This is a genomic window from Bradyrhizobium sp. SZCCHNR1002 (assembly GCF_032381435.1).
GTDB classification, from domain to species: domain Bacteria; phylum Pseudomonadota; class Alphaproteobacteria; order Rhizobiales; family Xanthobacteraceae; genus Bradyrhizobium; species Bradyrhizobium aeschynomenes.
This window is the reverse complement of record NZ_JAUHIS010000001.1, coordinates 1319663-1377333: the sequence shown is the minus strand read 5'-3', so window position 1 is coordinate 1377333 and position 57671 is coordinate 1319663. Positions and strand designations below refer to the sequence as shown.

At 65.9% G+C, this 57671-nt stretch carries 51 protein-coding genes and 1 tRNA gene (1 of these 52 cut by a window edge); 36 read left to right on the top strand and 16 right to left on the bottom strand.

Annotated features, from left to right (window positions below):
• On the bottom strand, positions 1-632 hold the 5' portion of the coding sequence (locus QX108_RS06170) for an aspartate carbamoyltransferase catalytic subunit (protein WP_315720561.1). 322 nt of this gene lie to the left of the window's left edge; the window shows 632 of its 954 coding nt (coding positions 1-632); the start codon lies at positions 630-632; its stop codon lies beyond the left edge, outside the window.
• A gap of 151 nt (positions 633-783) precedes the next feature.
• On the opposite strand from QX108_RS06170, the gene QX108_RS06165 reads away from it, so the two are divergent.
• From QX108_RS06165 to QX108_RS06155, 3 genes are read left to right on the top strand one after another with little or no spacing between them, the layout of a single operon-like run.
• Positions 784-1509, top strand: coding sequence for a M15 family metallopeptidase (locus QX108_RS06165; protein WP_315780578.1), 726 nt, complete (start codon positions 784-786; stop codon positions 1507-1509).
• 20 nt (positions 1510-1529) lie between these two features.
• On the top strand, positions 1530-3194 hold the full coding sequence (locus tag QX108_RS06160; RefSeq protein ID WP_315780429.1) for an acyl-CoA dehydrogenase family protein: 1665 nt from the start codon (positions 1530-1532) through the stop codon (positions 3192-3194).
• On the top strand, positions 3191-4015 hold the full coding sequence (locus QX108_RS06155) for a type II CAAX endopeptidase family protein (protein WP_315780431.1): 825 nt from the start codon (positions 3191-3193) through the stop codon (positions 4013-4015). Before QX108_RS06160 ends, QX108_RS06155 begins: the two co-directional genes overlap by 4 nt.
• 10 nt (positions 4016-4025) lie before the next feature.
• On the opposite strand, the gene QX108_RS06150 is transcribed toward QX108_RS06155, so the two are convergent.
• The gene (locus tag QX108_RS06150) at positions 4026-4949 is read right to left on the bottom strand and encodes an AEC family transporter (RefSeq protein ID WP_315780433.1); all 924 of its coding nucleotides are present in this window, start codon (positions 4947-4949) and stop codon (positions 4026-4028) included.
• Positions 4950-4952: 3 nt separating this feature from the next.
• Positions 4953-5438, bottom strand: coding sequence for a Holliday junction resolvase RuvX (gene ruvX, locus QX108_RS06145; RefSeq protein WP_315780435.1), 486 nt, complete (start codon positions 5436-5438; stop codon positions 4953-4955).
• 171 nt (positions 5439-5609) lie between these two features.
• On the opposite strand from ruvX, the gene QX108_RS06140 reads away from it, so the two are divergent.
• Entirely contained in the window at positions 5610-7199 is a 1590-nt protein-coding gene (locus tag QX108_RS06140) for an ABC-F family ATP-binding cassette domain-containing protein (protein WP_315780437.1), read from the top strand.
• Between the two features lie 181 nt (positions 7200-7380).
• Here QX108_RS06140 and QX108_RS06135 read toward each other — a convergent pair whose 3' ends face one another.
• Together QX108_RS06135 and QX108_RS06130 are read right to left on the bottom strand one after the other, a co-directional pair.
• A complete protein-coding gene (locus QX108_RS06135; protein WP_315780439.1) occupies positions 7381-8328 on the bottom strand; it encodes a cyclase family protein in 948 nt (315 codons plus the stop codon).
• A 229-nt stretch (positions 8329-8557) separates the two neighbouring features.
• Entirely contained in the window at positions 8558-9448 is an 891-nt protein-coding gene (locus tag QX108_RS06130) for a LysR family transcriptional regulator (protein WP_315780441.1), read from the bottom strand.
• Between the two features lie 105 nt (positions 9449-9553).
• On the opposite strand from QX108_RS06130, the gene QX108_RS06125 reads away from it, so the two are divergent.
• From QX108_RS06125 to QX108_RS06085, 9 genes are all read left to right on the top strand, one after another.
• Entirely contained in the window at positions 9554-10543 is a 990-nt protein-coding gene (locus tag QX108_RS06125) for a nitronate monooxygenase (protein WP_315780443.1), read from the top strand.
• Positions 10544-10551: 8 nt separating this feature from the next.
• The gene (locus tag QX108_RS06120) at positions 10552-11628 is read left to right on the top strand and encodes a nitronate monooxygenase family protein (RefSeq protein ID WP_315780444.1); all 1077 of its coding nucleotides are present in this window, start codon (positions 10552-10554) and stop codon (positions 11626-11628) included.
• Positions 11629-11748: 120 nt separating this feature from the next.
• Positions 11749-12036 carry an Asp-tRNA(Asn)/Glu-tRNA(Gln) amidotransferase subunit GatC gene (gene gatC / locus QX108_RS06115; RefSeq protein WP_009027600.1) on the top strand — a complete coding sequence of 96 codons (288 nt, stop codon included), beginning with the start codon at positions 11749-11751 and terminating at the stop codon, positions 12034-12036.
• Between the two features lie 67 nt (positions 12037-12103).
• On the top strand, positions 12104-12346 hold the full coding sequence (locus QX108_RS06110) for a hypothetical protein (RefSeq protein ID WP_315720549.1): 243 nt from the start codon (positions 12104-12106) through the stop codon (positions 12344-12346).
• Positions 12343-13818 carry an Asp-tRNA(Asn)/Glu-tRNA(Gln) amidotransferase subunit GatA gene (gene gatA, locus QX108_RS06105; RefSeq protein ID WP_315780446.1) on the top strand — a complete coding sequence of 492 codons (1476 nt, stop codon included), beginning with the start codon at positions 12343-12345 and terminating at the stop codon, positions 13816-13818. The genes QX108_RS06110 and gatA overlap by 4 nt, the downstream gene beginning before the upstream one ends.
• A complete protein-coding gene (locus QX108_RS06100; protein ID WP_315780447.1) occupies positions 13809-14105 on the top strand; it encodes a hypothetical protein in 297 nt (98 codons plus the stop codon). The genes gatA and QX108_RS06100 overlap by 10 nt, the downstream gene beginning before the upstream one ends.
• A 5-nt stretch (positions 14106-14110) precedes the next feature.
• On the top strand, positions 14111-15589 hold the full coding sequence (gene gatB / locus QX108_RS06095) for an Asp-tRNA(Asn)/Glu-tRNA(Gln) amidotransferase subunit GatB (RefSeq protein ID WP_315780449.1): 1479 nt from the start codon (positions 14111-14113) through the stop codon (positions 15587-15589).
• Positions 15590-17049: 1460 nt separating this feature from the next.
• The gene (locus QX108_RS06090) at positions 17050-17316 is read left to right on the top strand and encodes a hypothetical protein (protein WP_172114020.1); all 267 of its coding nucleotides are present in this window, start codon (positions 17050-17052) and stop codon (positions 17314-17316) included.
• 191 nt (positions 17317-17507) lie between these two features.
• Positions 17508-17861 carry a hypothetical protein gene (locus tag QX108_RS06085; RefSeq protein ID WP_315720545.1) on the top strand — a complete coding sequence of 118 codons (354 nt, stop codon included), beginning with the start codon at positions 17508-17510 and terminating at the stop codon, positions 17859-17861.
• Between the two features lie 141 nt (positions 17862-18002).
• On the opposite strand, the gene QX108_RS06080 is transcribed toward QX108_RS06085, so the two are convergent.
• A tRNA-Ser gene (locus tag QX108_RS06080) sits at positions 18003-18096 on the bottom strand.
• A gap of 688 nt (positions 18097-18784) precedes the next feature.
• On the opposite strand from QX108_RS06080, the gene QX108_RS06075 reads away from it, so the two are divergent.
• Positions 18785-20314 carry a porin gene (locus QX108_RS06075; RefSeq protein ID WP_315720544.1) on the top strand — a complete coding sequence of 510 codons (1530 nt, stop codon included), beginning with the start codon at positions 18785-18787 and terminating at the stop codon, positions 20312-20314.
• 579 nt (positions 20315-20893) lie between these two features.
• A complete protein-coding gene (locus QX108_RS06070) occupies positions 20894-21988 on the top strand; it encodes a hypothetical protein (RefSeq protein ID WP_315720543.1) in 1095 nt (364 codons plus the stop codon).
• 78 nt (positions 21989-22066) lie between these two features.
• On the opposite strand, the gene QX108_RS06065 is transcribed toward QX108_RS06070, so the two are convergent.
• Complete coding sequence (locus tag QX108_RS06065) at positions 22067-22606, bottom strand: MarR family winged helix-turn-helix transcriptional regulator (RefSeq protein ID WP_315720542.1); 540 nt, start codon at positions 22604-22606, stop codon at positions 22067-22069.
• Positions 22607-22989: 383 nt separating this feature from the next.
• Between QX108_RS06065 and QX108_RS06060 the strand changes: the two genes are divergently transcribed.
• Both QX108_RS06060 and QX108_RS06055 read left to right on the top strand, forming a co-directional pair.
• Entirely contained in the window at positions 22990-24519 is a 1530-nt protein-coding gene (locus tag QX108_RS06060; RefSeq protein ID WP_172114025.1) for a porin, read from the top strand.
• A gap of 726 nt (positions 24520-25245) precedes the next feature.
• Complete coding sequence (locus QX108_RS06055; RefSeq protein WP_315720540.1) at positions 25246-26775, top strand: porin; 1530 nt, start codon at positions 25246-25248, stop codon at positions 26773-26775.
• A gap of 142 nt (positions 26776-26917) precedes the next feature.
• Here QX108_RS06055 and QX108_RS06050 read toward each other — a convergent pair whose 3' ends face one another.
• Positions 26918-29239 (bottom strand): lytic transglycosylase domain-containing protein, encoded by a 2322-nt coding sequence (locus tag QX108_RS06050; protein WP_315780453.1) that lies wholly within the window; start codon positions 29237-29239, stop codon positions 26918-26920.
• Positions 29240-29594: 355 nt separating this feature from the next.
• On the opposite strand from QX108_RS06050, the gene dapA reads away from it, so the two are divergent.
• From dapA to QX108_RS06030, 4 genes are all read left to right on the top strand, one after another.
• Positions 29595-30485, top strand: a complete 891-nt coding sequence (gene dapA / locus QX108_RS06045) for a 4-hydroxy-tetrahydrodipicolinate synthase (protein WP_315780455.1) — start codon at positions 29595-29597, stop codon at positions 30483-30485.
• Between the two features lie 56 nt (positions 30486-30541).
• Positions 30542-30958 (top strand): large conductance mechanosensitive channel protein MscL, encoded by a 417-nt coding sequence (gene mscL, locus QX108_RS06040; RefSeq protein ID WP_315780457.1) that lies wholly within the window; start codon positions 30542-30544, stop codon positions 30956-30958.
• A 1-nt stretch (position 30959) separates the two neighbouring features.
• The gene (gene smpB, locus QX108_RS06035) at positions 30960-31433 is read left to right on the top strand and encodes an SsrA-binding protein SmpB (protein ID WP_015666386.1); all 474 of its coding nucleotides are present in this window, start codon (positions 30960-30962) and stop codon (positions 31431-31433) included.
• 162 nt (positions 31434-31595) lie between these two features.
• Positions 31596-32177: a peroxiredoxin gene (locus tag QX108_RS06030; RefSeq protein ID WP_315780459.1), complete on the top strand. Its 582-nt coding sequence runs from the start codon at positions 31596-31598 to the stop codon at positions 32175-32177.
• A 140-nt stretch (positions 32178-32317) separates the two neighbouring features.
• Here the strand turns inward: QX108_RS06030 and QX108_RS06025 are convergent, their stop codons facing one another.
• Positions 32318-33022: a uracil-DNA glycosylase gene (locus tag QX108_RS06025; RefSeq protein WP_315780461.1), complete on the bottom strand. Its 705-nt coding sequence runs from the start codon at positions 33020-33022 to the stop codon at positions 32318-32320.
• A complete protein-coding gene (locus QX108_RS06020) occupies positions 33003-33653 on the bottom strand; it encodes an NYN domain-containing protein (RefSeq protein ID WP_172114031.1) in 651 nt (216 codons plus the stop codon). Before QX108_RS06020 ends, QX108_RS06025 begins: the two co-directional genes overlap by 20 nt.
• 347 nt (positions 33654-34000) lie before the next feature.
• On the opposite strand from QX108_RS06020, the gene rpoZ reads away from it, so the two are divergent.
• From rpoZ to QX108_RS05965, 11 genes are all read left to right on the top strand, one after another.
• On the top strand, positions 34001-34393 hold the full coding sequence (gene rpoZ, locus QX108_RS06015) for a DNA-directed RNA polymerase subunit omega (protein WP_006612728.1): 393 nt from the start codon (positions 34001-34003) through the stop codon (positions 34391-34393).
• Between the two features lie 167 nt (positions 34394-34560).
• Positions 34561-36867, top strand: coding sequence for a bifunctional (p)ppGpp synthetase/guanosine-3',5'-bis(diphosphate) 3'-pyrophosphohydrolase (locus QX108_RS06010; protein ID WP_315780463.1), 2307 nt, complete (start codon positions 34561-34563; stop codon positions 36865-36867).
• A gap of 82 nt (positions 36868-36949) precedes the next feature.
• Positions 36950-37717 carry a pyridoxine 5'-phosphate synthase gene (locus QX108_RS06005; protein ID WP_172114033.1) on the top strand — a complete coding sequence of 256 codons (768 nt, stop codon included), beginning with the start codon at positions 36950-36952 and terminating at the stop codon, positions 37715-37717.
• The gene (acpS, locus tag QX108_RS06000) at positions 37714-38133 is read left to right on the top strand and encodes a holo-ACP synthase (RefSeq protein ID WP_172132729.1); all 420 of its coding nucleotides are present in this window, start codon (positions 37714-37716) and stop codon (positions 38131-38133) included. The genes QX108_RS06005 and acpS overlap by 4 nt, the downstream gene beginning before the upstream one ends.
• A 285-nt stretch (positions 38134-38418) precedes the next feature.
• Positions 38419-39180 (top strand): signal peptidase I, encoded by a 762-nt coding sequence (lepB, locus tag QX108_RS05995; RefSeq protein WP_172114035.1) that lies wholly within the window; start codon positions 38419-38421, stop codon positions 39178-39180.
• On the top strand, positions 39177-40271 hold the full coding sequence (gene rnc, locus QX108_RS05990; RefSeq protein WP_315780465.1) for a ribonuclease III: 1095 nt from the start codon (positions 39177-39179) through the stop codon (positions 40269-40271). The genes lepB and rnc overlap by 4 nt, the downstream gene beginning before the upstream one ends.
• A complete protein-coding gene (era, locus tag QX108_RS05985) occupies positions 40261-41187 on the top strand; it encodes a GTPase Era (RefSeq protein ID WP_172114037.1) in 927 nt (308 codons plus the stop codon). Before rnc ends, era begins: the two co-directional genes overlap by 11 nt.
• A 2-nt stretch (positions 41188-41189) precedes the next feature.
• On the top strand, positions 41190-41570 hold the full coding sequence (locus QX108_RS05980; RefSeq protein ID WP_172183877.1) for a hypothetical protein: 381 nt from the start codon (positions 41190-41192) through the stop codon (positions 41568-41570).
• Positions 41571-41722: 152 nt separating this feature from the next.
• Entirely contained in the window at positions 41723-42469 is a 747-nt protein-coding gene (gene recO / locus QX108_RS05975) for a DNA repair protein RecO (protein ID WP_172183879.1), read from the top strand.
• Between the two features lie 19 nt (positions 42470-42488).
• The gene (locus QX108_RS05970) at positions 42489-43475 is read left to right on the top strand and encodes a glutathione S-transferase family protein (RefSeq protein ID WP_315780469.1); all 987 of its coding nucleotides are present in this window, start codon (positions 42489-42491) and stop codon (positions 43473-43475) included.
• Between the two features lie 18 nt (positions 43476-43493).
• Positions 43494-43904: an ACT domain-containing protein gene (locus tag QX108_RS05965; RefSeq protein ID WP_315780580.1), complete on the top strand. Its 411-nt coding sequence runs from the start codon at positions 43494-43496 to the stop codon at positions 43902-43904.
• Positions 43905-43926: 22 nt separating this feature from the next.
• Here the strand turns inward: QX108_RS05965 and QX108_RS05960 are convergent, their stop codons facing one another.
• Entirely contained in the window at positions 43927-44985 is a 1059-nt protein-coding gene (locus QX108_RS05960; protein ID WP_315780471.1) for a LysR family transcriptional regulator, read from the bottom strand.
• Between the two features lie 152 nt (positions 44986-45137).
• Between QX108_RS05960 and QX108_RS05955 the strand changes: the two genes are divergently transcribed.
• The 3 genes from QX108_RS05955 (at position 45138) to QX108_RS05945 (ending at position 49344) form a co-directional block, all read left to right on the top strand.
• Positions 45138-46799: an acetolactate synthase large subunit gene (locus QX108_RS05955; protein ID WP_315720528.1), complete on the top strand. Its 1662-nt coding sequence runs from the start codon at positions 45138-45140 to the stop codon at positions 46797-46799.
• Position 46800: 1 nt separating this feature from the next.
• Positions 46801-48402 (top strand): FAD-binding protein, encoded by a 1602-nt coding sequence (locus QX108_RS05950; protein WP_315780473.1) that lies wholly within the window; start codon positions 46801-46803, stop codon positions 48400-48402.
• A gap of 318 nt (positions 48403-48720) precedes the next feature.
• Positions 48721-49344 (top strand): glutathione S-transferase family protein, encoded by a 624-nt coding sequence (locus QX108_RS05945; RefSeq protein WP_315720526.1) that lies wholly within the window; start codon positions 48721-48723, stop codon positions 49342-49344.
• A 3-nt stretch (positions 49345-49347) separates the two neighbouring features.
• On the opposite strand, the gene QX108_RS05940 is transcribed toward QX108_RS05945, so the two are convergent.
• From QX108_RS05940 to QX108_RS05920, 5 genes are all read right to left on the bottom strand, one after another.
• Positions 49348-50136, bottom strand: a complete 789-nt coding sequence (locus QX108_RS05940; protein ID WP_315780475.1) for an IclR family transcriptional regulator — start codon at positions 50134-50136, stop codon at positions 49348-49350.
• A 28-nt stretch (positions 50137-50164) separates the two neighbouring features.
• Positions 50165-50926, bottom strand: coding sequence for a glucose 1-dehydrogenase (locus QX108_RS05935; RefSeq protein ID WP_315780477.1), 762 nt, complete (start codon positions 50924-50926; stop codon positions 50165-50167).
• Positions 50923-52656: an FAD-dependent oxidoreductase gene (locus QX108_RS05930; RefSeq protein ID WP_315780479.1), complete on the bottom strand. Its 1734-nt coding sequence runs from the start codon at positions 52654-52656 to the stop codon at positions 50923-50925. Before QX108_RS05930 ends, QX108_RS05935 begins: the two co-directional genes overlap by 4 nt.
• A 10-nt stretch (positions 52657-52666) precedes the next feature.
• Positions 52667-53878, bottom strand: a complete 1212-nt coding sequence (locus QX108_RS05925; protein WP_315780481.1) for an ABC transporter substrate-binding protein — start codon at positions 53876-53878, stop codon at positions 52667-52669.
• Positions 53879-54195: 317 nt separating this feature from the next.
• A complete protein-coding gene (locus tag QX108_RS05920) occupies positions 54196-54414 on the bottom strand; it encodes a hypothetical protein (protein WP_172114050.1) in 219 nt (72 codons plus the stop codon).
• Positions 54415-55406: 992 nt separating this feature from the next.
• Here QX108_RS05920 and parC point away from each other — a divergent pair.
• A complete protein-coding gene (parC, locus tag QX108_RS05915) occupies positions 55407-57659 on the top strand; it encodes a DNA topoisomerase IV subunit A (RefSeq protein WP_315780483.1) in 2253 nt (750 codons plus the stop codon).
• The last annotated feature ends 12 nt before the right edge of the window (positions 57660-57671 follow it).

Genomic DNA, 57671 nt, shown 5'->3' with positions numbered 1-57671 from the left:
ACGCCCATGCGCTCGATGCCCGGCGGCAGCAAGGTGGAGGGTGCAACGACGCGGACGCGGGCGCCCATCGTGTTGAGAAGCAGGATGTTGGAGCGTGCGACTCGCGAATGCAGCACGTCGCCGCAGATCGCGATCACGAGCCCCTCGAGGCGGCCCTTGTTGCGGCGGATGGTCAGTGCGTCCAGCAGCGCCTGGGTCGGATGCTCATGCGCGCCGTCGCCGGCATTGATCACGGAGCCGTCGACCTTGCGGGCGAGCAGCTCCACCGCGCCGGAGGCGTGGTGGCGGACCACCAGAATGTCCGGATGCATCGCGTTGAGCGTGACCGCGGTGTCGATCAGGGTCTCGCCCTTCTTGATGGACGAGGACGACACCGACATGTTCATGACGTCGGCGCCGAGCCGCTTGCCGGCAAGCTCGAACGAGGATTGCGTCCGCGTCGAGGCCTCGAAGAACAGGTTGACCTGGGTGCGGCCGCGCAGCACCGTGCGCTTCTTGTCGACCTGACGATTCAGCTCGACATACTCCTCGGACAAATCGAGGAGGCCGGTGATGTCGTGGGCGGAAAGGCCCTCGATTCCCAGCAAATGCCGGTGCCCGAGGACGAACGTCGATTTCGGAGAGGTTGCCATTAAAGCCAGAGCTATAGGCGCGGTTTCCATGGGGGGCAAGGCCGAAAGCCGGGGTTCCGAGTTATCCCCCGTTCCGTCTTCCGAGCCTCTCGGGGGGCTGCAAACCGGAGGCGGGCGCGGCACCGCCGGACGAGGTCCGCTCCGATATGCCCTGATCCTGCTGGCGGCGATCGTGCCGGCCGGTGCGGCCGCGTTGCCGTTCGATTTCGTCTATCTCCGCGACATCGACCCGACGATCCTCCAGGACATCCGTTATGCTGGCAGCAACAATTTCGTCGGCCGCCCGTTGCCAGGCTATGAGGCGGCCGAATGCGTCGTGACGCGTGACGTGGCGCGGCGGCTGCAGGCGGCTCAGGCCGAGCTGCGGCCGCGCGGCCTGTCGCTGAAGATGCTCGACTGCTACCGGCCGGTACGTGCGGTCGCAGAAATGCTGGCGTGGTCGCAGGACGGCGTCGAGACCACGGCCGGCCGCCGCTACACGCCGCGTGTCGCGAAGCAGGACCTGTTCCGTCTCGGCTACATCGCCGGGCGTTCGAGCCATTCGACCGGGGCGGCGCTCGATCTCACGCTGGTCGATCTCGCGGCCGACAATTCCGCGGCGTTCGATCCGGCCAAGGACTATGCGGACTGCACCGCGCCCGCAGCGCTGCGCGCGCCCGAGGGCAGCGTCGACATGGGAACCGGCTACGATTGTTCCGACGTGAAGGCTCATACCGCCGCGCAGAACCTGACACCGCAGCAGCGCCGCTGGCGCAACGAACTGGCCGCGGTGATGGCGCGGCAAGGGTTTGTGAACTATGCCAGGGAGTGGTGGCACTTTTCGCTGCCGGGCGCCGGCGCGACCACCTATGTGTTTCCCATTCGGCCGCGCCGATGATCGAGTTACAGGGTACGGCCATGTCCCAGCCTTCGTTCGAGACCCACGAGGTCTTCAACCAGTCGCCATCGTTCGAGAATTTCAACCTGTTCACGGCGGACCCGCCGCTGATCGAGGCTGTCGGGGCGAATGGTGGCTTGTCGGCCGAATGGACGGGAGCGTCAGCGGAGCAGGACCTGGTCGCGTTCGGCGCGCAGTGGGGCTCCGCCGAGATAACGGAGCAGGGGCGGCTCGCCAACGAGAATACACCGAAGCTGCGCAGCTTCGACGCCAAGGGCTTTCGCCGCGATGTCGTCGAGTTTCATCCGGCCTATCATCGGATGATGACGCGCTCGGTTGAGGCCGGGCTGCACAATTCGACATGGACGACAGTCGGCAAGCCCGCCGGCGGCCGCTCGGAAGTGGTGCGCGCCGCGAAGTTCTACATGGCCTCGCAGGTCGAGAGCGGCCATTTGTGCCCGATCACGATGACGCGGGCCTCGGTGGCGGCGCTCGCCGCGCAGCCAGAGCTGCTCGCGCGCGTCATGCCCGTCATCGGCACCCGCGACTACGACCCGGCCTTTGCGCCGTGGTGGCAGAAGCGCGGCATGACGCTCGGCATGGGCATGACCGAGAAGCAGGGCGGCACCGATGTGCGCGCCAACCTGACGCGTGCCGAGCGCACGGCCGATGGCTACCGCATCACCGGGCACAAATGGTTCATGTCGGCGCCGATGTGCGACGCCTTCCTGGTGCTGGCGCAGGCCGAAGGCGGCCTGACCTGTTTCTTCATGCCGCGCTTTGCGCCGGACGGTTCGATCAATGCGCTCCGCTTCCAGCGGCTGAAGGACAAGCTCGGCAATCGATCCAATGCGTCCTCCGAAGTGGAGTTCACCGGTGCCTTTGCCGAGCGGATCGGCGAGGAGGGCAGGGGCATCAGCACCATCATCCAGATGGTGCAGCTGACGCGGCTGGATTGCGCGATCTCGTCCGCCGGCCTGATGCGCTCGGGACTTGCGCATGCGCTGCACCACGCGCGCCATCGCAGCGTGTTCCAGAAGCATCTGGCCGATCAGCCGCTGATGCAGGCGGTGCTCGCCGACATGGCGCTCCATGTCGAGGCGACGGTGGCGCTGGTGATGCGGCTGTGCCGCGCGTTCGACCGCACGCCGGCCGACGCGAGTGAAGCTGCCTACATGCGGCTGTTGACGCCAGCGATCAAATACTGGGTGTGCAAGAGCGCGCCGCCGTTCCTCTATGAGGCGATGGAGTGCCTCGGCGGCAACGGCTATGTCGAGGACGGCATCCTCGCGCGCCATTTCCGCGAGTCGCCGGTCAACGCGATCTGGGAGGGCTCGGGCAACGTCATGTGCCTCGACGTGCTGCGCGCGCTATCGCGCGAGCCGGAGGCGGCCGCCCATGTGCTGATGCATCTGAAGGCGGAAACGAGCGGGTTTCCCGGGGTCAGTGAGACGATCGCCTTCATCGAGACCTGCTTCCGCCGGCCGGACAGCGAGCGCATCGCGCGCCTCGCGGTCGAGCGGCTGGCACTGCTCGCAGCCACCGCCGCGCTCATCCTCGTGAGGCGCGATCACGCCGAGCTGTTCGCTACGACCAGACTCGCCACCCCCCATCCGAGCATGTATGGCGCCGTCGATCTCGATCCCGCCGATACCCGTGCCTTGCTGGAGCGCGCCCTGCCTTGACCGATTCTCCCGACGCCGCCGTCATGGATTCTCTCGATCCGGGCAACCCGCCGCAGCAGGTCGCTCCGGCGCAGCATCAGCCACGCACGCTCGGCTTCTGGCGGACGACGTTGTGGGGCGTCCTCATCATCGTCCTCTTCTTCATCGGTCAGCTGACACCGATCGTCTATCTGCTGCTGCGCCATGATGGCGCGTTCAGTAGCCCGGTCGAGCTTCAGACGGCCGCGATCCAGGTCGCGAGCCGGTCGCTCACGGTGTCGCTGTCGGCCATCATGGGCGTCCCGGCAATTTTGCTGCCGATCTATTTTGCCGTCCGCCACACCCGCATGTCATTCGCCGACTATCTGGGCCTGCGCTGGACCAGCTGGAAGAATTTTGGTTTTGGCGTGGCCGGGATGGTCGTGATCCTGGGATGCTGGGAGCTGGCTGCTCACCTGACCGGACGCGGAGACACGTCGTCGAACTTCATGGTGGACATCCTGAAGACCGCCAGAGGCGACGGCGTGGTCTGGCTGATGATCATCGCCTTCTGCGTCGCGGCGCCGGTATCGGAAGAGCTGATGGCGCGCGGCTTTCTCTATCGCGGCTGGTCGGATTCCTTCCTGCGGGTGCCGGGGGCCATCCTGCTGTCGTCGGCGATCTGGACCGTGCTGCATCTGCAGTACGACTGGTTCGCCCTGCTGAACGTGTTTTCGCTGGGGGTGTGGTTCGGCTATCTGCGCTACCGCACCCATTCCCTTTATCTGACCATGGTGCTGCACGGCCTCAACAACCTCGCCGCGACGGTGCAGACCATGTGGCTGGCGAGCGGTTCTTCCTGAACAGACGCGTTCAGCTCGCCCAGGCGATCGCGAGCGGCATGGTCAGCGCGGCCAGCACGGTCTGCAGCGAGATGATCTGCGCCAGCAGCGGCGCATCGCCGCCCATTTGCTTGGCCAGCACATAGGCGCTCGGCGAGGTCGGCACTGCCGCGCAGATCGCGACCACGACGAGGCTCGGGCCGGTCACGCCGAACCAGCCGGCGAGTCCGATCGCGAGGATCGGCATCAAGACCAGCTTGAGCACGACGCCGAGCGCGGCGGCCGGGCCGGCGCGGCGCAGGCCCTCGAAGTGCAGGCCGGCGCCGGTGACCAGCAGGCCGATCGGCAGCGAGGCCTGTCCGAGCGCATCGGCGGCATCGTGCCAGAGCTTTGGCAGCGGCACATGCGCCACGTTGAGCGCGAGCCCGGCGATGCAGGCCCAGATCAGCGGATTGCGGACGATTGTTGCGAGGATCTCGCGCATCGAGCGGCGGGTCGGCGAGGCGTAATGGGCGAGCACGGCGACGCTGAACACGTTGACCATCGGGATGATCGCAATCATGCCGACCGACGCCACCGCGAGGCCGGTCGGGCCGAACAGGCTGCCCGCCACGCTGAGCGCGACGTAGGTCTGCCAGCGGGTTGCTCCCTGGAAGATCGACGTGAAGGCCGGACCATCGATGCCGGAGCGGGTGAGCAGCGGCCGCAGCGCGAGGCACAGCGCCGACATCGCCAGCATCGCCAGGAACAGGGCGCCGCCGATGCCGGCGACCGGCACCTTGCCGAGATCCGCCTTCACCAGGCTCTGCATCAGCAGCGCCGGAAATAGCACATAATAAGTCAGCCGCTCGAGCCCGTGCCATTGCGTATCCAGCCGGATCAGGCTGCGCCGCAGGCCGAAGCCGATCACGATCAGCAGGAACACCGGCGCGAGCGCCGCGGCGACGGGGCTCATGGGCTAGCGACCGGACTGGCGCAAGGTCGCAAGCCGATCGAGCGCCCCCTGCAGGATGAAGATCGCCGCATGGGTGTCGATCACCTCGGCGCGCCTGGCGCGGCTGACATCCATGCCGATCAACTCGCGCTCGACGGCGGCCGTCGACAGCCGCTCGTCCCAGAGGCCGATCGGCAAGTCGGTGAGGCCGGCGAGGTTGCGTGCGAACGCGCGCGTCGATTGCGCCCGCGGCCCTTCGCTGCCGTCCATGTTGATCGGCAGGCCCAGCACCAAGCCGACCACCTTGCGCTCGGCGCAAATCGCCAGCAGTCGCGCCGCGTCCGCCTTGAACGCCTTGCGCTGGATGGTCTCGACGCCGGTGGCGAGCCGCCGGTCGGGATCCGACACGGCTACGCCGATGGTCTTGGTGCCGAGATCGAGGCCAACGAGCGCGCCGCGCTCGGGCCAGCGGCCGGCGGCTTCGATGAGGGGGAGAATGGCAGCGGGCATGGTGCGCCGCTTAGCATGGGTGCATCCCCCGAGCCAGCACGGCAGGCGCATGGCTTGTCGCTCCGCTGCCATCATTCTATATGGAGCATCGTACCGTGAACAGGAGTGGTGCCGTGGATCGCAGGACCAACATTGCCCGCCGCTTTGTGTCCTCTGCCATCACGGTTGCCCATGCTCTCCTGTCTGACGCTCGACGCGGTTGCCGCCGCGACACCTGACGGTCATCCGCTCTTCGACAATCTCACACTCTCCATCGGGGCCGAACGCGTCGGTCTGGTCGGCCGCAACGGCGCCGGCAAGTCGACCTTGCTCCGCATCGTCGCTGGCCTCTCCGAGCCTGCGGCCGGAGCGGTCACGCGCAGCGGGACGCTCGGCCTCCTGGCGCAGCACTGGGATCCCGGCTTGCGCGTCGACGAGGCGCTCGGCGTCGCCGGCGATCTTGCGGTCATCGATCGTATCGTCGTGGGAAAGAGCCGGGACAGCGACCTTGCCGATGATCTTGCGCGCGCGGATTGGAGCCTGCCGAGCCGTGTCGATGACGCGCTGATCGAGGCGGGCCTCGCCGGAATTGCGTTCGATCGCTCGATGGACTCGCTCAGCGGCGGCGAGCGGACGCGCATCGGCATCGCGCGGCTGCTGATCGAGGCGCCGGATCTGCTGCTGCTCGACGAGCCCACCAACAATCTCGATGCTGAGGGGCGTGCCGCGATCGGCCAGCTGGTGCAGACCTGGCGCGGCGGCGTCCTGGTCGCCAGCCACGATCGCGCGCTGCTCGAACGGATGGACCGGATCGTCGAGCTGACGCCGGTCGGCGTGCACATCGTCGGCGGCGGCTGGTCGATGTTCGTCCAGGCCCGCGACGAGGCGCGGGCGCGGGCATTCGCCGCGCTGGAGCGGGCCGATGCGCGCCTGCGCGACGTCGGACTCGCAGTGCAGCACCAGCGCGAGGCCAAGGCGCGCAAGGATCGGGCAGGGCGCGCATCCGCAGCGCGAGGCTCGGCGCCGAGGATCATGCTCGGTGCGCGCGCCGAGCGGGCGGAGAACACCGGCGGCCGCTTACAACGGCTCGCCGAGCGCATGATCAGCGAGGCGACCGGGCAACGCGATCAGGCGCGCAGGCAGCTCGAGGTGCTGACGCCGCTCTCCATGGTGCTGCCGCCGACCGGGCTCGGCGCCGGAACGGAGCTGCTCGTCATGGACGACGCGGTCGTGACCGCCGGTGACCGGACCTTCGGCCCCTGGACGCTTCACATCACGGGGCGGCAGCGAATTGCGATCACCGGACGCAATGGCGCGGGCAAGACCACGCTGCTGCGGGCTGCGATCGGCGCCATCCCGTTGTCTGGCGGAAAGCTGCGGCGCGCCGAGGGGCGGATCGCGATGCTGGATCAGCACGTCGCGTTGCTGAATCGCAGCGACAGCATCATCGGCAATTTCCGCCGCCTCCATCCGGCGCTCGGCGCCGAGGCGGCGCATGCAGCCTGCGCGCGCTTCGCCTTTCGCAACCGCGACGCCGAGCAGACGGTGGAGACGCTGTCCGGCGGCGAGCGCCTGCGTGCGGGTCTTGCCTGCACGTTCGGCGGCGCGCGTCCGCCATGGCTGTTGCTGCTCGACGAGCCGACCAACCATCTCGACATTGTCTCGATCGAGATCCTGGAGCAGGCGCTGCGCGACTTCGACGGCGCGCTGCTGGTCGTCAGCCACGATCCGTCGTTTCTCGCCGCGATCGGCGTGGCCGACGAGTTCGAAGTCGCGAGCTGAGTGCCTCATGGGGGAGGTGAGGGGCAATCGGCGCGGCAACAACGTCACCTCTCCCGAAGGGAGAGGTTGGATTGCATCGAAGGTGCATGCCGGGTGAGGGAGTACGGTCCAACTCATGGTCAACTTCCCCTCACCCAGCGCTGCGCGCCGAGCTCTCCCCGCCGGGGAGAGGTGAAGCAACCTAGCGGATCGCAATCGGGTTGATGTTGCCCTGGACGCCGCCGCGCCAGCGCGGCTGGCCCAGCACGAACAGGAACTCGTAGCCCTTGTCCTTGGCGAGGTCGGCCGTGTTCATGTTCTCGAGGATATAGGTCCCGTTCATGGCGAGCAGGATCTGGTGCACCTCGAACAGGTTCGACGACTCGAACGGGATGGCCTCGACTCCCCAAGTGTCGGCACCGACCGCGACCACGCCCTTCGAGGTCAGATACTTGGCGCCCTCGACGCCGAGACCCGGCTCGCCCGCGCTGTAGCGCTTGTCGTCCTTGCCGACGAGGCCGAGCCAGCCGGTGTGGAAGATCACGATGTCGCCCTGGCGGATCTCGACGCCCTGTTTCTTGGCGGCCTCCTCGATTTCCTTGACGTTGAACGCGGTGCCTTCCTTGACGACGTCGGTGTTGTAGTAGGCGGCCATGTCGAGCAGCACGCCGCGCGCCACCAGCGGCGGCACCTTCTCGATGCCGAGCTTCTTCAGGCCGGTCGGATCGGCGAAATCGTGCAGCTTGTTGCCGTTGTAGTAGACATGCTCGATGCCGAGATGGCCGAGGCCGTCGAGCTGGCTGCCGACGCCGACCCAGCCTTCGACGATGTCGTCATTGTAGGTCGCCTTGTTCGGGCCAAGACCTGGGATACCAGCCTGTCCCGGCTGCACCACGGTGATCTTGAACGAGCGCGGCGGATACGCGGGGGTCTTGGGATCGATGATCATGCCGAGCGGGTAGGTCTTGCCGGTCTTCACCAGCGAGGCCGCTTTGACCACCAGCTCCGGCGTAATGTAGTTGGCGGCGCCGATCTCGTCGTTCGGCCCCCATTTCGACTTCGTCCAGTCTGCGGGCTTGTCCTGAGCAGTCGCCGTCCCGATCGCACCCATCAAGGCAATCGAGCAGCACAACACGAACGCGTTGCGCATCGCATTTCCTCCGACATGTTGACGTTTGTTGGTTTTCGCGCTGGCCAGCGCCACATCCTAACGTAGTGCAGGAGCGTGCGACAAAGCGTTTTTCGGCTGCGTGCGCTGCACAGCGCCCGAACGTCGCATCGGTCGAAATGGCCGCGCTGCACCGAGGTGCCGGATCATTTCGTACCAAGGAATGTGCTGCGCGCCAGCAATGGCGTGCACAATCTCTGGGCGAGCGGGGTCACGCCGCGATGTCGCGATCCCCGCGGCCAAAGCCATCCATGAAGGCGGACAAGGCGCTGCTGCGATGTCCGGCGCGGCGATGGATGAAGAGCGTCTCGACCTGGGCATGGGATGGATCGAGCGTGTGCAGTCCGATGCTGCCGCTCATCTCATGTCGCGTCACCACCGCGCGCGGCAGCAAGGCGACGCCCATGCCGGCGGCCACGCAGCCGATCATGCCGTCGAGGGTGCCGAGCTCGATGCGGGCCGCCGCCGGCCAGCCGAACGCGTTGAAGACCTGCTCCAGGCGCTGCCGGTAGGTGCAGCCGGCCCTGAACATCAGCGCGGTCGGACCGGAGGCGATCGTTGCCGCGCGCAAGGCCGGCAGGCTTTCGAAGCGCCTGGCCGTCACCAGCACGAGCTCTTCCTCGAAGGCGACCACGCCGGTGAGATCGGGATGATCGATCGGTCCGGCAACGAAGGCGCCATCGAGCGTCCCGTCGAGCACGCCGGCGACGAGCTCGGCTGTTGGCGCCGTGCGCAGGCTCAAGGAGACGGCAGGGAAGCGGCGGTGGAAATCCGCAAGACGCGGCGGCAGGCGCACCGCGGCGGTGGTCTCCATCGAGCCGATCATGAGCGATCCGTTCGGCTCGCCGTCGTCGCGCGCGGCGAGCACGGCTTCGCGGGACAAGGCCGCCAGGCGATCAGCGTAGGGCAGCAGGCGTTGTCCCGCGCCGGTCAATGTCATGCCGCGGCTGTGGCGTTCGAACAATGCTGTGCCGATCTCGGCTTCCAGCGCCTTGATCCGCTGCGTGACATTGGACTGGACGGTGTTCAGGATTTCGGCGGCGCGCGTGATGCCGCCGGCGCGGGCCACGGCGGCGAAGGTCTGCAGGTCGCTCAGTTCCACAGCCGCTCTCCGTTTTGAATCTGCGATGGCAGGGTTCTCAACTATTCATTTTGACAGAATGCTAACCGCGCCTAGGGTTCGCGTCCAGACATCAGGGAAAGGCCGATGCTGAGAACGCCGCTGACGGAGAAGCTCGGCACGATTCATCCGATCCTGCTGGCGCCGATGGACCTGATCGCCGATGCGCGGCTGGTGCGTGCGGTCAGCGAAGCCGGCGGCTTCGGCATTCTCGGTGGCGGCTACGGCAACGGCATCTGGCTTGCGCAGGAAACGGCAAAGCTCAAGCGCCTGAGTGCGCCGTTCGGCATCGGCTTCATCACCTGGTCGCTGGCCCGGCAGCCGGAGTTGCTCGACATCGCGCTGGCGGCGAAGCCTGCGGCGGTGATGCTGTCGTTCGGCGATCCCGCGTGCTTCGCACCCGATATCAAGCAGGCCGGAGCACTCTTGATCTGCCAGGTGCAGGACGAAGCGATGGCGGAGCAGGCGCTCGCCGCGGGAGCCGACATCCTGGTCGCGCAAGGAACCGAAGCCGGCGGCCACGGCGCCTCGCGAACCACGCTCGACATCGTGCCCGCGATCGTCGACCTTGCGGCGGGGCGCGTGCCGGTGGCGGCGGCCGGTGGTCTCGCGGATGGCCGTGGCCTTGCCGCGATGCTCACGCTCGGCGCCGATGGCGTGCTGCTCGGCACGCGGTTCTATGCCAGCCAGGAAGCCGCGGGCGCCGAGGACGCGAAGCGGCGCATCTGCGCTGCGAAATCCGGCGAGACGGTTCGCGGCATCATCTTCGACCTGTCGCGCAACAATGTCTGGCCGGCGCCGTTCACAGGACGATGCCTGATCAACGACCATGCGCGGCGCTGGATGGGGCGGGAGGTCGAATTGCTGCAGCAGGTCGAGCGCGTGTCGGCCGACTATGTCAGGGCAAGGGCCGATGGCAATTTCGATGTCGCCGCCGTCATCGCCGGCGAGGCGGTCGGCCTGATCCATGATATTCCGCCGGCCGGCGAGATCGTCGAGCGGATCGTCGGCGAGGCCACCCGGATCCTGCAGGGGCGGCGCAACGCGACCTGGCTGCCGCGCAACGAAGAAGAGTGAGGTGAACCATGTGGCCCGATCGCCGCTTCCTGGATCTCGTCAAGACCGAGCACCCGATCGTGCTCGCCCCGATGGCCGGCGTGATGGATGCCGATCTCGTCATCGCCGTCGCGCAAGGTGGCGGCCTCGGCTCGCTGCCCTGTGCCATGCTGAGCGCCGACAAGGCCCGCGAGCAGGTCAACATCATCCGCCAGCGCGTCTCTGCGCCGATCAATGTGAACTTCTTCTGCCATACCCCGGTGGAGGCGGATGCTGGCCGCGAGGCCGGCTGGAAGCAGCGGCTCGGCGCGTACTACAAGGAGTACGGCGTGGATCCGGCGGTGCCGGTCACGGCCGCCAACCGCGCGCCGTTCGACGCAGCGATGTGCGCCGTCGTCGAGGAGTTGAGGCCGGAGATCGTCAGCTTTCATTTCGGTCTGCCGGAGGCCGGCCTGCTGGCGCGCGTCAAGGCGACCGGTGCGATGGTGATGGCCTCCGCGACGGTCGTGCGCGAGGCGGTGTGGCTGGAACGGAACGGCGCCGACGTCATCATCGCGCAAGGCGCGGAGGCGGGCGGCCATCGCGGCATGTTCCTGACCGACAAGCTCGCCGAGCAGGTCGGCACCTTCGCGCTGGTGCCCCAGATCGTCGACGCGGTGAAGCTGCCCGTCATTGCTGCCGGCGGCATTGCGGACGCGCGCGGTATTGCCGCTGCGTTCGCGCTCGGCGCCTGTGGCGTTCAGATCGGCAGCGCCTTTCTGCGTTGTCCGGAATCCAAGGTCAGCGCGATCGCGCGCGCCGCGCTCGCGTCCGCCGACGACGAATCGACCGTGATCACCAATGTGATGACCGGGCGGCTCGCCCGCGGCGTCGCCAACCGGGTGATGCGCGAGGTCGGTCCGGTCTCGCCGGACGCACCGGCGTTCCCGCACGCCGCGACCGCGCTGGGGCCGCTCAAGGCCGCCGCGGAGAAGCAGGGCAAGGTCGATTTCACCAATCTCTGGGCCGGGCAGGCGCTGCCGCTGGGCCGCGAGATCCCGGCGGCCGAGCTCACGCGGACGCTGGCCGAACAGGCGCTGGCGCGCCTCGCGCGGATGGCGGGCTGACGCCGTCGGAGACCTCGAGGGCAGGGCGCTGCCCTCGGAAAGTCCAGAGCCTGCCGGTTGCGGCGCGAAACCGGGCTCTGCTATAGGGCGGGTTCACTGTTTCCCGTGAGGCCCTATATAATGTCGGTCGATGCCGCCACCGTCCGCCGGATCGCGCAATTGGCGCGGATCGCTGTCACTGACGCCGAGGTCCCGCATCTGCAGGGCGAGCTCAATGCGATGCTGGCCTTCGTCGAGCAGCTCTCGGAAGTGAATGTCGAGGGCGTCGAGCCGATGACCTCGGTGACGCCGATGGCCATGAAGAAGCGCCAGGACGTCGTCACCGACGGCGATATCGCCGACGACATCGTCAAGAACGCGCCCATGACCGAGAACAACTTCTTTCTCGTGCCGAAGGTCGTGGAATAGCTTGGGGCAGCTCCGCGCACCCGTCGCGCGTGATCCGCTCCTTCAAACCGACAAGCGAGCCAACGCCATGTGCCTGCTCTGCGACGATGAAGCGGCCTACAAGGCCTATATGGATTATCTCGACGCGATGGAGCGGCAGGGCAAGGCCGCCGATCCGGACAAGGCCGTGAACGAGGTGCTCGACCAGCTCCAAGCGGCCAACGCCAACAAGGCGAATACCACCAAGGCGAAGACGAACAAGTTCTTCGCCGACGATGCCGCCGACGACAAGACGCTTTCCCCCTTCTTCTGCAGCCCGATCAACAAATGACCGATTTGACTTCGATGACGCTCGCCGAGGCCCGCAAGGGCCTCGCGGACAAGACTTTCACGTCGCTCGAGCTGACCGACGCCCATCTGAAGGCGATGGAGGAGGCGCGGGCGCTGAACGCGTTCGTGATGGAGACGCCGGACCAGGCGCGCGCGATGGCGCGTGAGGCCGACGCCAAGATCAATAAGGGCGAGGGCGGACCGCTCGCCGGCATTCCGCTCGGGATCAAGGACCTGTTCGCGACCAAGGACGTCCGCACCACCGCGTGCTCGAAGATCCTCGGCAATTTCGTGCCGACCTATGAGTCGACCGTGACCTCGCAGCTGTGGCGCGACGGCGCGGTCATGCTCGGCAAGCTCAACAATGACGAGTTCGCGATGGGCTCGTCGAACGAGACCTCGTATTTCGGCCCGGTCGGCAACCCCTGGCGCCGCGAGGGCTCCAACACCACGCTGGTGCCGGGCGGCTCGTCCGGTGGCTCGGCCTCGGCGGTGGCGGCGCTGCTCTGCATGGGCGCGACGGCGACCGACACCGGTGGCTCGATCCGCCAGCCGGCGGCGTTCACCGCGACCGTCGGCATCAAGCCGACCTATGGCCGCTGCTCGCGCTGGGGCATCGTCGCCTTCGCGTCCTCGCTCGACCAGGCCGGGCCGATCGCGCGCTCGACCCGCGACGCCGCCATCCTGCTGCGCTCGATGGCCGGGCACGATCCGAAGGACACGACCTCGGTCGATCTCCCTGTGCCGGACTATGAGGCTGCCATCGGCAAGTCCGTGAAGGGCATGAAGATCGGCATTCCCAAGGAGTATCGGCTCGACGGCATGCCGGCCGAGATCGAAAAGCTCTGGAGCGAGGGCGCGGCGTGGCTCAAGGCGGCCGGCGCCGAGCTGGTCGAGGTGTCGCTGCCGCACACCAAATACGCGCTCCCGGCGTATTACATCGTGGCGCCGGCGGAGGCGTCCTCGAACCTCGCCCGTTACGACGGCGTCCGCTACGGCCTGCGCGTGCCCGGCAAGTCGATCGGCGAGCTGTACGAGAACACCCGCGCCGAAGGGTTCGGCGCGGAGGTGCGGCGCCGCGTCATGATCGGCACCTATGTGCTGTCGGCCGGCTATTACGACGCCTATTACATCCGGGCGCAGAAGGTTCGCACCCTGATCAAGAAGGATTTTGAGGACTGCTTCGCCAAGGGCGTGAGCGCGATCCTGACGCCGGCGACGCCGTCGGCTGCCTTCGGCATCGGCGAGAAGGGCGGCGCCGACCCGGTCGAGATGTATCTCAACGACATCTTCACGGTGACCGTGAACATGGCCGGCCTGCCGGGCATCGCGGTGCCCGCCGGCAAGGACGCGCAGGGGCTGCCGCTCGGGCTGCAGCTGATCGGCCGTCCGTTCGACGAGGAGACGCTGTTCTCGCTCGGCGAGGTCATCGAGCAGGCGGCGGGCCGCTTTACGCCGGTCCGGTGGTGGTAGGCGTCGCCGACTTCAAGACGAGCCTCGCGGGCGATAAGCCCGCGACCGGGCTCACGCCCGTGCTGACCGGCCTGTGGTGGCTGGCAAAGGGCGATTGGGACCGGGCGCACCGGATCATCCAGGACGAGACCGGCCGCGACGCGGCCTGGGCACACGCGCATCTGCATCGCGTCGAGGGCGATCTCGGCAATGCGGCCTATTGGTACCGCCAGGCCGGGCAGCCGGTCGCGACCGATGCGTTGGATATCGAATTCGAGCGGATCGTCTCCGCGCTGATGGGGAGTTGAGGGCCATGACGGCAACCAGCGGCAAGCTGATGAAGGGCGCAACAGGCGACTGGGAGGTCGTGATCGGCATGGAGATCCACGCCCAGGTCACCTCGAAGTCGAAACTGTTCTCGGGCGCGTCCACCGCCTTTGGCGGCGATCCCAATACCCATGTGTCGCTGGTCGACGTCGCAATGCCCGGCATGCTGCCGGTGATCAACGAGGAGTGCGTGCGCCAGGCCGTGCGCACCGGGCTCGGCCTGAACGCCAAGATCAACCTGCGCTCGGTGTTCGACCGCAAGAACTATTTCTATCCGGACCTGCCGCAGGGCTACCAGATCAGCCAGTACAAGGACCCGATCGTGGGCGAGGGCGAGATCACGGTCGAGCTCGACGGCGGCAAGACCGCCACTGTTGGCATCGAGCGCCTGCACATCGAGCAGGACCCCGGCAAGATGCTGCACGACCAGTCGCCGTCGCTGTCCTATATCGACTACAACCGCTGCGGCGTGGCGCTGATGGAGATCGTCTCCAAGCCCGACATCCGCGATGCCGAGCAGGCCAAGGCCTACGTGACCAAGCTGCGCTCGATCATGCGCTATCTCGGCACCTGCGACGGCGACATGGAGAAGGGAAGCTTGCGCGCCGACGTGAACGTCTCCGTGCGCAAGCCGGGCGGGCCGCTCGGCACCCGCTGCGAGATCAAGAACATCAACTCGATCAGCTTCATCGGCCAGGCGGTGGAGGCCGAGGCGCGGCGCCAGATCGAGATCATCGAGGACGGCGGCGTCATCGAGCAGGAAACCCGCCGGTTCGATCCCGACAAGGGCGAGACGCGGTCGATGCGCTCCAAGGAGGAGGCGCATGATTACCGTTACTTCCCGGACCCGGACCTGCTGCCGCTGGAGTTCTCACAGTCCTTCGTCGACGAGCTGAAGGCGGCGCTGCCGGAACTGCCGGACCAGAAGAAGGCGCGCTTCATCGCGGATTTCGGCCTGTCGTCCTACGACGCCTCGGTGCTGGTCGCCGAGCGCGAGAGCGCGGCCTTCTATGAAGGCGTGCTGGAGGCGCTGTCAGACCGCGCGCGCGACGGCAAGCTCGCCGCCAACTGGGTGATCAACGAGCTGTTCGGCCGTCTCAACAAGGAAGGCCGCGACATCTCGTCCTCTCCGGTGTCGGCGTCCCAGCTCGCCGCCATCGTCGCGCTGATCGGCGAGGGGACGATCTCCGGCAAGATCGCCAAGGACCTGTTCGAGATCGTCTGGAGCGAGGGCGGCGATCCGCGCGAGCTCGTCGAGAGCCGCGGCATGAAGCAGGTCACCGACCTTGGCGCGATCGAGAAGGTGGTCGACGAGATCATCGCCGCCAATCCGGAGAAGGTCGCGCAGGCCAAGGCGAAGCCGCAGCTCGCCGGCTGGTTCGTCGGTCAGGTGATGAAGTCGTCGGGCGGCAAGGCCAACCCGCAGGCGGTCAACGATCTCCTGAAGAGCAAGCTCGGCATCTGAAACGACCATCGCTTGTCTTCGTTCCGACGGCGCGCACCACGATGCGCGCCGTTTTCGTTTGGGCTCGCGTCCAGCGAATCGCCGCACGCGATTCGCAAAAAAGCCACCGTTCGCGAGCGATCGAACGCGCACGACGGTGTGTACGATGAAAATTTTTTCGTTGCCAAATTTTACGACTCGGAGTCCGCGAGCGGCTCCTCCGATGTGAGTCTGCGCGGCGCAACGGAGTTGTCGCCGCTGCCGCGTTGTCTAGCAGCAATTCAGGAAATCCTTGCAGCGTAGGCTTTTCTTGCGATCGCTATTAGTAGCAGGCTCGCCGTTGCGCCGACGCGAGATCGCGTTTCCGATGGCGACCGTCGTGCTGCTTCGCGCGTTTCGCCAGCCGTACACGCGCGCGCGTGTCAACACTTCCTTAAGCCGGAAGCTGTTTTTTTTCACTCGTTGGTGTATCGATATGGAGTGCATCTCGATTCCCGAGTGCACGCATCGACTAAGCCAACTCACATCGGAGGGCAACATGGCCAAGAAAGCGAAGAAGGCGAAGAAGGCAGTGAAGAAGGTCGCGAAGACCGCGGCGAAGAAGACTGCCAAGAAGACCAAGAAGGTCGCCAAGAAGAAGTAACTCTCGCAGTCCGCTGCGAGATGAGTCCGGCAGCTTGAAGCCGGCACGTCGTTGGAACGAAGGGACGCGCAGCTCGTTCAGAGCCGGCGGATCCCCTTAGGCTCCAATCGACGATAGAGGGTGTCGGCGAGACATCAGGTCAACGGTCGGATCGAACTCCAAGGCAGCCTTGCTGCGGCGGGACGGTCCGGCAGAAGAAACAGGATTTCTTCGTTCGGTGCAGATCGCGTTTCCGGTCTGCAATCTCACGAGCGGCTCACGGGCCAGAGTGAGATCTGATCCTGACGTGTTCGCCGACGCCCTCGATCCCGGCACAGCGCCGGAGGGCGGCCCTGTCCGACACTCTCCTCCATTACTCTCTCCGACTGCTTTTCATCCCATGTAGCTGACGCGCTACACGGCGTTGGCTGAGTTGCGCCTCGGACGGCGTGAGCGAAGGCGCGGTCCTTGTTGGCGTCGAGTCGTTGTCTTGCGGGGATCGATCGGGACGTTGTCTCGGGCCTCGTCCATCAGCTGGCTCGGCGTTGCCCATGCCGTCGGTTGCAACGGCCGCAACATCGCGTTTCGCGGATGGTTAGAGGTTTGCCAAACAGAACGGTAAACCGATCTTTCCCACCTTGAAAAATCCCATCTGAATCAAGCGTTTGAGCTTCGGCCCGGAAGATCGGTCGCTTTGCGTTCAGGCTTCCTTCAGCACGATGTTTAAACTGCCTTTCAAACTTGATCCGCATCCTTCGCGCATAAGCCGTCAAACGGCATGGGGACTAACCAGGCGTTGAACAGTTGGACGGGGGCTGCGCTCCAAGGGAGCCGCCTCCTGGTGAGAAGGAGAGCGACGATGTTTCAGGGACAACTCAATTTCGTTGACGTGACCACCGCCGAGCAGGGCGCCAATGGCGACGTGCTGTTCGAACTCGGCATGCTCTATGCGAGCGGTCGTGACGGCGTGGTCGATCTGGTGGCCGCGCACAAATGGTTCAACCTCGCCGCCCTCAAGGGGCGTGTCGATGCGGCGGCGATGCGCCGTGAGGTCGCCGAGCAGATGTCGGACGCCGACATCGCTGCTGCGCAGCGCGAGGCGCGCGCCTGGATGAGCGCGCGCTGATCATGCAATGCCGTGGCTGTCCGGCCTCGCGCCTCGGAGAGGTGCAGAGCGAGGCCGGCGCCGGGCCCCTGCGGTGAGCGGATCCGGTCGCCGGGAATCGACTGAGATCCACATCCGCGACCAAGCCTCGTCGAGCGCCCACAAATCTCCTATCTGTCGTCGCAGGTGGCGCAGGAAGCGGGATGTTGTGAATGGGCCAGGCGCGGCGACAGCCGAGACGGCAAGAGCTGATCGACTGCCATGACTGCGGGAACGGCGTATCGTTCAGCGCGGTGGCGTGTCCGCATTGCGGGTCGACCGAGCCGGCCGGGCCTGCGGTGCAGAGCCGGCGCGAGTTGCAGCGCTTGCGGATCGAGGCCGCCAACGACCGGCGTCTCGTCGTGGTGACCGCGCTGTGCGCCGGTCTCGGCACATTATATGGTGCGGTGATGGGAGCAGGGGGCGCAGCGTCCTGGTGGGCGGCGCTCGGCTACGGCTTCGTCGGCGCCGTCATCGGCGTGCCCGCCGCCTTCGTGATCAACATCAGCCGCAGCCTGTTCGACTGAGGCGCGCACGGCCCGACGAAGATCGTGCGACGATGGCCGGTGTCGGAACGGGCGAACAATCGATGGAGATGGTGCCGCACCAGCCCTTGTCGCCAAGGGGACACATGGCAGAGACGGGACAGACGGCAGAGGCAGGTCACATGGCGGAGACGGAGGGATTCGAACCCTCGATAGGGCTTTACAACCCTATAACGGTTTAGCAAACCGCCGCCTTCAGCCACTCGGCCACGTCTCCGGCGAGCGTCGGTATGCCCGACGACGCGCCGAGCCGCAAGCGGCAGATTGCAGCTGGTTCGAAATCCTCACAGCTGCGCAGCCCTCATCGATAATGTTCGGCGACTTTGTCTGTGGAGCGTGCGCCGGCGGCCGCGGTCGCCGGCAATCCTCCCGCCGTCGCGACGAGTTCAACTCTGCGCTCAAGACCGCTTGGGTCGGGCTGATGCAGAATCGCCACACCCCGTCGGTGCTGCCCCGAATCTCAGGCATTTCCGGCCCGAGATGGTGCCCGCGGCGCCCGACTTGCGCCATTTCCTGGCTGGGGAGTGTGTCCGGGCATAAGCACCCAAAAATGCGCTGTCAAAAAACAGTAATATAAACAGTCTCTTAGGCGATCCCGCAGAACCACGGTTCCGTGCCTTTTGTGCAACACCGTTCCAAAAAGGCGCCTGCTGACGGCCGCAATGATGGTTCCTTTGTTGCGTGTGCAAAGGCGTTCGGTAATTCTGCTCGCACGACGAAGGGGGGCATCCCGACGTCGTCCCGTTTCAGGTCGTTCGCTCAAGTCCCTCGCGTCATGCGGGTGTGTCCGATAGCGCGAAGCGGCTGAGCGACGGGTCGAAAGGGATCAGGACCAACCTCGAGGGTGTCTCACACCCAGCGGACTCGGAACCTTCCCTGACTGAGCAACTTGGAGGTTTAACACTATGAACACGATCAAGAGCCTCGTCCTTGGCTCGGCGGCAGTTCTCGTCGCCATGTCCGGGGCCCAGGCAGCTGACCTTCCGATCAAGGCCAAGGCGGTCGAGTATGTGAAGGTCTGCTCGCTGTACGGCGCCGGCTTCTACTACATCCCCGGCACCGACACCTGCATCAAGCTCGGCGGCTATCTCCGCGCGGAGGCGTCGTTCGCCAGCAACGGTCAGTACAACAACGCCGTCAACGGCGTTTCGGGCGGCAACAACCGCCACAGCAACTACTACTACAGCCGCGCTCGTCAGGACCTCAACATCGACACGCGCACCGCGACCGAGTACGGCGTGGTTCGTACCTATGCCGACCTGACGTTCACCTGGACCAGCGGCACCTACGCCGGCTCGGGCTCGGCGACCGGCGCGACCGCCTACTCGACGGCCGGCGCTCCTGGCGCTCAGGCCGACGGCAACATCGCGCAGGGCGGCGTTGGCGTGTACTACGCCTTCATCCAGTTCGCCGGCTTCACGATGGGTAAGGCCGTGTCGCAGTTCGACGCGCCCTGGACCAACTACCCGGGCAACAACTTCGACGGCCTGTGGGGCGGCGGCGGCACCGTGACCGGTGTCAACCAGTTCACCTACACCGCCGACTTCGGCTCGGGCATCACGGCGGCGATCTCGGCGCAGGATCAGACGGCGTACTACCAGACCAACCTCTGGAACGTCTCGGGCATCACCGCTGCCAGCATCATCGGCGGCGCCTACGGCACCAACTCGTACGGCGGCAACGTCGCTCCGGACATCGTCGGCATGGTCCGCGTCGACCAGGCCTGGGGTCTGTTCCAGGCGTCGTTCGCGGCTCATGACAACCACACCGGCTACTACGGTGCGGCGGAGACCTCCGGTCACCCGGCTGACAAGTGGGGCTGGGCTGCTCAGCTGGCCTTGTCGATCAAGAACATCCCGACCGGCCCCGGCGACAGCATCAACATCCAGGGTGTCTACACCAACGGTGCGAGCCGCTACAACGCTCAGAGCCTGGTGCCGACCTCCTACGCGATGTACGGCGGCAGCAGCACGGCTGGCGTCTACGGTACGCTCGGCTTCGCCGGCGTGAGCGACTCGGTGTTCGTCACGGGCGGTGAGCAGCAGCTGACCACCACCTACGGCTTCCGCGGTGCTTACACGCACAACTGGAGCCCGACCTGGAACTCGGCGATCTACGGTTCGTGGGCTGCCGTGTCCTACAACAACACTGCCAAGGGCCTGATCTGCGGCAGCGCGGCGATGGGTGCGATCGCGGGCGCAGGCTTCACCTGCAACCCCGACTTCAACATCTCCTCGCTGGGTCTGATCACCCGCTGGACTCCCGTCAAGAACCTGACCTTCTCGGCGGACGTTGCCTGGACCAACCTGGACCAGAAGTACTCGGGCAACATCGTTTCCCCGGCCACGAGCGCAACCTCGAAGCCGGCTGCGACCTACCAGCTCAAGGACCAGAACTCGGTCTCCTTGCTGCTCCGCGCTCAGCGCAACTTCTGATCCCGATCGACAGATTGGGTTCGAGAGCCCCCGGCAGGAAACTGCCGGGGGTTTTTCGTTGTGCCATCACGGCCGTGTCGGACAGCGGTGCTTGGTTCGATGACAGAACAATCATCCGGCAAACACATAGTGGAACGGCAGTCGGAGCTGCCGATGCACTGCGGATTGAAGGCAGTCCGGCACTCGGCAGCGGGTCGGTATTTTTTTTCAAAAGGGTGTTGAAAACAGATGAGTTGATAAGCTAATTTCTTAAAGTCATGAAATGATGTGTTCCTGACGAGGACTTCACTGCCGATTCAAGCTTGAAGACGTCTATGTTGAACCTCCCGAAGCCTCTGGCGATGCCCCGCTGGAGGCTTCTCTACCTCGTCTCGTGATCCTCCTGTGACCGGCACCGCCTGTTGGCGTGCTCCCTTCTGATCGTTGGCTAACGCGCTCGCGGACAGCGGCGTGCTGCCACGGTTCCGCCATGCGGCTAAAAATCCTCTCTTGTCGTCTTGACCAGGAAATCCCGGATCGTCACTCTGACAATCAGATGACGGGCCCTGACACCGTCACGTAGTGGGAAAACGGTCCAAGATGAGTTCGGAAGGCTCGGCGGGAGTACTGCGTCCGTGGTCCGACCAGGACGATCTGGCAGATGCGATCACGCGTCTGTTGGAAGCGCGTCCGGGTGGCCGCCTCGATTTGGCTGAATGTCTGGCTGTCGCGCGGCGAATCGACCGCAACGACGAGGACTCCTGGTATCGCGAGTGGATGCAGTGCGCGGATACGATGCGGGCGGCGGCCGGCGGCGCGTTGAAGGAGGGGCAGCTCCAGACCGCATTTCGCAAATGGTCGCGGGCCGTTGATTGCTATGAGGCCGCGGCCTGTCCGCTCAGTGGCTCTCACTCCCGTCAGACCGCCGTGCTCGCCCGCATGCGGGAATGCGCGCGTGACTTCCTCCGCTGCGCCGAGCCGCAAGGCGAGGTCGTCACGATTCCCTGGCGGACCGACTATCCTCTCGAAGCCTATTTTCTCCCGGCACCAGGCGATGGGAGGAGGGCGCCCACCCTCATCTGCATCGGTGAGCCCGGTCGGCGCAAGGAAACATCGCTGTTCAGGCTCGCGGCGCATGCCGAACAGCGCGGCCTGGCGCTGCTCGTCGTCGACCTCTTGGGGGCCGGACCGGACTGTCGTTTCGAGGAGATCGTCGGCCGTCGCGATCTCGAATCGGCGATCGCGAGCGTGACGGACTACGTGACGTCGCGCGATGACGTGGACGAGGCGCGGATTGCGATTCTCGCCGACGACTGGAGCTCGTCCTTCGTCGCGCGCGGAATCGCGCTGGATCCGCGCTATGCCGCCGCAGTTTGCGACGCCGGGCTGTGGGACATTCACGAGCGCGTCTTCCTGTCGCGCCGCCTCGCTGCGAGCGAGCGGGGCAGAATGTCCATCGCGAGCGATGGCCTGGCGGCGCGGCAGATCATGTGTCCGCTGCTGGTGACGGTGCCGGAGCGTGGCTGGTTGCGGGCCGACATCGCGGCCCGGCTGATTGCGCAGATCAAGCGCGAGCACCCGGATATCACGCTGAAGATATTCCCGGGTGAGGGCGCGGATTCGCTCGAGGCGGACGTCTTCGTCTTCGACTGGATCGCCAGGCGGCTGGCCGAGTCTCCGCGGCGACCAGGCTGAGCCCGCGGACACCTCATTCCGACGCAGCAGCACCGCGCCCTTCGGGCGGGGTGCGAACGGCCTCGTCTCAGGCTGGCTTCAGAGGCCCATCGAGAGCCGGGCGCTGGCCTTTTCGAAACGCTCCTTGAGGCCTGCGAGCTTGTCCGTGAAGGTGGCGAGCTCCGGTGCGTCGAACTCCTCGAAGATGAAGCTGAAGATCTGGAGCTGCTGAGCTTCCAGCTCGGCGAACTGATCCGAGGTCTTGCTCGTCAACGACATCAGGACCACCCGGGCATCGTTGGAGGCCGGCCTGCGCAGCATGAAGCCCTTCTTCTCGAGCAGCTTCGATTGCGTCGTGACGAAGGAGGGGTCGACGTGTAGCCGCTTGGCGGCCGCATTCACGGCGACACCCTCGCCCCGATCCAGCTCGGCGATCGCCATCAGAATCATCCACTGCGGACCGCTGATGCCGATCCTCTTGGCCCAGAAATACCGCAGCTCCTCCAGATGGACGTTGATCGTGGCGATCTCTCTGGCGAAGCGGATGATGGCGTCGCGATTCTTCGGCGGATGCTCGGCAGTTTGCGGTTGCGCGGCCGCTTCCACAGGTGCGGCAGAGGTATTGTTCAAGGGCGCCATTGCTCAAGAGTTCCAGGACGAAGCCAGACCCTAAAGAAAAAAAATCCGCAACAAAATCACTTATCTAGGAGGTCATCCCTGTTCGTCCTTGCGGTGCACAGCAAGCTGCCTCGGTGTTGCCCTCAAGACACATTTCGGCTTCATTCAATTACCTGACTGCATAAACTATTTTGCTTACCGAATGAGCGAAGGCATAGTTCCTGACGACGGTGGGGGGTTACTCGATCGTCCCGTGACAGGTGGTTCGCTTAAGTCCCTCGCGTGACGCGGGTGTGTCCGAGAGCGCGAAGCGGCTGAAGCGGTTTTTTCGGGAGCGGAGGAAGCGGGTCGTCCTGGGGGATCTTGATCCGGTTCTTCTTCAAAAGAGCAACTTGGAGGTTTAAATGAAGACGGTTAAGAGCCTTGTCCTCGGCTCGGCGGCGGTGCTGCTCGCCATGTCCGCGGCTCAGGCGGCCGACCTTCCGATCAAGGCCAAAGCGGTCGAGTATGTGAAGGTTTGCTCCCTGTACGGTGCGGGCTTCTACTACATCCCCGGCACCGACACCTGCATCAAGCTCGGCGGCTATCTGCGCGGCGATGTGGCGGTCGGCACCAACAGCGACTTCAACGGCACGTTCAACGGCCAGGGTGGCGCGCACAACCGCCTCAGCAACTACTACACCACCCGCGCTCGTCAGGACATCAACATCGACACGCGCACGGCGACCGAGTACGGCGTGGTCCGTACCTTCGCTGACATCACCTTCAGCTGGACCTCGGGCGGCTACGCCGGCACGGGTTCGGCGACCGGTGCGACGTCGTACTCGACCGCAGGCGCTCCGGGCGCTCAGGCCGACGGCAACATCGCGCAGGGTTCGATCGGCGTGTACTATGCCTTCATCCAATTCGCCGGCTTCACGATGGGTAAGGCCGTGTCGCAGTTCGACACGCCCTGGACCAACTATCCGGGCAACAACTTCGACGGTCTCGCCGGCGGCGGCGGCACGGTCACTGGCGTCAATCAGCTGAGCTACACCGCTGACTTCGGCTCCGGCATCACGGCCACCGTTTCGGCCCAGGATGCGACTGCCTACTACCAGAACAACCTCTGGAACGTGGCAGGCTCGACGGCGGCTGGCGTGATCGGTGGTGCTTACGGCACCAGCGCCTACGGCGGCAACGTTGCTCCGGACTTCGTCGGTATGGTCCGTGTCGACCAGGCCTGGGGTCTGTTCCAGGCGTCGTTCGCGGCGCATGACAACCACGTCGCCTACTACGGCGCGTCGGAGACCTCCGGCCACCCGGCTGACAAGTGGGGCTGGGCGGCTCAGCTGGCTCTGTCGATCAAGAACATCCCGACTGGACCGGGTGACACGATCAACATCCAGGGCGTCTACACCAACGGTGCGAGCCGCTACAACATCCAGAGCCTGATGCCGAACAACTACGCGATGTACGGCAGCTCCGGCCTGGCTGGCGCCTATCAGAGCATCGGCTTCGCTGGCCTCGGCGACTCGGTCTTCACGACCGGTGGCGAGCAGCAGCTGACCACGACCTACGGTATGCGCGGTGCGTACACCCACAACTGGAACCCCGCCTGGAACACTGCGATCTACGGATCCTGGGCTGCCGTCCGTTACAACGGCACTGCCAAGGGCCTGATCTGCACCAGCCCCGGCGTGGTTGCGACCTTCAACGCGGGTTCGACCTGTAATCCTGACTTCGATCTGGCCACCGTCGGCCTGATCACGCGCTGGACCCCGGTCAAGAACCTGACCTTCTCGGCCGACTTCGCCTACTCCTGGCTCGACCAGAAGCACTCGGGTTCGGTCACGGCTCCGGCCGCTGGTACCGTTGCCAAGCCGGCTGCGGTTTACGAGCTGAAGGACCAGACCTCGGCTGTGCTGCTGCTCCGCGCTCAGCGCAACTTCTGATCCAGATCGTCTGACGACGGTTTGACCGACCCCCGGCAGGCAACTGCCGGGGGTTTTTCTTGGGCCGAACCACTGCTCCAATGGACTCGCCAGGGTGAGCGTGGTGCATTCCGGTCCCGTCATGTCCTGCACGGGCATCATCTCCGTCGAACCACCTCCACCGGACGTGCCTGATGGCATCGTCGGGCAGCGCGGTCTTCTCCGACGACCTTCACATCCAATTGCGCATTCGCGTCTGTCTGGTGACCGCTCGTCTCAAAGATGCGTGAAGGCGGCCGCGTGACCCATTGGCTGCGAAATCGTCGATCGATCGCAAATCCAATCCGGACGAAATCGACCTTGATGAGTCGCGGGAGCGCCGACCGGTAGCTTCCGATGCGTGGGCCGCCACAGTTTCCTAAATCCGCGACTCGTTCTCAAACCCGATCCGAGACCGTTGCGCTTCAGTCCTGCCATTCATCCGACGCAGACAAGGCGGCTCGGATCGCCGCCCACACATTGTTATGGGGCGCGCGGTCGAGCCGTGCGGTGCCCCCGCGTCGCCATAAGCATGGTCCGGCGCGTCACGAGAATGGTCCGATAAAACACGAAAAATGCCTCCGGATCGTTCCGAGTGAAACGCTATGCGCGGGCAGTGTGAAGTCGCTGGAGACGAGCCGACTCGCCGAGTGGGGACATTCGCCCCTGCTTCAGGGGTGGTCTGACGTGAGCAATTTGGAGGTTAGTATGATGACTGTGAGGAGCCTTGTTCTGGGCTCAGCGGCGGCGTTGCTCGCCATGAGTGGGGCTCAGGCAGCCGACCTTCCGATCAAGGCCAAAGCGGTCGAGTATGTGAGGGTCTGCTCGATGTACGGCGCGGGGTTCTTCTACATCCCGGGCACCGACACCTGCATCAAGCTCGGCGGCTTCCTGCGTGCCGAGGTGGCCTTCGGTACCAATACGATCTTCCAGAACGCCGTGAACGGCGTCGCCGGCGGACGCAATCGTCTCAGCAACTACTACACGACACGCTCGCGCGCGGACCTCAACATCGACACCCGCACCGCGACCGAATATGGCGTCGTGCGCACCTTCTTCGATGGTGTATTCCAATGGACCGGGGGCAGCTACGCCGGGACGGGCTCGCCGACGGGCGCGACGGCCTATTCGACGGCGGGCGCGCCCGGAGCGCAGGCCGACGGCAACATCGCGCAAGGCGGGATCGGTGTGTTCTATGCCTTCATCCAGTTCGCCGGCTTCACGATGGGTAAGGCCGTGTCGCAGTTCGACGCGCCCTGGGCCAACTATCCCGGCAACAATTTCGACGGTCTGACCGGCGGCGGCGGCACCATCACGGGCGTCAACCAGTTCACCTACACCGCCGACTTCGGCTCGGGCATCACCGCGGCGATATCGCTCCAGGACGCGACGCAGTACTCGCAGTCGCAGATCTGGAATACGGCGGGCCAGACGGCCGCCGGCGTGATCACCGGTGCCTACGGCACGTCGAACTTCGGCGGCAATGTTGCGCCGGACATCGTCGGCATGGTGCGCGTCGACCAGGCGTGGGGCCTGTTCCAGGCCTCCTTTGCGGCGCACGACAACCACGCCGGCTTCTTCGGCGCGAACGAGACCACCGGGCATCCGGCCGACAAATGGGGCTTTGCCGGTCAGCTCGCTCTCTCGGTCAAGAACATCCCGACCGGTCCTGGCGATACCATCAACGTCCAGGGCGTCTACACCAATGGTGCCAGCCGCTACAACTTCCAGAGCCTCTCGCCGATCAACTACGCGATGTATGGCGGCAGCAACATGGCCGGCGCTTATCAGAGCCTCGGCTTCGCCGGCGTGTCTGATTCGGTGTTCGGGGCGGGCACCCAGCAGCAGCTGACCACGACCTACGGCGTCCGCGGCGCCTTCACCCACAATTGGGACTCGTTCTGGAATACGGCGGTCTACGGCTCCTGGAGCGCCGTCAGGTACAACGCCACGGCGAAGGGCCTGATCTGCAACGGCGCCGGCATGGTCGCTCTCGGCATCGTCGGTGCGAACTGCAACCCGGACTTCAACGTCTCGACGCTGGGTGTGATCACGCGCTGGACGCCGGTCAAGAATCTGACCTTCTCGGCGGACGTGGCCTGGACCCGGCTGGACCAGAAGTTTGCCGGCGTCGCCAATGCGCCCGCGGCTGCGGCGGTCGCCAAGCCGGCCACCACCTATCAGCTGAAAGACCAGGACTCGGTCTCGCTGCTGCTCCGCGCCCAGCGCAACTGGTGATGAGAGGCGAGTAGGGACTAGGGAGTAGCGAATCGCGGTTGACTGGCCATCCACATCCAGTCTCGCTACTCGCTACTCGCTACTCGCTACTCGCTACTCGCTACTCGCTACTCGCTACTCGCTACTCGCTACTCGCTACTCGCTACTCCACCACCGCGCCGCGGCGCAGGTCGGCCTCGATCTGCAGCCGCGAGCCGCCGCCGAAGCGGGCGCGATAGACCTGCAGATTTTCCATCACGCGCTGCACGTAATTGCGGGTCTCCGCGAACGGGATCAACTCCACCCAGTCGACCGCGTCGACCTTGGGATCGCGCGGATCGCCGTAGCGCTCGACCCATTTCCTCACGCTGCCGCGGCCGGCATTGTAGGCTGCGAAGGTCATGATGTACGAGCCCCGATAATCCTCGAGCAGGCCGCCGAGTTCGGCGGCGCCGAGCTGGGCGTTGTAGACCGGATCGGTCTTCATCCGGTTGAGATCGAAGCTGACGCCGGCGCGCTTGCAGACGTAGCGGCCTGCGTCCGGCGTGACCTGCATCAGCCCGTAAGCCTGCGCCGGCGACACCACGGCCTGGTTGAAGGCGCTCTCCTGGCGCGCGATCGAGAAAATCACGCTCTGCTCGACCTCCGGTCCGATCGACCGGAACGCCGGAATGCCGCTGACCGGATAGGCGTAATGATCGAACGGCAGTCCGCGATTGAGCGCGGCCTTGCCGACCAGCAGCATCGCCCGAGCGTCGCTGTTTCGGCCGGCGATCTCGGCCAGCCCCACCAGCACGTCCGGATCGCCATTGTCGCCCATGTCGGCGAACATCGGAATTGCGACCTCGCCCTCGTCGAGCTCGTAGAGCAGCTGCACGGCGCGGACCACCTCCAGCCGTTCGACGCCGCGTCCGCGGCCGGTCGGCGCAGCGTTGAGGCCGAGCTGCGGCAGGCCGAGCTTGGCCCGCGCGAGCTGCCCGTAATAGCTCGTCGACTGCTCGGCCGCCGAAGTGTAGGCCGCGCGCGCCTCCTGCATGCGGCCCATCGCCTCTGCGGCGCGGCCCTGCCAATAGCCGGCGCGGGCCAGGGTCGTCGGGTTGACGCTGCCGACGCCGATGCGGGCGAAGTGCTGGGCAGCCGTCGCCGGATCCTTCAGGAAACGGAGCGCGATCCAGCCGGCGGTGAACTCCTGCTCGGTCTTGTAGATGTCCCGGCTCGGCAGCGCGGCGTCGCGGGCGATCAGATAGGCGCTGCGGTACTCGCCGGTGTCGATCATCTTGCGCGCCAGCAGGCGGCGCTCGATCCACCATTCGTCCAGATTGTGCAGACGGCCGGGATCCTTGGGTGCGCTCAGCATCAGCTGCGCCGCATCCGTGAAATTCTCGTCCCGCCTGAGCAGCTGGATGCGGCTGAAGATGTAGCCGGCGTCGCCATGCAGCTCGCGCGGAACGGCGTCGAGCAGAGCGCGGCTGTTGGCGGCCTTGCGATAGGTCGCGATCCGCGCCTTGGCCAGGGCCAGGTGCCCCGAGCCGAGCCGCCGCGCCGCGCGCAGCGCGGCCTCGTGCTCGCTGCCGTACAGCAGCGTGTCCATTCGCGCCTTGTGATCGCCACCGGAGAGCAGCGCGCCGAACTGGTTGAGAATGTTGTTCTCGGTGTCCTCCGACATCGCATCGTTGCGCCAGGCCTCGCGCACCAGGCGCTCGGCATTGGCGCGGTCGCCGCGATTGAGCATGACGCGGGCGAGCGCGAACCGGCCTTTGGCCGAGAGCGGCGATTCGTTCTCGAACCAGGACCACACCACGGCGTCGTCGCGCTTGTCGTCCCACAGCGCAGCCTCCAGGCGGCGGCGCAGGAAGCTCTGCGACGGCCAGCTCGGATTGGCGGTGATGAAGGCGCGATAGCGCTCGACGGTGGCGTTGTTGTTGTCGCTGCGCAGGATCACCCATTCGGCGAGCTTACGCGCCACGGGATCCGAGATCGCCTGTTCGACCTGGGTGGCGTCCTCGGGCTTGCGCTTGCGCACCAGTTCGATGACGTTTTCGAGCGTGTCCTTGTCCGATTGCGAGGTCGCCGACGTCGCCGCAATCGCGGCCGGTGCGATCGGCTTCCGGGAGGCGGGCAGGGCGGCGTGCTGGCGCGGCGGCAGGCTCGGGGCTGCCGCAGCGCTCGGCGTGATGTCCCTGGGGCCGGTCCGCGGCGGCTCGACGGAGCCCTTGGCGTGGGGCTTGGTGTCGGACTTGATGTCGGACTTGGCCTCGGCGCGGGCGTCGGCCTTGCTCCTGGTTTCGGTGCTCTCTTTGGCTACGGTACCGGGAGCCGCGTGACGGGCGATCGGCCGCGCCTTCGGCAGCGGAACCTTGTCCTTGGCCAGGGCGATGTCTCCGCCAAGCGCAAGCCCGAGCGTCAGGCTGGCGGCCAGGAACACCGAGAGAGACACCGACAGGGCGGTCGATCGCAATGCGGCGGCGCGGGCAGAAGAGGGCACGGCGTTCCTTTGCGGCGGATGACTTCGATCCCTGACGATCTTGGTCTATCGAAAAGGTGAACAAATACTAAATGTACGGGGGATGGTTGCAACCTGCGCCAACACCGCGGCGAAATCACGACCGAAGGGCGGCGCTGCGGCCCTGCGACGCGGGCTCGGACGGTTCCCGACAGGCAGTCAGGCGCGTCGCGGGGGCGATGGCGTTACGGCACGCGGCGGGCGGGCGCGGCGATTCGGCCGGCATGCATGCCTGTTGAGAAGGCAGCCGACACCAGGGCGGGCCTTCCGCCTTGTGTCCAGACCCGGTATGAAGTGCGCTTCGCTCTGGGGCAACGCGCGTTTGGGAGGGAGTTTCATGGCAGCCAAGACGAATTTCCGAGGCTCTTTCACCGCCTTGGTGACCCCCTTCAAGAACGGCTCCGTGGACGAGGCGGCGTTCCGCAGCCTCGTGAACTGGCAGATCGACGAGGGCACCAACGGCCTGGTGCCGGTCGGCACGACGGGCGAGAGCCCGACATTGAGCCATGACGAGCACAAGCGGGTGGTCGAGTGGTGCATCGCCGAGGCCAAGGGCAGGGTGCCCGTGGTGGCCGGCGCGGGCTCCAATTCGACCAAGGAGGCCGTCGAGCTCGCCCAGCATGCCGAGAGGGCCGGGGCCGATGCGGTGCTGGTGGTGACGCCGTACTACAACAAGCCGACGCAGGAAGGCCTGTATCAGCATTTCAAGGCGATCAACGATGCGATCGGCATTCCGATCATCATCTACAACATCCCGCCGCGCTCGGTGATCGACATGTCCGTCGACACCATGAAGCGGCTGTATGATCTGAAGAACATCGCTGGGGTGAAGGACGCGACCGCCAGCATGGTGCGCGTGTCGCAGCAGCGCGCGGCGATGGGCGAGGATTTCAACCAGCTGTCGGGCGAGGACGCCACCATCATCGGCTACATGGCCCATGGCGGCCATGGCTGCATCTCGGTCACGTCGAACGTTGCGCCGCGGCTGTGCGCGGAGTTCCACAAGGCCTGGCAGAAGGGCGATGTCGCCACCGCGCTGAAGATTCACGACAAGCTGATGCCGCTGCATACCAATCTGTTCATCGAATCCAATCCGGCGCCGGTGAAATACGCACTCTCGCTGCTCGGCAAGATCGAGGAGAAGCTGCGGCTGCCGATGGTGCCGGTGTCGGAGCCGACCCGGGTCGCGGTGCGCGATGCCATGGTTCACGCCGGATTGATCAACTGATCGAGCCACTCGATCGCGACCGAGAGTTTTCTTGCAAGTCTGAGGGGGATGCAGGCATGTTGAAGGAATTCCGCGAATTCGCCATGAAGGGCAACGTCGTCGACCTCGCGGTCGGCGTCATCATCGGTGCGGCGTTCGGCGCCATCGTCAACTCGCTGGTCGCCGATGTCATCATGCCGATCATCGGCGCGATCACCGGCGGCCTCGACTTCTCGAACTACTTCATCCCGCTGTCCAAGGCGGTCAATGCAACCAATCTGGCGGATGCGAAGAAGCAGGGCGCGGTGCTGGCCTATGGCAGCTTCCTGACGCTGACGCTCAACTTCTTCATCGTCGCCTTCGTGCTGTTCATGATCATCCGCGTGATGAACCAGTTGAAGCGGAAGCAGGAGGCGGCGCCCGCCGCTCCGGCGAAGCCCACAGCCGAGGTCGAGCTTCTGACCGAAATCAGGGATCTCCTGAAGAAAGCCTGACGTGGCCGACAAGAACGAGCCCAAGATCACGGTCGCCGCCGAGAACCGCAAGGCGCGGTTCAACTATGCGATCGAGGACACCATCGAGGCCGGCATCGCGCTGACCGGCACCGAGGTGAAGTCGGTCCGCAGCGGCAAGTCGACGATCGCGGAATCCTACGCGGATTCCCGCGACGGCGAGATCTGGCTGATCAACGCCAACATTCCCGAATATCTGCAGGCCAACCGCTTCAACCATGAGCCGAAGCGGCCGCGCAAGCTGCTGCTGCATCGCAAGCAGATTAACAAGCTGATGGGCGCGGTCGACCGCGAGGGCATGACGCTGATTCCGCTCAAGCTCTATTTCAACGAGCGCGGACGTGCCAAGCTGCTGCTCGCGGTGGCCAAGGGCAAGAAGCTGCACGACAAGCGCGAGAGCGAGAAGAAGCGCGATTGGGGCCGCGAGAAGGGCCGTCTGCTGCGGGCGCGCGGGTAACGCGGCTTTAAAGCATGATCCGGAAAAGTGCGCAGCGGTTTTCCGAAAAGATCATGCGCAAACAACAACCTAAAGCGCGATGACGTTTCATCCTGATCTCATCGCGCTTTAGCCTTCGCCGCGCTCTCCTCAGGGGGACGCCCAGGCCAGGGAAGCGATCCGATGAATCAGAAGAACCTGTTGAACGTCGATTGGAGCCTCATTCCGGCGCCGACCGATGACGGTGCAGCCGATCATCTCGTCGGGATGACCATTCCGCCGCTCAGTCTGCGCGCGACCGACGACAGGCTGGTGACTCTGTCGGATCTGGCGGGCCGTAGCGTCGTGTTTGCCTATCCGCGCACGGGCGAGCCCGGCAAGGTGTCCCTGGTCGAGGATTGGGACATGATTCCGGGCGCGCGGGGATGCACGCCGCAAGCCTGCAGCTTCCGCGACCTGTTCGGCGAGCTGAGGGCGGCGGGTGCCGCCCATGTGTTCGGCCTGTCGACGCAGAGCAATGCCTACCAGACCGAAATGGCCTCGCGCCTGCATCTGCCGTTTCCGGTGCTGTCGGACGACAGGCTCGCGTTGACCAACGCCCTGCGCCTGCCGACCATGGAGATCGCCGGACTGACCATGATCAAGCGTCTGGCGCTGATCATCGACGATGCGCGCATCGCGCATGTGTTCTATCCGGTGTTTCCGCCCGACCGCAACGCGGGCGACGTGCTGGCGTGGCTGAAGGACAACCGCGCCAGCGTCTGAATTTCAGGTCGTTCGCCTTCGACGCTGCGAGTGCGGCATACTCGGTCATTGCGAGCCAAGCGAAGCAATCCAGAGTCCAGGGCGCGGCCCCTGGATTGCTTCGCTCGCAATGAAAAAGGCTCCGATTTGGTCGAGGTGAACTAATCCAGATCCGCCTTCACGCGCGCGAACACGGCGTGGAACATCTCGGTCGTGAGCACGCCGGTGTTCGTATTGTAGCGCGAGCAGTGATAGCTGTCGTACAGCCGGATCCCGCCCGCCTGATGTACGGCGCCGTGGGCGAAAGGGGCGGCGGCGGCGCGCAGGCCCAGCAGCTTCAGCAGCGTGTCGTGCGAGATGCGGCCGAGCGCGACGATGCTGCGCAGGCGCGGCATCGCGGCGATGCTGGCGCCGAGGAAGCTGCGGCACTGATTGATCTCGGCCGGCAGCGGCTTGTTCTGCGGCGGCACGCAGCGCACCGCGTTGCTGATGCGGCAATCGACCAGGGTCAGCCCGTCGTCGGGACGCGCCTCGAAGCGCCCCCGGGCGAAGCCGTAGTGGAGCAGCGTGCCATAGAGCAGCTCGCCGGCATAGTCGCCCGTGAACGGTCGGCCGGTACGGTTTGCGCCCTGCAGCCCCGGCGCCAGGCCGACGATCAGCAGGCGTGCGCCCGCATCCCCGAACGACGGCACGGGCGCATTGAACCATGACGGCTCGCGCGCCCGCTGGGTGTTGCGGAAATCGACGAGACGGGGGCACAGCGGACAGTCGCGGTCGGGATCGGTCGGATGTGCTGCCGAGAGAGGTGTGTCCGGATCGGCCCTTCGGGCGCCGCGCGTGACCGTCCTAGTCCTCGAAATCGTCATCGTTGGACGTGGTGGTGGTCGTGGGCGTGCGCGCGGCCGGCGCGGTCGAACGTTGCAGGAACTGCGGCGAGTGATGGCGCGGCTCGCGCGGGGCAGGGCGTTCGGACGGGTCGCGGCCGAGCTTGGACTGCAGTTCGACCAGGTCGGTGAAGACGTCGGCCTGGCGGCGCAGCTCGTCGGCGATCATCGGCGGCTGGCTCGAGATGGTCGAGATCACGGTGACGCGAACGCCGCGGCGCTGCATCGCCTCCACCAGCGAGCGGAAGTCGCCGTCGCCCGAGAACAGCACCATCTGGTCGATGTGCTCGGCGAGCTCCATGGCATCGACGGCAAGCTCGATGTCCATGTTGCCCTTGACCTTGCGCCGGCCGCTGGCGTCGATGAATTCCTTGGTCGCCTTGGTGACGACCGTATAGCCGTTGTAGTCGAGCCAGTCGATCAGCGGGCGAATCGACGAGTACTCCTGATCCTCGATGATCGCCGTGTAATAGAACGCGCGAAGCAGCGTGCCGCGGCTCTGAAATTCCTTGAGCAGGCGCTTGTAGTCGATGTCGAAGCCGAGCGTCTTGGCCGTTGCATATAGGTTGGCGCCGTCAATGAAGAGCGCAATCTTGTTGGTCGAAGATGACATTCAGTGTCTCGCGTTCAGTTAGATTCTATTTTTGGCGCGGCTCCACTCGGCCGCGCATTCCATTTCAAGATACTGCCAAGGTGTTGGCGGTCCGTCTGGTGTGAGGTTACCGCAAACAGGAGTGATCGGGGCAACAAAGGCGCAGTTGTGACGACGTAATGAAGCGTTTTCTTGTCCAAGGCCCGAATTCCGCGGGTCCGGATGGAGCGCCAGTCAAGGTTGCCGAATTCGGTACTCCTTGCACCTTGCCGGACCCTGACGCCAGTTTGGCCTTGCGAAAACCGGCCAGTCTCTATACCTAGCCCAGCATAATCAGCATATTAAGCACACAAAGGACCGGAGCGACAATGGCGCGCGTCACTGTGGAAGATTGTATTGATAAGGTCGACAACCGGTTCGACCTGGTCCTCCTGGCCGCGCATCGCGCGCGCATGATCTCGTCGGGATCACAACTTACAATTGATAGAGATAATGACAAGAATCCCGTTGTGGCACTCCGGGAAATTGCGGATTCGACCATTTCTCCCGAGGATCTGAAGGAAGAACTGGTGCATTCGCTGCAGAAGTTCGTCGAAGTGGACGAGCCGGAGCCGGATACGGTGCCGCTGATCGGTTCGGCCGGTGCGAGCGTCGATGCCGACGACACCGAGGTCGCGGTCGAGCGCATGACCGAAGAAGAGCTGCTGAAGGGCCTCGAGGGGCTCGCTCCGCCGGAGGAGCAGCCGGAAGAGGACGAGTGACGACGCGACGAAGGTTCGCGCGCACGGATTAACTTGTGAGAATGTGAAGGCCCGGACCTCGTCCGGGCCTTTGCATTTGAACGTGATTCCGTGATTACCTCAGGGGCGCGGCGCGCGCCCGCGATCCGGCGGATTCGGTCACGAAGATAAAGGTTTAGTCATTTTCCATGGTGGTTGCAGGCCACACTCCTCAGCAGATGCAGGCGGCGGCCGAATCGGCCGCGTTGGCGCCTCCGCCGCCGGCCGAGCGGCCGCGTCCGCAGAAGCCGCGCTCGCGCATGATGCGGCAATACGATCTGGTGGAGCGGGTCCGCTCCTACAATCCAGATACTAACGAGGATCTCCTCAACCGGGCGTACGTGTACGCGATGAAGGCGCATGGGTCGCAAACCCGCGCGTCGGGCGACCCGTATTTCACCCATCCGCTCGAGGTCGCGGCCATTTTGACCGACCTCAAGCTCGATGATGCCACCATCGTCGCCGCGCTGCTTCACGACACGATCGAGGACACCGAGGCGACCCGCGCCGAGATCGACCGCTTCTTCGGACCGGAGATCGGTGCGCTGGTGGAGGGCCTGACCAAGCTGAAGCGGCTGGAGCTCGTCTCGCGCGAGGCCAAGCAGGCCGAGAACCTGCGCAAGCTGCTGCTGGCGATCGCCGACGACGTGCGTGTATTGCTGGTGAAGCTCGCGGATCGCTTGCATAACATGCGCACCCTCGAATTCGTGCCCGAGGCCTCGCGCCGGCGCATTGCCGAGGAGACCCTCGACATTTATGCACCGCTTGCCGGGCGCATGGGCATGCAGGAGATGCGCGAGGAGCTCGAGGATCTGTCGTTCCAATCGCTGGATCCGCAGGCCTACAGCGTCGTGAAGCAGCGGCTCGATGCCCTGGCGGATCGCAACCGCAACCTGATCGGCGAAATCGAGAGCCAGCTCGCGCGCAAGTTTCGCGATCATGGCCTGACCGCCCGCGTGTTCGGCCGTCGCAAGCGCCCATTCTCGATCTGGACCAAGATGGAGCGCAAATCGATCGGGTTCGAGCAGCTGTCCGACATCTTCGGGTTTCGCGTCATCATGCCGGACCTGGAGTCCTGCTACCGCGCGCTCGGCATCGTGCATACGACGTGGCCGGTCGTGCCGGGCCGCTTCAAGGATTACATCTCGACGCCGAAGCAGAACGACTACCGCTCGATACACACGACCGTGATCGGTCCGGGCAAGCAGCGCGTCGAGCTGCAGATCCGTACCGAGGACATGGACCAGATCGCCGAGCTCGGCATCGCCGCCCACGCCTTCTACAAGGACGACATCGGCTCGCCGACGGAACTCTTGAAGCGCGAATCGAACGCCTTCGCCTGGCTGCGCCACACCATCGGCATCCTCTCGGAAAGCGCCAATCCGGAGGAGTTTCTCGAGCACACCAAGCTCGAGCTGTTTCACGACCAGGTGTTCTGCTTCACGCCGAAGGGCAAGCTGATCGCGCTGCCGCGCCACGCAAACGTGATCGACTTCGCCTATGCCGTCCACACCGACGTCGGCAACAGCGCGGTCGGTTGCAAGATCAACGGCAAGTTCGCCGCGCTCTCCTCGGAGCTGCAGAATGGCGACGAGGTCGAGGTGCTGACCTCGGATGCGCAGTCGGCGCCGCCGTCGGCCTGGGAGACGCTGGCCATCACCGGCAAGGCGCGGGCCGCGATTCGGCGCGCCACCCGCACCGCCGTGCGCGATCAATATGCGGGGCTTGGCCGCCGCATCGTCGAACGCCTGTTCGAGCGCACCAAGCTCGAATATGCCGACGACAAGCTCAAGGGCGCGCTGCCGCGCCTGGCGCGGGCCTCGATCGAGGATGTGATGGCCGCGGTCGGCCGCGGTGAGATCAAGGCGTCCGACGTCGCCCGGGCGATGTACCCGGACTACAAGGAAGAGCGCGTCGTCCGCTACGGCGCGAAAAAGACGGCTGCGCCGGCCAGCGCGCCGAAGGCCGCGGCGGCGCCAACGGCGGAGCCCCATCGCGGTCCGTTCGCGATCCCGATCAGCGGGCTGAATTCCGGCCTGCCGGTGAAGTTCGCGCCCAATGGCGGCGCCGTGCCGGGAGACCGCATCGTCGGCATCGTGACGCCGGGCGAGGGGATCACGATCTATCCGATCCAATCGCCGGCGCTGAAGGATTTCGAGGACGAGCCGGAGCGCTGGCTCGACGTCCGCTGGGACGTCGACGAGACCACGCCGCAGCGCTTCCCGGCGCGCATCCGGGTCGAGAACGTCAACGAGCCCGGCAGCCTCGCCCAGGTCGCGACCGTCATCGCCGAGCATGACGGCAACATCGACAACATCAGCATGAGCCGGCGCTCGTCGGACTTCACGGAGCTTACCATCGATCTCGAGGTCTACGACCTCAAGCATCTCTCGGCCATCATCAACCAGCTGCGCGCCAAGACCATCGTCGCCAGGGTCGACCGGGTGAATGGCTAATCTGCGGGTTTGACCGCAGCGTTTCCTGCGGCGATGCGTTAAACCAGCAATCTCCGTTTCGAGAACTCTGCGAGCCCCGTCGATGTCCCATCCTCCGAAGCTGCGCCTCGGCGTCAATGTCGATCACATCGCGACGCTGCGAAATGCCCGCGGCGGGCGCATTCCGGATCCCGTGCGCGCGGCGCTGCTGGCCATCGAGGCGGGCGCGGACGGCATCACCGCGCATCTGCGCGAAGACCGGCGTCACATCCGCGACGACGACATGGCCCGCCTCAAGGCCGCAATCTCCAAGCCGCTGAATTTCGAGATGGCGGCCACCGAGGAGATGGTGCGGATCGCGCTGGCCACCCGGCCGCACGCCTGCTGCCTGGTGCCAGAGCGGCGCGAGGAGCTCACCACCGAGGGCGGCCTCGACGTCGTCGGCCAGCACAACGCGCTGGCGCCCGCGATCGCCCGACTGGGCGAGGCCGGCATCCGGGTGTCGCTGTTCATCGCCGCCGACCCGGCCCAGATCGAGATGGCCGCACGCCTGCGGGCGCCCGTCATCGAGATCCACACCGGCGGCTGGTGCGACGCCATCACCGAGGGCCACGCGGACAAGGCGGCCGCAGAGTGGGAGCGGATCGTGGCTGGCGCCCGGCTGGCCCGGTCGGCGGGGCTGGAGGTGCATGCCGGCCATGGCCTGGACTATGCGACCGCCGAGCGGATCGCGGCGCTGCCGGAGATCGTCGAGCTCAACATCGGCTACTTCATGATGGGCGAGGCGCTGTTCGTGGGCCTCGCCGAGACGGTCCGGGCGATGCGCGCGGCCATGGATCGCGGCCGTGCGCGGCTGGGGACGGCAGCATGATCATCGGCATCGGCTCCGACCTGATCGACATCCGCCGCGTCGCCGAGGTGATGGAACGGCACGGCGAGCGCTTCCTGAACCGGATATTCACCGCGGCCGAGCGCGCCAAGGCCGAGCGGCGGGCCAAGAACGAGAAGATGGTGATCGCCACCTATGCCAAACGCTTCGCCGCCAAGGAGGCCTGCGCCAAGGCGCTCGGCACCGGCATCCGCCAGGGCGTGTGGTGGCGCGACATGGGGGTGGTGAACCTGCCCGGCGGCCGGCCGACCATGCAGCTCACCGGGGGCGCCGCCGAGCGCCTGAAGGCGCTGACGCCGGCGGGACACGAGGCCCGCATCGATCTGTCGATCACCGATGACTGGCCGCTGGCACAGGCTTTCGTCATCATCTCGGCGGTGCCCCAGGCAACGTCCTGAAGCCGCCCGGCGCGTGCCGAAAACAAAAATGCAATCGATTCCAGGGGCTTATGTAGTTTTGATGCGGCCCTTGATTGCGCGGCTGCGCGCAGTCGTCTAAAACCCCGCTCAAATCGAATGACTGCACCATGGGCGGATTCTGGGTCAAACCGGAGTTGGCCTTGACCACCAGAATCAGGACAGACTCCCTTAAGCCGCGGAACGATACGTTGTTCGCGGACGGAGGGGTGTTATGCAACGGCTGGCGAATCGTCGGACCATTCGCCCAGGGACAGTGAAAGAGCGATGAGCGTGACCTCCGGAACCAAGACTGAGAGCGGCCTCGGGGAAACCGTTCGGGTCGTCGTTCATGCCCTCCTGATCGCACTGGTGATCCGCACCTTCCTGTTCCAGCCCTTCAACATCCCCTCCGGATCGATGAAGGCGACGCTGCTGGTCGGCGATTATCTGTTCGTCTCGAAATACTCGTACGGTTATAGCCATTTCTCGATCCCGCAGTCGCCGAACATCTTCTCCGGCCGCATCTTCGGCTCCGAGCCGAAGCGCGGTGACATCGTGGTGTTCCGGCTGCCGAAGGACACCGAGATCGACTACATCAAGCGCGTGATCGGTCTGCCCGGCGATCGCATCCAGATGCGTGACGGTCTGCTCTACATCAACGACGTGCCGGTCCAGCGCGAGCGCCTGAAGGATTTCGTCGGCGAGGACCCCTGCGGCACCGCCGATTCCATCGCGCGCGTGAAGGCCTGGAAGGAGACGCTGCCCAACGGTGTCAGCTACGAGACCTTGGATTGCTTCGATCACGGCCCTTACGATAATACGGACGTCTACACCGTGCCGCCCGGCAACTTCTTCATGATGGGCGACAACCGCGACAACTCGACCGACAGCCGCGTGCCGTTGGCGGTCGGCTACGTCCCGTTCGAAAACATCATCGGCCGCGCCCAGATGATCTTCTTCTCCATCAGGGAAGGCGAGCATGCCTGGGCGTTCTGGCGCTGGCCCATGTCCATCCGTTGGGAACGTCTGTTCAAAATCGTGCGATGATCGACGACTCACACGATATCCAGACCACGCAGGCCGCTGCGGCGAGCCCGCAAACCGGTGCGCGCGCCCTCGAAGCCGCGCCGAAGGCCGCGTCGCGGCCGAAGCCTGAGATGAAGGCAGAGCCCAAGAACGACGCCAAGCCTGACGCTAAGCCTGACGCCAAAGCTGAAACCAAGATCGAGCCGAAGCTGGAAGCCAAGGCGGAAGCGAAGACCGAGCCGAAGGTCGATGGCGGCGGCGAGCCGCCCGCCGGGATCATCCTGAGCGGATCGGACATCGCTGCACCGGCTGCGGAGACCGATCCCGAAACGGCGCCTCGCAGCAAGAAGGGCAGCCGCCGCGCCAAGAGCCCCGGAGCCGGGGCTGCGAAGAGCGCCAAGGCCGCCGAGAAGGCGGCCAATGCTGCGATCGAGGCACGCATCGGCCACCGCTTTTCGGACCCGTCGCTGCTCAGCACCGCCTTCACCCATGTCTCGGCGCTGAAATCCTCCAAGAAGCGCGGTGACAGCTACCAGCGGCTCGAATTCCTCGGCGACCACGTGCTCGGTCTGATCGTCTCCGACATGCTGTATCGCTCGTTTCCCAGTGCCGACGAGGGCGAACTGTCGAAGCGGCTCGCCGACCTCGTGCGCAAGGAAAGCTGTGCGGACGTCGCCAAGTCGCTCGGTCTGCTCGACGACATCAAGCTCGGTGCGGTCGGCGCCGGCGCCGGGGCGCGGCTGCGCAAATCGGTGCTGGGCGATGTCTGCGAGGCGGTGATCGGCGCGATCTTCCTCGATGGCGGCTACACGGCCGCCGCAGGCTTCGTCGAGCGCAACTGGACCGAGCGCATGCACAAGCCGCGGCGTCCGCTGCGCGACCCGAAGACGGTGTTGCAGGAGTGGGCCCAGGGCAAGGGCCTGCCGACGCCCGTCTATCGCGAGGTCGAGCGCACCGGCCCTCATCATGATCCGCAGTTCCGGGTCGCCGTCGATCTGCCGGGCCTGGAGCCGGCCGAAGGCATCGGCGGCTCCAAGCGCGCGGCAGAAAAGGTAGCGGCATCCGTGATGATCGAACGTGAAGGCGTCAGCGGCGGCAGCAATGACGGCTGAGCAACAGGCCGTGCGGGGGGCCGATACCCGTTGCGGTTTCGTCGCGCTGATCGGCGCACCCAACGTCGGCAAATCGACCCTCGTCAATGCGCTGGTCGGATCCAAGGTCACGATCGTCTCGCGCAAGGTGCAGACGACGCGCGCGTTGATCCGCGGCATCGTCATCGAGGGCGCCTCGCAGATCATCCTGGTCGACACGCCCGGCATCTTCTCGCCCAAGCGAAGGCTCGACCGCGCGATGGTGACCACCGCCTGGAGCGGCGCGCATGATGCCGATCTCGTCTGCGTGCTGCTCGACGCCAAGAAGGGCATCGACGACGAGGCGCAGGCCATCATCGACAAGGCGGCTTCGGTCGCTCACGAGAAGATCCTGGTCGTCAACAAGGTCGACCTTGTGCCGCGCGAAAAGCTGCTGGCGCTGGTGGCCGCGGCCAACGAGAAGCTGTCCTTCGCGCGCACCTTCATGATCTCGGCAATCTCGGGCGACGGCGTCGACGATCTCAGGCGGGCGCTGGCGGAGATGGTGCCGCCCGGTCCGTTCCATTATCCCGAGGACCAGATGTCGGACGCGCCGATGCGTCACCTCGCGGCCGAGATCACCCGCGAGAAGATCTACTCGCATCTGCATCAGGAGCTGCCGTATCAGTCCACGGTCGAGACCGACAGCTGGACCGAGCGCAAGGACGGCTCGATCCGGATCGAGCAGACGATCTTCGTGGAGCGCGACAGCCAGCGCAAGATCGTGCTCGGCAAGGGCGGCGCGACGATCAAGTCGATCGGAGCGCAGTCGCGCAAGGAGATCGCCGAGATCACCGGCGTGCCGGTGCACCTGTTCCTGTTCGTGAAGGTGCGTGAGAACTGGGGCGACGATCCCGATCGTTACCGGGAAATGGGGCTCGAGTTCCCCAGGGAATGACGATGAGCGTGCCGCGCAACGTGTTGTGGTTCGAAGTGCTGCTCTACATCTCGCTGATGTTGGATTCGCTCTCGGTTGCCGTGTCGGACCGGACCCCGACCTTCGAGCGGACCGAGAGCATGATCACGACCGAGACCATTCTCAACGGCGTGGTGATCCTGCTGCTGTTCTATTTCGTCTATCTGGCGGCTCAGCGCCGCAAGAATTGGCCGCGCTGGGTGCTGCTGGCGGCGTTGGTTCTGTCGAGCATCTCGCTGGTGCAGGTCATCGGCCTGAAGGGCATGACGCTCGACGCCGGCATCGAGGTGATTTCCTGCGCGCTGACGACGATCGGGCTGTACTACTCGTTCACCGGCGACGCGCGCGGCTGGTTCGACGCCTGATGGCGGGAATGTAGGCAGGCCACGCGCAGCGTGTCCGGCTTCGCTCGCAAGGACGGGTGTTTGCGGAAGCATGGCGTGCAAGCTACGTTGTCCGCCGACGCGCAATGGGCGCTTGGGTTTGAGCGCCCTGGATAGTAGAGACGACTTGCCCGATGGAATGGACCGATGACGGCATCGTGCTGGGCATCCGGCGGCACGGCGAATCCTCCGCCGTGCTGGAGCTGTTGACGCGCGAGCATGGCCGCCACCTCGGGCTCGTTCGCGGCGCCAGCGGCAAGCGCATGCGGCCGGTCCTGCAGCCCGGCAACACCGTGCGAGCGGTGTGGCGCGCGCGGCTCGACGAGCATCTCGGCATGTACGCGATCGACGGGCTGACCTTGCGCGCGGCGGAGCTGATGTCGGCGTCGCACGGCGCCTATGGTGTGACGCATCTGGCATCGCTTGCACGGCTGCTGCCCGAGCGCGATCCGCATGAGGACATGTATTTTCGGCTCGAACACGCGCTGAATGATTTCGACGACGCCGGCGGCGCCGCCGTCCACATCGTGCGGTTCGAACTCGCGATCCTGGCGGAACTCGGTTTCGGGCTCGATCTGGAATCCTGCGCAGCAACCGGCGAGACCACGGACCTTGTCTATGTATCGCCGAAATCCGGCGGCGCCGTCTCGCGTAGCGCCGGTGCGCCCTGGGCCGACCGGTTGCTGCCGCTGCCGCCCTTCCTGCGTGAGAGCGAGGAAGACCATGGCTGGTCCGACCAGGACCTCGTCGACGGCTTCCGCCTGACCGGCCTGTTCCTGCTGCGCCACGTGCTGGAGCCGCGCGGGCAGGGCCACTCGGATGCCCGCGAGGGCTTCATCAATGCGGTCACGCGGGCCAGGGCACGGCTGGCGCGGGCATGAGCCCGGAGGAGAAAGCATCATGGGACTACTCGTCGACGGCGTGTGGCACGATGTCTGGTACGACACCGCAGCCTCCGGCGGCCGTTTCGTGCGCAAGGATTCCGCCTTCCGCAGCTTCGTCACCGCGGATGGACGTCCGGGGCCCAGCGGTCGCGGCGGCTTCGAGGCGGAGGCCGGGCGCTATCATCTCTATGTCAGCCTGGCCTGCCCATGGGCGCACCGCACCCTGATCACGCGCGCGCTGAAAGGCCTCGACGCCTTCATCTCGGTCTCGGTGGTGCACTGGCTGATGCGCGAGCAGGGCTGGACGTTTGCCGGCGGCCCCGGCGTCGTGGCCGATGACATCAATCACGCGCAACTTCTCCATCAGGTCTACACCGCGGCCGATCCACGCTACTCCGGCCGCGTGACCGTGCCGGTGCTGTGGGACAAGGCGCAGCGGACGATCGTCAACAACGAATCGTCCGAGATCATCCGCATGCTCAATTCGGCCTTCGACGGGATCGGTGCCAGGCCCGGCGACTACTACCCGGAGGCGCTCCGCGACGAGATCGACGCGATCAATGCGCGCGTCTACGACACGCTCAACAACGGCGTCTACAAATGCGGCTTCGCCACCACGCAAGCCGCCTATGAGGAAGCAATCGGCCCACTGTTCGCGACGCTCGACTGGCTCGAGCAGCGGCTGTCGACGCGCCGCTTCCTGCTCGGCGATGCCATGACCGAGGCCGACATCCGGCTGTTCACGACGCTGATCCGCTTCGACGCGGTCTATGTCGGCCACTTCAAGTGCAACATCCGCCGCATCGCCGACTATCCGCATCTGTCGGCCTACACGCGCGATCTCTATCAATGGCCCGGGATCGCGGCCACGGTGAACTTCCAGCACATCAAGGGGCACTATTACGAGAGCCACCGCACCATCAATCCGACCGGCATCGTTCCGGTCGGACCGGAGCAGGATTTCGCCGCGCCGCATGGCCGCGAGCGGCTCGCCAAATCCTGACGGGTCATGGCAGGCGAGATGGAAGGAGAGCGTCACCTCGGCGCTTTGCTGCTGAACATGACGCCCGAGTTGCGGGATGGCGTCTTCGTGTTCTGCTGCCTCTCTCCCGCCGAGGCGCCTCCCGCCGCACTGACGCCGCTGATGCTGTTTCGGGAGCGTGAAGGCATCACGCTGATCGTACGGCGTGAGGAGGCCGAGCAGGCCGGGCTGACCTATCAGTTCGCCGCCCGCCTGATCACGCTGTCAGTGCACTCCGCGCTCGACGCGGTGGGCTTCCTCGCCGCCGTGACCACGGCGCTGGCTGCCGCCGGCATCAGCGTCAATGCGGTCTCGGCCTTCCACCATGATCACCTGTTCGTACCCGAAGCGCAGGCCGAGCAGGCGCTGCGGGTTCTGCAGGAGGTATCGCGCAGCGCCGCCGGACCATGATGGCGCAGCGTCAGTAGCCCGGTCAGGCTTTGCCCCTGGTCTGATTGCGCGACCGGCGGCGTGCGGGCGCGCCCGGCTTCTTGCGTGGGCCCGGCCGAGACCGAGGCGCGTTGCGCGCGGCGCGGGGCGCGGGTGGCCGGCGCGGTCCGGTCAGCATGCGTGCGGCTTGCGCGCGCACCATGTCCATCAGCATCAGCGCTGCCGGCGATAGAGTGCGGCCCTTCAGGCGCAAAATGCCGAATTGGGCCAGCAGCAGGTCCGATGCGCGAGGCTCGCTCAGCTCGGCCACATTGAGCCGGACCAGCTGCCCTGAGGCGAGCTCGTGGGTGACAACCGCATCTCCTGCAACGAGCACGACGTCCGAGCGCACGGCCATTTGCACCAGCAGGCCGGCGTTCTCGGATTCAAGGGCGACATCAAAGCCGCGTCCAGCTGGCGAAGCGATCAGGTCGTCCAGCCGCCTGCTGAAGTCCGGCGGCAGCGCGACCGAGGCGAAGTGCTGGCCGGCCAGATCGCGGACCGACAGCTGCCGTCGACCCGCCAACGGATGCGCCGGACGACAGTAGAAGAATCCGGGAAGGCTTCCGAGCGGCTCGAGGTCCAGGCTGTCGTCCGCGCGGATGTCGGTGATGTGCGCCAGGAAGAAATCGAGCTTGCCCTGTTGCAGCACGTCCATGAGGGCGCGCCAATTGTCCTGCACCACCTTGATGCGCACGGACGGATGCTCCGAATAGAGCTGTGCCATGGCGTCCGGCAGAAGGGTCAGGCCGGTGAACGCGCCCACGCCCACCGTCACCTGGCCGGCGTCTCCCGAGCGGAGCAGCCTGATCTCGCGGCCGAGATCGTCGGCGCCCGACAGCAGCGAGCGGGCTCGCGCCACCAGCCGCTCGCCGACTGCGGTGATCTCCACCGAGCGCGAGCTGCGGTCGAACAGCCGCATTCCCGCGGCGTCCTCCAACGTCTGCAGGCTTCGGCTCAGGGCCGACTGGGTCACATGGGCGCGCTGGGCCGCCCGGGCGAAATGCCGCTCTTCCGCGAGATAGACCAGCTGCTGCAACTGACGCAACGTGGGCGTGTGCATTGATGATCCCAACTCATTGATCAAGCCATAACAATTCATTGGATTTCTGAGCCGGTCAATCCCACAATGGCACAAACAAATTGCGGGGAACGCCGGAGCGAGGCCGATCAGCTCGCGCTCGAGACAAGGCGTCGCCCTATAAGAGGCTTTTCATGCCCAATGGCGCGCAAGCTCTGATACGGACCCTGGTCAATTCCGGCATTCGGGTCTGCTTCACCAATCCCGGCACCTCTGAGATGCATTTCGTTGCGGCGCTGGATACCGCGCCGGAGATGCGCGCGGTGCTCTGCCTGTTCGAAGGCGTTGCGACGGGGGCGGCGGACGGCTACGCCCGCATGACCGGCATGCCCGCAGCCACGCTGCTGCATCTCGGCTGCGGGCTCGGCAACGGCCTCGCCAACCTGCACAATGCGCGCAAGGGCAAGGTGCCCGTGGTCAACATCGTCGGCGACCACGCCACCTATCATGTTCCCTACGACGCGCAGCTGCAGTCGGACATCGAGACCGTGGCGCGCAACGTCTCGCCGAATTTCGTCTGGACCTCTCAGGTGACATCCGAGCTGTGCCGCGACGCGGTCGCAGCCGTGAAGGCGGCGTGCTCCTGGCCGGGCCAGGTCGCGACCTTGATCCTGCCTGCCGACGTGTCCTGGGGCGAGGGCGGTGTGCCCGAGCCGGCGCCGGTGATCGAGCCGCCGCCGGCGGCCGACGACGCGACCGTGCAGGCCGTCGCCGACGCCATCAAGACGGGCGGCCGCAGCGCGCTTCTGCTCGGCGGCACGGCGCTGCACGAGGAGTCGCTGCTGTGGGCCGCGCGCATTGCCGCGGCCTGCGGAGTGAAGGTCCTCGCAGAGACGTTTCCGACGCGCATGGAGCGCGGCGCCGGCCTGCCGCAGGTCGAGCGCATCGCCTATCTGGCCGAGATGGCGCAGGTTCAGCTCAAGGAGATCGATACGCTGATCCTGGTCGACGCCAAGGCGCCGGTGTCGTTCTTCGCCTATCCGGGCAAGCCGAGCTATCTCCCGCATGACGGCTGCAAGGTCATGACTTTGTCGACGCCGGCGCAGGCCGCCGAATGCAGTCTGGCCCGGCTCGCCAAGGCCCTCGGTGCACAGGGCGCCACGCCGGCGCTGTCGGCGCCATGGCGGCCCGGACGCCCGCGCGGCAAGAAGCTCACGGCGGAGAAGGTCTGCAAGGCGGTTGGCCACCTGCTGCCGGAGAAGGCGATCATCGTCGACGAGGCGATCAGCTCTGGCCTGATGCTGCCGAAATTCACGGCCGGTGCGCCGCGGCACGATCTGATCACCTTGACCGGCGGCGCCATCGGGCAGGGGCTGCCGAATGCGATCGGCGCTGCGATCGCCTGTCCGGACCGGCCTGTCATTGCGCTGATCGGCGACGGCAGCTCGATGTATACGATCCAGTCGCTGTGGACGATCGCGCGCGAGCGGCTCAACGTCACCGCCATCATCTTCAACAACGCCTCCTACTCGGTGCTCAACGTCGAGCTCGAGCGCGTCGGCGCCGAGGAGATCGGACCGAAGGCGAGGGCGCAGCTCGACCTGCATGGTCCCGTGCTGAAGCTCGCGCAGATCGCCGACGGCCTCGGCGTGCGCGCGACCCGCGTCAGCACGCCCGATGAATTCACCTCCGCCCTGAAGGGCGCGCTGGAACGTCCGGGTCCGCATCTGATCGAGGCCATGGTGCCGCCGGCGCTGAGCGGGCTCAAGCTGAAGCTGTTGCCGCATCTGTTGGGATCGCTCGACCGCATGCCGCTGCCGATGGCACGCATGCTCAAGCGCAAGTTGGCGCCGTGAGATGAGCGCGATGCTGCAAGCCGATGTCGTCATCGCCGGCGGCGGCCTCGCCGGCATCGTCACCGCGCTCGACGCGTTGCGCGCCGGCAAATCCGTCGTGATCGTCGATCGCGACACGCCCGAGCGCTTCGGCGGGCTGGCGCTATGGGCGTTCGGCGGCATGGCGCTGGTCGGCACGCCCTTGCAGGCAAGGATGAAGATCCCGGACACGCCCGAGATCGCGCTGCGCGACTGGATCAGGTTCGGCGAGCTCGACGGAACGGAGCACTGGCCGCTGCAATGGGCACGCTATTACGTCGAGCATTCCCGCAGCGAGGTCTACGACTGGCTTTCGTCGCAGGGCGTGACGTTCATGCCCGCCGTGAACTGGGTCGAGCGCGGCCTCAACGGCGACGGCAATGCGCTGCCACGCTATCACATCGTCTGGGGTACCTCGCAGCGGCTCACGCGTGTGATGATCGACGCGATGCGCGCGGCTGACAACGGCGGCAAGCTGACGGTGCTGCATCGGCATCGTGTCGTCAGTCTCGACCGCGCCGGAGGCGCGGTGTCGGGCGTCGTGGCCGTGAACGAGGAAACCGGCGCCGAGATCCGCATCGCCGCGCCGCTGACGGTGCTCGCGATGGGCGGCATCAATGGCAGCCACGCGGAGGCGCGGGCCAACTGGCCGAGGGGACGGCCGCTGCCGGCATCGATGCTCAACGGCGCGCATCCGTTCGCGGACGGCAAGCTGCATCACCATGCGGCCGAGATGCTCGGTGCCGAGATCAGCCACGCCGGCGAGATGTGGAACTACGCTGCCGGCATCCCGCATCCGTTTCCGCATTTCGACGGCCATGGCTTGTCGCTGGTGCCGTGCAAATCGGCGCTATGGCTCAACCATCGCGGCGAGCGCATCGGCCCGGCGCCGCTGGTCACCGGCTTCGATACGCATGACCTCTGCCAGCGCGTTGCGGCGCAAGAGAAACCGTATACGTGGCACCTGCTGAACTGGCGCATCGCCGCCAAGGAGTTCGCGATCTCCGGCGCCGAGCACAATCTGCGCATCCGCGAGCGGCAGATGCCGATGTTCCTCAAGGAGACGCTGTTCGGCAATCACCGCCTGGTCCGGCAGATGCAACGGGAAAGCCGGCATTTCCTGGTCGACGAGACGCTGGCAGGTCTCGCCGCGAAGATGAACGCGCTGACCGGAACTGATGACGTGAAGCCAGAAGTGCTCCAGGCCACCGCCGACGCCTTCGATGCCAACTTCGCCAATGGCGACAAGCTCCACAACGACGATCAGATCCGCCGCATCCTGCACGCGCGACAATGGGGCCCGGACAAGCTCCGCACCTGCAAGCCCGCGCCGCTGCAGGCGCCTGGAGCAGGGCCGTACATCGCCATCCACATGCAACTCATCACCCGCAAGAGCCTCGGCGGCCTCAAGACCGATCTGCACAGCCGCGTGCTCGACGGGGCGGGCGCGCCGATCGGCGGCCTCTACGCCGTCGGCGAAGCGGCCGGCTTCGGCGGCGGCGGCGCCTCGGGCAAACGCTCGCTGGAAGGAACATTTCTGCCGGGCTGCATTCTCACAGCAAGGGCTGCCGTGCGAGCGATGTGAGGAGCGCGGCGACGCCGGGCGATGTTCCGCAAGACAGGCGCGTCGCTCGTGAGCGGCTTGATCTCTCCACACGTCATTCCGGGGCGCCCGCAGGGCGAGCCCGGAATCCATACCCACAGGCCGTCGTTGCTCGGGCGAGATGGCCGTGGGCGTTTATCTCGGCTCCTCAGTCGTGGTTTATGGATTCCGGGCTCGCGCTACGCGCGCCCCGGAATGACGACGGTGAGACAATGTGCGTCATCACGATTTTTTCGCGAGCCCCTGTCGATCCGCTCCCCGCGCGTTCGTCTTCAAGGCATCAGCCAAGGAGACCCCGTCATGAAGATCTACTGGATCAAGGCCCAGGCCCCGCGCCGCGTGCTGGCGCTGGTCAAGCATCTCGGCGTTCCCGCCGAGTTCATCGATATCACGCGTGGCCTGAAGACCTCGGAGTTCGCCTCGCTCAATCCCAACATGAAGGCGCCTGTGCTGGTCGACGGTGACACCGTGCTGTGGGAGTCCACCGCCATCATGGCGCATCTCTGCATCCGCGAGAGCTGCGACATGTGGCCCGCGCGCCATCCGCGGGAGCAGGTCGAGGTGTTGCGCTGGCTGGCCTGGACCGACAGCCATTGGAACCCGGCCGTTGCACCGTTCTACTTCGAGCACATCGTGCGCAAGAATTTCGGCCTCGGCGCGCCGAACCGCGACTCGCTGATCGACAAGGTCGCGCCGCTGAAGAGCTTCGCATCCGTGCTCGACGCGCATCTGCGCTCGCACAGCCACATCGCGTGCGACCGGCTGACGATCGCCGATTTCGCAGCGGCTTCGATGGCGACCGACTGGCGCGAGGCAGAGATGCCGTTCGAGGCATTTCCGAACATCGTGCGCTGGCTCGACAGTCTGATGCGGCTGCCGGCCTGGGCCGAGCCGTGGCCCGAGAAGCAGTCGGCCGCCGCGTAAGCCTCAGGTCTGCACCGTGCCGTGGCCGAGCTGCGTGGAGATCTCGGCCGCGCAGGCGCGCAGGCGGTTGGCGAGCGGCGACTGCCAGCCGGCATCGAAGGTGCCGGCCGGGCCCATCGCGGTGATGACCAGTGCGACATGGCCGGCGTGATCGAACACCGGCGCAGCGAAGGCGTTGACGCCGGGCAGGGGATCGCCGACGGCGCGGGCGAGGCCCTGTGCGCGTACCTCGGCCAGCATCTCCGCGACCTTCGGGCTCTTCGGCGCGCGTTTCGGATTGTAGCCGACGCCGAGATGGTCGAGACCCGCGTCGAGCGCGGCCTTGATCGTCTTCGGCGGCAGGAACGCGGCAAAGGCGCGCCCTGTCGCGGTCTCCAGCAGCGCCATGATCGAGCCGACGCGCATCACGATGTGCACGGCGTGGCTCGGCTCCTCCAGCCGCACCACGGTGGGGCCGTTGGTGCCCCACACCGCGAGCGACACCGCGTGGTCGATCGCGCTCGCGAGCGCTGCGATCTTCGGCGTGGCGATCCGCACCGCCGACAGCCGCCGCAGGCTGATCAGGCCGAGCTCGAGCGCGAGCGGGCCGATCTCGTAGCGGCCGGTGGCCGCGTCCTGCTCGATCAGGCCGATGCGCGAGAAGCTGACGAGATAGGGATGTGCCTTGGCCGGCGGCAGCCCGGCCTCGCGCGCGAGGTCGCGCAGCATCATCGGCTCGCCGCTCCGCGCCAGCGCCTGCAGCAGGGTGCCGCCGACCTCGATCGACTGGATGCCGCGGCTCTCTCTGCCCATGCTGTGATGTCCCTGGTTCGGCCGCTGCCTACACCGCCAGGAAGCCGCCGTCGACCGGCAAGGTCACGCCGTTGACGTAGGACGCCATGTCGGAGACCAGGAACGCGACGGGCCCTACCAGCTCCTCCGGCTGGCCGACGCGGCCGAGCGGGGTGCGGCTCATGAAGCCGGCCAGCCGCTGCGGATCGTTGCGGGTGGATTCCGTCATCGCGGTCGCGATCACGCCGGGCGCGATTGCGTTAACGCGGATGCCGTCGGCGGCGAGCTCGCGCGCCAGCGCCTGGGTCAGCGACTTCACGCCGCCCTTGGACGGCGAATAGCCGAGCGTATTGCTGATGCCGATGAAGGAGGCGACGGAGGCGATGTTGACGATCGTGCCGCGCGTCTCGCGCAACGCGGCTAGAAACGCATAGGTGACGTTGAACACGCCGTTGAGATTGACGTCGAGCACGCGCTGCCAGTTCTCGGCGGCGCGGGGCGAGTCGATGTTCTCGCGGATGATGATGCCGGCATTGTTGACGAGGATGGAGATGGCGCCGACCTCGGCGCGCAACTGCGCCGCCAGCGCCTTGCAGCCGGCGGCATCGGTGACATCGAGCCGATGCGCCCACGCCTTGCGGCCGTGGCCGCGGATCTCAGCCGCGCAGGTCTCGGCACCCTCCAGGTCGATATCGGTGATGACGACATCGGCGCCGCGGCCTGCGAGTCCGAGCGCAATCGCGCGGCCATTGCCATGTGCCGCGCCCGTGACCAGCGCGAGCTTGCCGGCCAACATCTGATGGTCGCTCATGCGGCGCTCCTCTGCTTGGCGCGTTCGGCGAGATGCCGGCCGGCAATGTAGCCGAAGGTCAGCGCCGGTCCCAGCGTGATGCCGGCGCCCGGATAGTTGCCGCCCATGATGCTCGCCATGTCGTTGCCGGCCGCATACAGCCCCTCGATCGGCTGCCCCTGCGCATCGAGCGCGCGGGCATGCTCGTCGGTGCGGATGCCGGCATAGGTGCCGAGATCGCCGATCACCATCTTGATCGCGTAGAACGGCCCGTCCTTGATCGGCGCCACGCACGGGTTCGGCCCATGCAGCGCATCGCCCTGGTAGCGGTTGTAGGCGCGCGATCCCTTGCCGAACGTCGGATCCTGGCCGAGCGCCGCATCGGCGTTGAACGCGGCGACGGTGGCCTCCAGCGACATCGCATCGATGCCGGTGACGCGCGCGAGCTCGGCGAACGTCGCGCCGCGCTTGAGGTAGCCGCTGCTGAGATGATGGCCGAGCGGCATCGGGAACGGCGGCACGCAGCCGAGGCCGTAGCGGCGCAGGCTGCGATGATCGGTGATCAGGAAGGCCGCGATCTCGCGTCCCGGCTTGGCCGCCTTGACCATCGCCTGCACGAAATCGTGGTAGGAATTGCCTTCGTTGGCGAACCGCACGCCGTCTGCGGTCACCGCGATCACGCCCGGCTTGGCGCGGTCGATGAAGTGCGGCATCACGCCCTTGCTGCCGTCCTTGCGGGTGGTGACGGAGACCGGCACCCAGGCCGCCGCATGCGGCAGCCCGTCCTCGACACGGCCGCCGACGGCTTCCGCGAGCCGCAAGCCGTCTCCGGTGTTGCCGACAGGACCAGGCGAAAAATGCTCCTGGCCAGTCGGCGCATGCGGAAACATCGCCTTGCGTCGTTCGACATCATGCGGAAATCCGCCGCAGGCCAGCACCACGCCGAGCCTCGCGTTGACCCGGACGCGCTTGTCCTGCCGCGTCACCACGGCGCCGCGCACGGCCTCGCCGTCGCGTATCAGCTCGGCCACCGGCGACGACAGCCACAGGGGAATGCCGAGATCGAAGGCCGATTTCGCCAGCCGCCCCGCCAGCGCATTGCCGTTGGTCAGCGTCATGCCGCGGCCATGGCGCAGCACGTCCATCGCATGCTTCGACAGCCGCCTGGCGACGTAGAATGCCGAGGTCAGCGACTTGGTCGCCCGCATGAAGTGGATGATCTCCTTGCCGGAGCCGAGCATCATGCCGAACACCGTGAGCTCGGGCAGGGGCTGGCCGAGATCCTTGATGTGGTCGCCCAGCTCGCGCCCGTCGAACGGCCGTGTCACCATCGAGCGGCCGCCCTGCGTGCCGCCCGGCGCCTCCGCATGATAGTCCGGGAAGGTCAGCGGCATGTCGAACTTCAGAGCGGTCTTGCTTGTGAAGAAGTCGACCGCCTCCGGGCCCTTGGTCAGGAACGCGTCCACCCGCGCCGCATCAAAGCTGTTGCCGGCCTCGTGGCGCAGATAGGTGCGCGCCAGCTCCGGCGGCTCGTCGATGCCCCAGGCCTTGGCCAGCGAGGTGCCGGGAATCCACAGCCAGCCGCCGGATCGCGCCGTGGTGCCGCCGAAGCGCGGCTCCTTCTCGGTGACGACGACCTTCAGCCCGGCATGGGCGGCGGTGACCGCCGCCGACAGCCCGGCGCAGCCGGAGCCGACCACCAGCACGTCGCAATCATAGGTGTCGCCGTTCCTGGGTTCAGCTCCGGTCATACCTGCGCTCCTACTTCTTCAATAGCGGGCACTTGGATTCGGCGACCGGCCGGAACGCATCCTCGCCCTTCACGGTCTTGACGATCTCCAGATAGTCCCACGGCTCCTTCGATTCCGACGGTGTCTTGACGCGGGCGAGATACATGTCGCGGATGACGCGGCCGTCTTCGCGCAAGCGACCGCCGTGCACGAACGTATCCTCGATCGGCAGCTCGCGCATCTTCGCCATGACAGCCTTCGGATCGTCGGTCCCGGCCGCCTTGATCGCCTTGAGATAGTGCAGCACCGAGCCGTAGACGCCGGTCTGGATCATCGTCGGCATCACCTTGGCGCGGGCGAAGAACTTCTTCGACCAGGCGCGGGTGGCGTCGTTCATGGCCCAGTACGACGCCGTCGTCATGTAGGTGCCCTGCGCGGCCTCGAGCCCGATCGCGTGCACGTCGGTGTCGAACATCAACAGGCCGACCAGCTTCTGGCCGCCCTTGACCAGGCCGAACTCGCCTGACTGCTTGATGGCGTTGTCGGTGTCCTGGCCGGCATTGGCGAAGGCGACGACGTCGGCCTTCGAGCTCTGCGCCTGCAAGGCAAACGAGGAGAAGTCGGCGGTGTTGGTCGGGTGCTTGACGCCGCCGAGAATGGTGCCGCCGAGCTCCTTGATGAAGCGCGTGGCGTCCTTCTCCAGCTGCTGGCCGAACGCGTAGTCCGCGGTGATGAAGTACCAGGTCTTGCCGCCCTGGCCGATCACCGCCGAGGTCGTCACCTTGGACAGCGCATAGGTGTCGTAGGTGAAGTGCACGGTGTTGGGGCTGCACAGCTCGTCGGTCAGCGAGCTCGCGCCGGGGCCGGACAGCAGCGCGATCTTGTTGCGCTCGCGCACCATGTTGTGCACGGCGATCGCGATGCCGGAATTGGGAATGTCGACCACGGCGTCGACCTTGCCGTTGTCGAACCAGTCGCGGGCGACCGTGGTGCCGACATCGGCCTTCATCTGGTGATCGGCGCTGATGATCTCGATCGGCTTGCCGAGCACGGTGGGGCCGAACTCCTCCACCGCCATCTTCGCGGCTTCCACCGAGCCCGGTCCGCTGTTGTCGCGGCCCCAGCTGGAAAGGTCGGTCAGCACGCCGATGCGGACCACGTCGTCGGAGACCTGAGCGACAGCGTTGGTCGCGATGAATGACGTCGTTGCCAGAAACGCGCAGGCGAGCAGCTGCCGTCGCATGAAGATCCTCCCCGGTTTGTCCGCTCTATCGGCGGCGATGGCTGGACGTTAGGCAATGGCGAATGGATTTGTCAATGACGAATAAAGCAGGCGCAGGGCACAACGACACCTGCGGTGTTGCGAGGCGTCCTGGCCGCGGCGCGGCTTGGCCGCTTCTCGCGGTCGTTCCGCGGCAATCGACAACGCGCGTCCGCGCGTTGACGATTGAACCCGGAATCCGCAGATGATGGCCGCCAGACAAGTTCGAGATTCCGGGTTCAAGGCCTGCGGCCTTGCCCCGGAATGACGGAGTGGGGCTGATAGTAAGGAAGTCCGTCCTACACGCGCGGCATGATCTGCAGTTCGAGCAGCGCCAGCCGTTGCATCACGGCGGGATCGCGTTCGCCGGTCTTGGCGGCGCGCAGCACGCATTCGGCGAGCAGGGTGACATGGGTCGAACTGACCGGCTCGGGCAGGGCCGCGATCGCACCGTCCAGTGCCTGCGTCATCAGCGCAATCACGTCAGGAGAAAAGGCAGCGTCTGAAAAGTCCTTCATATGAGGCTGTCCGCAGCAAGGGCTTCGGCTGACAATCGATCACGCGTTACGCTGGGATAAGCGATGACTTGATGCTCGGTAACGCGCCGTAGGGCAGGGCGGTTCCGGCGTGGGGCGGTTTCGGAGATGCAGAAAAGCGCATCTCCCATGCGCAAACTGCCCGTCGAGCCAATCTGCCGCAGCTGTCCCGGCTTGTGTCGTCGGGCAAATCAGGCCGATGTTTCCGGCCATCCCGCCTCACTCGGAGGGGCGTTGCGCGCGATCGTCACGACACGCGAGGTGGGGATGCGGTGGCCTGCTGGCTCGCAGCGCGTCGGTTGCGCGCGGACGAACGAGTCCGGCAGGACGGTGAAGTCGCAGCGTCCTGGCGCCCCGATGCTGGCGTCAAGTTCGTGGTCGATGCCTCGTGCATCCCGCGGGCGATGGTGGCTACAAGCCCGGACACCAGGGAGACTGCGTATAAATCGTCAACCCATCGCGCAGGGAAGGCCGGGTCGTCCGGCTGACCCGTGGTACCTGCCGCCTGCATTCTTTCTCGCAGGCGGGCCACGGACCTCAGTCGAGGTCCGGCCTTCCCTGCGCCCTTCGACTGGAGGGCGGTTTGATTTGATAGCTCGGGCGCCGAACGTGCCGCGAGAAGGCAGCCGTATGTCTGTACGCACGTGATGAAGCGATGATGCGCAACAGTCGCCCAGAACTCGTCATGCCCGGGCCCGGCCATGACGAGCAAGGGGAGATGGCGTCGGCTAAGCGGCGACCGAATGCCGAGAGGCGCCTAACGGTATGGTCGCGTCCTCTAGGGAGCGTTCCAATGGAGGGGGCATGTCGGAGATGTGCAACAACCGCTCCGGTTCGCCGCTGGATACGGCTCATTCCCCGCGGAACCCGGCCGCCCCGTCATTGCGCCGCGCCGCGTCATCGCATAAAGCGTGTTCCCAAATCGTTCACGTCAGCTCAAGCCTTTGGGCTAACCCACTGAAAGCGCAACGCTAATGGGAAAATCACTGATTCCGCCGGAGCCGGCGGAGATCCATGAGGTCGCACTGCGCGAGGCGCTGGAGGAGCGCTATCTCGCTTACGCGCTCTCGACCATCATGCATCGCGCCCTGCCCGACGCGCGTGACGGCCTCAAGCCGGTCCACCGGCGCATCCTCTACGGCATGCGGCTGCTGCGGCTCGATCCCGGCACGGCGTTCAAGAAGTCCGCCAAGATCGTCGGCGACGTGATGGGCTCGTTCCATCCGCATGGCGACCAGGCGATCTACGACGCGATGGTGCGCCTCGCGCAGGATTTCTCCTCGCGTTATCCGCTGGTCGACGGCCAGGGCAATTTCGGCAACATCGATGGCGATAACGCCGCCGCCTATCGCTACACCGAAGCGCGCATGACCGATGTCGCGCGGCTGCTGCTCGAAGGCATCGACGAGGACGGCGTCGAGTTCCGGCCGAACTATGACGGCCAGTCCAAGGAGCCGGTGGTGCTGCCCGGCGGCTTCCCGAACCTGCTGGCCAACGGTGCGCAGGGCATCGCCGTGGGCATGGCGACCTCGATCCCGCCGCACAACGCCGCCGAACTGTGCGACGCCGCGCTGCATCTGATCGAGAAGCCCGACGCCAAGTCGCGCGCGCTGCTGCGCTGGGTGAAGGGCCCGGACTTCCCGACCGGCGGCACCGTGATCGACTCGAAGGAGCAGATCATCGAGGCCTACACCACCGGTCGCGGCTCGTTCCGCGTCCGCGCCAAGTGGAAGCAGGAAGAGGGCAACCGCGGCACCTGGGTGGTGGTCATCACCGAGATTCCGTATCTGGTGCAGAAGTCGCGGCTGGTCGAAAAGATCGCCGAGCTGCTCAACGAGAAGAAGCTGCCGCTGGTCGGCGATGTCCGCGATGAATCCGCCGAGGACGTGCGGCTGGTCATCGAGCCGAAGTCGAAGAACGTCGATCCCGCGCTGATGATGGAATCGCTGTTCCGGCTCACCGATCTCGAGAGCAAGATTCCGCTGAACCTCAACGTGCTGGTCAAGGGCAAGATCCCGAAGGTGGTGGGGCTCGCCGAGTGCCTGCGCGAATGGCTCGATCATCTGCGCGACGTGCTGCTGCGGCGCTCGAACTATCGCAAGAAGCAGATCGAGAACCGGCTGGAGATCCTCGGCGGCTATCTGATCGCCTATCTCAACATCGACGAGGTGATCCGGATCATTCGCACCGAGGATGAGCCGAAGCCGGTCCTGATGAAGACCTTCAAGCTCACCGAGGTGCAGGCCGAGGCCATCCTCAACATGCGCCTGCGCTCTCTGCGCAAGCTCGAGGAAATGGAGATCCGCACCGAGGACAAGAACCTGCGCGGCGAGCTGAAGGGTATCAACGAGCTGCTCGGATCCGAGCAGCTGCAGTGGGCCAAGGTCGGCGAGCAGGTCAAGACCGTGCGCGACCTGTTCGGGCCGAAGACCCCGCTCGGCAAGCGCCGCACCAATTTCGCCGACGCGCCCGAGCATGATCTCGCGGCGATCGAGGAGGCCTTCATCGAGCGCGAGCCGGTCACGGTGGTCGTCTCCGACAAGGGCTGGGTGCGCACGCTCAAGGGCCACGTCGCTGATCTGTCGAACCTGCAGTTCAAGACCGACGACCAGCTCGGCCAATGGTTCTTCGCCGAGAACACCTCCAAAGTGCTGCTGTTCGCGACCAACGGCAAGTTCTACTCGCTCGACGTCGGCAAGCTGCCGGGCGGCCGCGGCCATGGCGAGCCGATCCGCATGTTCATCGACCTCGACCAGGACGCCTCGATCGTCTCGATGTTCGTCACCAAGGGCGAGCGCAAGTTCCTGATTGCCGCCTCGGACGGTCAGGGCTTCGTCGTCAAGGAAGAGGATTGCGTCAGCAACACCCGCAAGGGCAAGCAGGTGCTGAACGTGACGGCCCCCGCCGAGGCGCGCGCGATCTGCACGGTCACCGGCGATCAGGTCGCGGTGATCGGCACCAACCACAAGATGGTGGTGTTCGGCCTCGACCAGGTGCCGGAGATGGCGCGCGGCCGCGGCGTGCGGCTGCAGAAATACACCAGCGCGCAGCTGTCCGACGTCACGACCTTCGAGCAGAAGCAGGGCCTCGCCTGGAAGGACTCCGCCGGCCGCGACCAGGGCCTGAGCTGGAAGGAACTGGCCGACTACCGCGGCAACCGCGCCGACGCCGGCCGCATCGCGCAGGGCTTGCCGAAGTCGAACAAGTTCAACCGGCCGATCGAGTGAGGCGGGCAGGCG

Excerpts from the sequence above, each read along its gene's own strand:
- QX108_RS06005 (WP_172114033.1), top strand. The coding sequence starts at position 36,950 with ATGTCCCATCCTCCGAAGCTGCGCCTCGGCGTCAATGTCGATCACATC.
- QX108_RS05925 (WP_315780481.1), bottom strand. The coding sequence starts at position 53,878 with ATGCGACGGCAGCTGCTCGCCTGCGCGTTTCTGGCAACGACGTCATTC.
- QX108_RS06150 (WP_315780433.1), bottom strand. The coding sequence starts at position 4,949 with ATGAGCCCCGTCGCCGCGGCGCTCGCGCCGGTGTTCCTGCTGATCGTG.
- QX108_RS06135 (WP_315780439.1), bottom strand. The coding sequence starts at position 8,328 with ATGCGCAACGCGTTCGTGTTGTGCTGCTCGATTGCCTTGATGGGTGCG.
- ruvX (WP_315780435.1), bottom strand. The coding sequence starts at position 5,438 with ATGCCCGCTGCCATTCTCCCCCTCATCGAAGCCGCCGGCCGCTGGCCC.
- QX108_RS06075 (WP_315720544.1), top strand. The coding sequence starts at position 18,785 with ATGAACACGATCAAGAGCCTCGTCCTTGGCTCGGCGGCAGTTCTCGTC.
- era (WP_172114037.1), top strand. The coding sequence starts at position 40,261 with ATGACGGCTGAGCAACAGGCCGTGCGGGGGGCCGATACCCGTTGCGGT.
- gatB (WP_315780449.1), top strand. The coding sequence starts at position 14,111 with ATGACGGCAACCAGCGGCAAGCTGATGAAGGGCGCAACAGGCGACTGG.
- recO (WP_172183879.1), top strand. The coding sequence starts at position 41,723 with ATGGAATGGACCGATGACGGCATCGTGCTGGGCATCCGGCGGCACGGC.
- QX108_RS05950 (WP_315780473.1), top strand. The coding sequence starts at position 46,801 with ATGAGCGCGATGCTGCAAGCCGATGTCGTCATCGCCGGCGGCGGCCTC.
- QX108_RS06120 (WP_315780444.1), top strand. The coding sequence starts at position 10,552 with ATGTGGCCCGATCGCCGCTTCCTGGATCTCGTCAAGACCGAGCACCCG.
- QX108_RS06010 (WP_315780463.1), top strand. The coding sequence starts at position 34,561 with ATGGTGGTTGCAGGCCACACTCCTCAGCAGATGCAGGCGGCGGCCGAA.
- QX108_RS05960 (WP_315780471.1), bottom strand. The coding sequence starts at position 44,985 with ATGCACACGCCCACGTTGCGTCAGTTGCAGCAGCTGGTCTATCTCGCG.
- QX108_RS06030 (WP_315780459.1), top strand. The coding sequence starts at position 31,596 with ATGAATCAGAAGAACCTGTTGAACGTCGATTGGAGCCTCATTCCGGCG.
- QX108_RS05940 (WP_315780475.1), bottom strand. The coding sequence starts at position 50,136 with ATGGGCAGAGAGAGCCGCGGCATCCAGTCGATCGAGGTCGGCGGCACC.
- QX108_RS06055 (WP_315720540.1), top strand. The coding sequence starts at position 25,246 with ATGATGACTGTGAGGAGCCTTGTTCTGGGCTCAGCGGCGGCGTTGCTC.
- QX108_RS06025 (WP_315780461.1), bottom strand. The coding sequence starts at position 33,022 with ATGACGATTTCGAGGACTAGGACGGTCACGCGCGGCGCCCGAAGGGCC.
- QX108_RS06085 (WP_315720545.1), top strand. The coding sequence starts at position 17,508 with ATGGGCCAGGCGCGGCGACAGCCGAGACGGCAAGAGCTGATCGACTGC.
- QX108_RS06060 (WP_172114025.1), top strand. The coding sequence starts at position 22,990 with ATGAAGACGGTTAAGAGCCTTGTCCTCGGCTCGGCGGCGGTGCTGCTC.
- QX108_RS05970 (WP_315780469.1), top strand. The coding sequence starts at position 42,489 with ATGGGACTACTCGTCGACGGCGTGTGGCACGATGTCTGGTACGACACC.
- QX108_RS06125 (WP_315780443.1), top strand. The coding sequence starts at position 9,554 with ATGCTGAGAACGCCGCTGACGGAGAAGCTCGGCACGATTCATCCGATC.
- gatC (WP_009027600.1), top strand. The coding sequence starts at position 11,749 with ATGTCGGTCGATGCCGCCACCGTCCGCCGGATCGCGCAATTGGCGCGG.
- QX108_RS06110 (WP_315720549.1), top strand. The coding sequence starts at position 12,104 with ATGTGCCTGCTCTGCGACGATGAAGCGGCCTACAAGGCCTATATGGAT.
- gatA (WP_315780446.1), top strand. The coding sequence starts at position 12,343 with ATGACCGATTTGACTTCGATGACGCTCGCCGAGGCCCGCAAGGGCCTC.
- QX108_RS05980 (WP_172183877.1), top strand. The coding sequence starts at position 41,190 with ATGAGCGTGCCGCGCAACGTGTTGTGGTTCGAAGTGCTGCTCTACATC.
- QX108_RS05945 (WP_315720526.1), top strand. The coding sequence starts at position 48,721 with ATGAAGATCTACTGGATCAAGGCCCAGGCCCCGCGCCGCGTGCTGGCG.
- rnc (WP_315780465.1), top strand. The coding sequence starts at position 39,177 with ATGATCGACGACTCACACGATATCCAGACCACGCAGGCCGCTGCGGCG.
- QX108_RS05965 (WP_315780580.1), top strand. The coding sequence starts at position 43,494 with ATGGAAGGAGAGCGTCACCTCGGCGCTTTGCTGCTGAACATGACGCCC.
- acpS (WP_172132729.1), top strand. The coding sequence starts at position 37,714 with ATGATCATCGGCATCGGCTCCGACCTGATCGACATCCGCCGCGTCGCC.
- rpoZ (WP_006612728.1), top strand. The coding sequence starts at position 34,001 with ATGGCGCGCGTCACTGTGGAAGATTGTATTGATAAGGTCGACAACCGG.
- QX108_RS06070 (WP_315720543.1), top strand. The coding sequence starts at position 20,894 with ATGAGTTCGGAAGGCTCGGCGGGAGTACTGCGTCCGTGGTCCGACCAG.
- QX108_RS06160 (WP_315780429.1), top strand. The coding sequence starts at position 1,530 with ATGTCCCAGCCTTCGTTCGAGACCCACGAGGTCTTCAACCAGTCGCCA.
- QX108_RS05935 (WP_315780477.1), bottom strand. The coding sequence starts at position 50,926 with ATGAGCGACCATCAGATGTTGGCCGGCAAGCTCGCGCTGGTCACGGGC.
- QX108_RS05955 (WP_315720528.1), top strand. The coding sequence starts at position 45,138 with ATGCCCAATGGCGCGCAAGCTCTGATACGGACCCTGGTCAATTCCGGC.
- mscL (WP_315780457.1), top strand. The coding sequence starts at position 30,542 with ATGTTGAAGGAATTCCGCGAATTCGCCATGAAGGGCAACGTCGTCGAC.
- lepB (WP_172114035.1), top strand. The coding sequence starts at position 38,419 with ATGAGCGTGACCTCCGGAACCAAGACTGAGAGCGGCCTCGGGGAAACC.
- QX108_RS06140 (WP_315780437.1), top strand. The coding sequence starts at position 5,610 with ATGCTCTCCTGTCTGACGCTCGACGCGGTTGCCGCCGCGACACCTGAC.
- dapA (WP_315780455.1), top strand. The coding sequence starts at position 29,595 with ATGGCAGCCAAGACGAATTTCCGAGGCTCTTTCACCGCCTTGGTGACC.
- QX108_RS05930 (WP_315780479.1), bottom strand. The coding sequence starts at position 52,656 with ATGACCGGAGCTGAACCCAGGAACGGCGACACCTATGATTGCGACGTG.
- parC (WP_315780483.1), top strand. The coding sequence starts at position 55,407 with ATGGGAAAATCACTGATTCCGCCGGAGCCGGCGGAGATCCATGAGGTC.
- QX108_RS05920 (WP_172114050.1), bottom strand. The coding sequence starts at position 54,414 with ATGAAGGACTTTTCAGACGCTGCCTTTTCTCCTGACGTGATTGCGCTG.
- QX108_RS06020 (WP_172114031.1), bottom strand. The coding sequence starts at position 33,653 with ATGTCATCTTCGACCAACAAGATTGCGCTCTTCATTGACGGCGCCAAC.
- QX108_RS06090 (WP_172114020.1), top strand. The coding sequence starts at position 17,050 with ATGTTTCAGGGACAACTCAATTTCGTTGACGTGACCACCGCCGAGCAG.
- QX108_RS06065 (WP_315720542.1), bottom strand. The coding sequence starts at position 22,606 with ATGGCGCCCTTGAACAATACCTCTGCCGCACCTGTGGAAGCGGCCGCG.